General features: G+C 31.6%; 50 protein-coding genes and 1 tRNA gene (1 of these 51 only partly in view). 38 read left to right on the top strand and 13 right to left on the bottom strand.

Annotated features, from left to right (window positions below; translation table 11 throughout):
* Both E1J38_RS04415 and E1J38_RS04410 read right to left on the bottom strand, forming a co-directional pair.
* Positions 1-1794: the 5' portion of a SusC/RagA family TonB-linked outer membrane protein gene (locus E1J38_RS04415; protein ID WP_186525814.1), read on the bottom strand. Its footprint begins 1233 nt before the window's first position; the window shows 1794 of its 3027 coding nt (coding positions 1-1794); it begins with the start codon at positions 1792-1794; its stop codon lies off the left edge, out of view.
* Positions 1795-2012: 218 nt separating this feature from the next.
* Entirely contained in the window at positions 2013-4781 is a 2769-nt protein-coding gene (locus E1J38_RS04410; RefSeq protein ID WP_255449781.1) for a triple tyrosine motif-containing protein, read from the bottom strand.
* 273 nt (positions 4782-5054) lie between these two features.
* On the opposite strand from E1J38_RS04410, the gene E1J38_RS04405 reads away from it, so the two are divergent.
* Positions 5055-5750, top strand: coding sequence for a LysE family translocator (locus tag E1J38_RS04405; RefSeq protein ID WP_133355651.1), 696 nt, complete (start codon positions 5055-5057; stop codon positions 5748-5750).
* 84 nt (positions 5751-5834) lie between these two features.
* Here the strand turns inward: E1J38_RS04405 and E1J38_RS04400 are convergent.
* A tRNA-Cys gene (locus E1J38_RS04400) sits at positions 5835-5906 on the bottom strand.
* A 46-nt stretch (positions 5907-5952) separates the two neighbouring features.
* Positions 5953-6321, bottom strand: coding sequence for a dihydroneopterin aldolase (folB, locus tag E1J38_RS04395; RefSeq protein WP_133355652.1), 369 nt, complete (start codon positions 6319-6321; stop codon positions 5953-5955).
* 80 nt (positions 6322-6401) lie between these two features.
* On the opposite strand from folB, the gene E1J38_RS04390 reads away from it, so the two are divergent.
* The 6 genes from E1J38_RS04390 (at position 6402) to E1J38_RS04365 (ending at position 13192) form a co-directional block, all read left to right on the top strand.
* Positions 6402-8432 (top strand): glutamine--tRNA ligase/YqeY domain fusion protein, encoded by a 2031-nt coding sequence (locus E1J38_RS04390; protein WP_133355653.1) that lies wholly within the window; start codon positions 6402-6404, stop codon positions 8430-8432.
* Positions 8433-8510: 78 nt separating this feature from the next.
* Positions 8511-8993, top strand: coding sequence for a DUF1761 domain-containing protein (locus E1J38_RS04385; RefSeq protein WP_133355654.1), 483 nt, complete (start codon positions 8511-8513; stop codon positions 8991-8993).
* A gap of 65 nt (positions 8994-9058) precedes the next feature.
* Entirely contained in the window at positions 9059-10216 is a 1158-nt protein-coding gene (locus tag E1J38_RS04380) for a GNAT family N-acetyltransferase (protein WP_133355655.1), read from the top strand.
* Positions 10217-10512: 296 nt separating this feature from the next.
* Positions 10513-12126, top strand: coding sequence for a sensor histidine kinase (locus E1J38_RS04375; protein WP_133355656.1), 1614 nt, complete (start codon positions 10513-10515; stop codon positions 12124-12126).
* On the top strand, positions 12113-12745 hold the full coding sequence (locus tag E1J38_RS04370; protein WP_133355657.1) for a response regulator: 633 nt from the start codon (positions 12113-12115) through the stop codon (positions 12743-12745). Before E1J38_RS04375 ends, E1J38_RS04370 begins: the two co-directional genes overlap by 14 nt.
* 102 nt (positions 12746-12847) lie before the next feature.
* Positions 12848-13192, top strand: a complete 345-nt coding sequence (locus tag E1J38_RS04365) for a hypothetical protein (protein WP_133355658.1) — start codon at positions 12848-12850, stop codon at positions 13190-13192.
* Positions 13193-13251: 59 nt separating this feature from the next.
* On the opposite strand, the gene E1J38_RS04360 is transcribed toward E1J38_RS04365, so the two are convergent.
* On the bottom strand, positions 13252-13776 hold the full coding sequence (locus E1J38_RS04360; RefSeq protein ID WP_133355659.1) for a hypothetical protein: 525 nt from the start codon (positions 13774-13776) through the stop codon (positions 13252-13254).
* Positions 13769-14701 carry an SPFH domain-containing protein gene (locus E1J38_RS04355; RefSeq protein WP_133355660.1) on the bottom strand — a complete coding sequence of 311 codons (933 nt, stop codon included), beginning with the start codon at positions 14699-14701 and terminating at the stop codon, positions 13769-13771. Before E1J38_RS04355 ends, E1J38_RS04360 begins: the two co-directional genes overlap by 8 nt.
* 73 nt (positions 14702-14774) lie before the next feature.
* Between E1J38_RS04355 and E1J38_RS04350 the strand changes: the two genes are divergently transcribed.
* Positions 14775-15458 (top strand): hypothetical protein, encoded by a 684-nt coding sequence (locus E1J38_RS04350; protein ID WP_133355661.1) that lies wholly within the window; start codon positions 14775-14777, stop codon positions 15456-15458.
* Here E1J38_RS04350 and E1J38_RS04345 read toward each other — a convergent pair.
* The 3 genes from E1J38_RS04345 to E1J38_RS04335 all read right to left on the bottom strand — a co-directional run bounded on the left by E1J38_RS04345 (position 15442) and on the right by E1J38_RS04335 (position 18482).
* Positions 15442-15975 (bottom strand): hypothetical protein, encoded by a 534-nt coding sequence (locus E1J38_RS04345; protein WP_133355662.1) that lies wholly within the window; start codon positions 15973-15975, stop codon positions 15442-15444. The two genes, E1J38_RS04350 and E1J38_RS04345, sit on opposite strands and share 17 nt — an antisense overlap.
* Positions 15976-16071: 96 nt before the next feature.
* The gene (gene gltX / locus E1J38_RS04340) at positions 16072-17589 is read right to left on the bottom strand and encodes a glutamate--tRNA ligase (protein WP_133355663.1); all 1518 of its coding nucleotides are present in this window, start codon (positions 17587-17589) and stop codon (positions 16072-16074) included.
* Positions 17590-17651: 62 nt separating this feature from the next.
* Positions 17652-18482: a transporter gene (locus tag E1J38_RS04335; RefSeq protein ID WP_133355664.1), complete on the bottom strand. Its 831-nt coding sequence runs from the start codon at positions 18480-18482 to the stop codon at positions 17652-17654.
* A gap of 108 nt (positions 18483-18590) precedes the next feature.
* Between E1J38_RS04335 and E1J38_RS04330 the strand changes: the two genes are divergently transcribed.
* From E1J38_RS04330 to E1J38_RS04310, 5 genes are all read left to right on the top strand, one after another.
* Positions 18591-21974 (top strand): DUF4175 family protein, encoded by a 3384-nt coding sequence (locus E1J38_RS04330; RefSeq protein ID WP_133355665.1) that lies wholly within the window; start codon positions 18591-18593, stop codon positions 21972-21974.
* Positions 21967-22377, top strand: a complete 411-nt coding sequence (ybeY, locus tag E1J38_RS04325) for an rRNA maturation RNase YbeY (protein ID WP_133355666.1) — start codon at positions 21967-21969, stop codon at positions 22375-22377. The genes E1J38_RS04330 and ybeY overlap by 8 nt, the downstream gene beginning before the upstream one ends.
* A gap of 74 nt (positions 22378-22451) precedes the next feature.
* A complete protein-coding gene (gene mnmG / locus E1J38_RS04320) occupies positions 22452-24323 on the top strand; it encodes a tRNA uridine-5-carboxymethylaminomethyl(34) synthesis enzyme MnmG (protein WP_133355667.1) in 1872 nt (623 codons plus the stop codon).
* Between the two features lie 87 nt (positions 24324-24410).
* Positions 24411-25262, top strand: coding sequence for a class I SAM-dependent methyltransferase (locus E1J38_RS04315; RefSeq protein ID WP_133355668.1), 852 nt, complete (start codon positions 24411-24413; stop codon positions 25260-25262).
* 226 nt (positions 25263-25488) lie between these two features.
* On the top strand, positions 25489-26001 hold the full coding sequence (locus E1J38_RS04310; protein ID WP_133355669.1) for an OmpH/Skp family outer membrane protein: 513 nt from the start codon (positions 25489-25491) through the stop codon (positions 25999-26001).
* Between the two features lie 173 nt (positions 26002-26174).
* On the opposite strand, the gene E1J38_RS04305 is transcribed toward E1J38_RS04310, so the two are convergent.
* On the bottom strand, positions 26175-26543 hold the full coding sequence (locus tag E1J38_RS04305; protein ID WP_133355670.1) for a DUF6438 domain-containing protein: 369 nt from the start codon (positions 26541-26543) through the stop codon (positions 26175-26177).
* Between the two features lie 388 nt (positions 26544-26931).
* Here E1J38_RS04305 and E1J38_RS04300 point away from each other — a divergent pair, with 388 nt between their 5' ends.
* From E1J38_RS04300 to E1J38_RS04290, 3 genes are all read left to right on the top strand, one after another.
* Positions 26932-27444, top strand: a complete 513-nt coding sequence (locus tag E1J38_RS04300) for an RNA polymerase sigma factor (protein ID WP_133355671.1) — start codon at positions 26932-26934, stop codon at positions 27442-27444.
* A gap of 55 nt (positions 27445-27499) precedes the next feature.
* The gene (locus tag E1J38_RS04295) at positions 27500-28429 is read left to right on the top strand and encodes a FecR family protein (RefSeq protein WP_133355672.1); all 930 of its coding nucleotides are present in this window, start codon (positions 27500-27502) and stop codon (positions 28427-28429) included.
* A gap of 73 nt (positions 28430-28502) precedes the next feature.
* Positions 28503-30854: a TonB-dependent receptor plug domain-containing protein gene (locus E1J38_RS04290; protein WP_133355673.1), complete on the top strand. Its 2352-nt coding sequence runs from the start codon at positions 28503-28505 to the stop codon at positions 30852-30854.
* Positions 30855-31047: 193 nt separating this feature from the next.
* Here the strand turns inward: E1J38_RS04290 and E1J38_RS04285 are convergent, their stop codons facing one another.
* Complete coding sequence (locus E1J38_RS04285; RefSeq protein ID WP_133355674.1) at positions 31048-31773, bottom strand: diacylglycerol/lipid kinase family protein; 726 nt, start codon at positions 31771-31773, stop codon at positions 31048-31050.
* The gene (locus E1J38_RS04280; protein ID WP_133355675.1) at positions 31774-32928 is read right to left on the bottom strand and encodes a DNA polymerase III subunit; all 1155 of its coding nucleotides are present in this window, start codon (positions 32926-32928) and stop codon (positions 31774-31776) included.
* Positions 32929-33078: 150 nt separating this feature from the next.
* On the opposite strand from E1J38_RS04280, the gene E1J38_RS04275 reads away from it, so the two are divergent.
* From E1J38_RS04275 to E1J38_RS04260, 4 genes are all read left to right on the top strand, one after another.
* Positions 33079-33927, top strand: a complete 849-nt coding sequence (locus E1J38_RS04275; RefSeq protein ID WP_133355676.1) for a T9SS type A sorting domain-containing protein — start codon at positions 33079-33081, stop codon at positions 33925-33927.
* A gap of 230 nt (positions 33928-34157) precedes the next feature.
* On the top strand, positions 34158-35345 hold the full coding sequence (locus tag E1J38_RS04270) for a phosphoglycerate kinase (RefSeq protein WP_133355677.1): 1188 nt from the start codon (positions 34158-34160) through the stop codon (positions 35343-35345).
* 213 nt (positions 35346-35558) lie between these two features.
* Positions 35559-37124: a LysM peptidoglycan-binding domain-containing protein gene (locus E1J38_RS04265; protein ID WP_133355678.1), complete on the top strand. Its 1566-nt coding sequence runs from the start codon at positions 35559-35561 to the stop codon at positions 37122-37124.
* 22 nt (positions 37125-37146) lie between these two features.
* Entirely contained in the window at positions 37147-38157 is a 1011-nt protein-coding gene (locus E1J38_RS04260; RefSeq protein WP_133355679.1) for a DUF4837 family protein, read from the top strand.
* A 69-nt stretch (positions 38158-38226) separates the two neighbouring features.
* Here the strand turns inward: E1J38_RS04260 and tatA are convergent, their stop codons facing one another.
* A complete protein-coding gene (gene tatA, locus E1J38_RS04255; RefSeq protein ID WP_133355680.1) occupies positions 38227-38409 on the bottom strand; it encodes a twin-arginine translocase TatA/TatE family subunit in 183 nt (60 codons plus the stop codon).
* Between the two features lie 114 nt (positions 38410-38523).
* On the opposite strand from tatA, the gene E1J38_RS04250 reads away from it, so the two are divergent.
* The 18 genes from E1J38_RS04250 to E1J38_RS04165 all read left to right on the top strand — a co-directional run bounded on the left by E1J38_RS04250 (position 38524) and on the right by E1J38_RS04165 (position 57461).
* Entirely contained in the window at positions 38524-39390 is an 867-nt protein-coding gene (locus E1J38_RS04250) for a M23 family metallopeptidase (protein ID WP_133355681.1), read from the top strand.
* Positions 39390-40883, top strand: a complete 1494-nt coding sequence (locus tag E1J38_RS04245; RefSeq protein WP_133355682.1) for a GH3 auxin-responsive promoter family protein — start codon at positions 39390-39392, stop codon at positions 40881-40883. Before E1J38_RS04250 ends, E1J38_RS04245 begins: the two co-directional genes overlap by 1 nt.
* A gap of 170 nt (positions 40884-41053) precedes the next feature.
* Complete coding sequence (locus tag E1J38_RS04240; RefSeq protein WP_133355683.1) at positions 41054-42742, top strand: DUF6909 family protein; 1689 nt, start codon at positions 41054-41056, stop codon at positions 42740-42742.
* A gap of 12 nt (positions 42743-42754) precedes the next feature.
* A complete protein-coding gene (locus tag E1J38_RS04235; protein ID WP_133355684.1) occupies positions 42755-43819 on the top strand; it encodes a hypothetical protein in 1065 nt (354 codons plus the stop codon).
* A 3-nt stretch (positions 43820-43822) separates the two neighbouring features.
* A complete protein-coding gene (rfbB, locus tag E1J38_RS04230; protein WP_133355685.1) occupies positions 43823-44866 on the top strand; it encodes a dTDP-glucose 4,6-dehydratase in 1044 nt (347 codons plus the stop codon).
* Positions 44867-45736: a glucose-1-phosphate thymidylyltransferase RfbA gene (gene rfbA, locus E1J38_RS04225; protein ID WP_133355686.1), complete on the top strand. Its 870-nt coding sequence runs from the start codon at positions 44867-44869 to the stop codon at positions 45734-45736.
* Positions 45733-46278, top strand: coding sequence for a dTDP-4-dehydrorhamnose 3,5-epimerase (gene rfbC, locus E1J38_RS04220; RefSeq protein ID WP_133355687.1), 546 nt, complete (start codon positions 45733-45735; stop codon positions 46276-46278). Before rfbA ends, rfbC begins: the two co-directional genes overlap by 4 nt.
* Positions 46275-47129, top strand: coding sequence for a dTDP-4-dehydrorhamnose reductase (gene rfbD, locus E1J38_RS04215; RefSeq protein ID WP_133355688.1), 855 nt, complete (start codon positions 46275-46277; stop codon positions 47127-47129). The genes rfbC and rfbD overlap by 4 nt, the downstream gene beginning before the upstream one ends.
* Entirely contained in the window at positions 47129-48400 is a 1272-nt protein-coding gene (locus tag E1J38_RS04210) for a nucleotide sugar dehydrogenase (protein WP_133355689.1), read from the top strand. Before rfbD ends, E1J38_RS04210 begins: the two co-directional genes overlap by 1 nt.
* A gap of 4 nt (positions 48401-48404) precedes the next feature.
* Entirely contained in the window at positions 48405-48983 is a 579-nt protein-coding gene (locus tag E1J38_RS04205) for a hypothetical protein (RefSeq protein WP_133355690.1), read from the top strand.
* A gap of 10 nt (positions 48984-48993) precedes the next feature.
* Positions 48994-49971 carry an SDR family oxidoreductase gene (locus E1J38_RS04200; RefSeq protein WP_133355691.1) on the top strand — a complete coding sequence of 326 codons (978 nt, stop codon included), beginning with the start codon at positions 48994-48996 and terminating at the stop codon, positions 49969-49971.
* Positions 49972-49979: 8 nt separating this feature from the next.
* Positions 49980-51299: an O-antigen ligase family protein gene (locus tag E1J38_RS04195; protein ID WP_133355692.1), complete on the top strand. Its 1320-nt coding sequence runs from the start codon at positions 49980-49982 to the stop codon at positions 51297-51299.
* A 1-nt stretch (position 51300) separates the two neighbouring features.
* Positions 51301-52545 carry a lipopolysaccharide biosynthesis protein gene (locus tag E1J38_RS04190; protein ID WP_186525813.1) on the top strand — a complete coding sequence of 415 codons (1245 nt, stop codon included), beginning with the start codon at positions 51301-51303 and terminating at the stop codon, positions 52543-52545.
* Positions 52542-53765 (top strand): O-antigen polymerase, encoded by a 1224-nt coding sequence (locus tag E1J38_RS04185; RefSeq protein ID WP_133355694.1) that lies wholly within the window; start codon positions 52542-52544, stop codon positions 53763-53765. Before E1J38_RS04190 ends, E1J38_RS04185 begins: the two co-directional genes overlap by 4 nt.
* A complete protein-coding gene (locus tag E1J38_RS04180) occupies positions 53755-54678 on the top strand; it encodes a glycosyltransferase family 2 protein (RefSeq protein ID WP_133355695.1) in 924 nt (307 codons plus the stop codon). The genes E1J38_RS04185 and E1J38_RS04180 overlap by 11 nt, the downstream gene beginning before the upstream one ends.
* A complete protein-coding gene (locus E1J38_RS04175; RefSeq protein ID WP_133355696.1) occupies positions 54675-55742 on the top strand; it encodes a glycosyltransferase family protein in 1068 nt (355 codons plus the stop codon). Before E1J38_RS04180 ends, E1J38_RS04175 begins: the two co-directional genes overlap by 4 nt.
* A complete protein-coding gene (locus tag E1J38_RS04170) occupies positions 55732-56703 on the top strand; it encodes a polysaccharide deacetylase family protein (protein WP_133355697.1) in 972 nt (323 codons plus the stop codon). The genes E1J38_RS04175 and E1J38_RS04170 overlap by 11 nt, the downstream gene beginning before the upstream one ends.
* Positions 56700-57461 carry a formyl transferase gene (locus tag E1J38_RS04165; protein WP_133355698.1) on the top strand — a complete coding sequence of 254 codons (762 nt, stop codon included), beginning with the start codon at positions 56700-56702 and terminating at the stop codon, positions 57459-57461. The genes E1J38_RS04170 and E1J38_RS04165 overlap by 4 nt, the downstream gene beginning before the upstream one ends.
* Positions 57462-57671 lie beyond the last annotated feature (210 nt).

Genomic DNA, 57671 nt, shown 5'->3' with positions numbered 1-57671 from the left:
AGAACCTGATGGAAAGTATCCAAACTTATTACCGGGACCAAACCTTGTGGAACCATCTCTACGAATTACAGCAGATAGTAAGTATCTTCCTTTATAATCATATTGCAACCTTGCAAAGTATGACAATAATCTACCATCAAATTTTGGATTACTACCGCGTTCTTCAAAAATATCTTCTTGATCTAAGGCTAAATCAACTCTAGCTGATGTAGGGCTGTTATCACGAAAATCTCTACCTATACGTCCAGAGAATACACCTGTAGTCTTAAAAACAGAAGTCCCTAAAAGTACATTTAACTTGTGGTCATCATTAAAGGTGTTTTCATATTTAATAAATCCGTCAAAAGTGTAATCTCTAAAAATATCAAACCCTTCAAAAACTTCACTTGTAAATGTATTGAATACTTTTCCTGTACCATAAAAATCTTCTGGATCATAACGGTAAGTATCAACCTCAGAATAGTTAAATTGTATATTTGCTTCTGCTGTAAAATGATCTAAAAAGTTATATGATAAGCCTGCAAAACCATTGAGCTTCATAACTTTATTTCTGTTAAAGGTGTTTGCTATTTGGGCTAATGGGTTAACTACTTCGGCCCCCAAGCCATTTGCCAACGTAAATTCGCCGTTCGAGTCTCTTACAGATTTGGTAGGATCCATGTTTAATGCATTAAATAAAACAGAACCTAAAGTACTTTCAGGGAGATTATTCTTTTTGGTTCTTGTTAGAGTAAGCCCTGATTTAAATTTGAAGTTGTCTAAAAAATCTAGATTATAGGTAGCTGCATTAGTAAAACGTGTAAAGTTGGATTTTTTACCACCTACAATACCATCCTGTGATAACAGGGAGGAACTGTATGAGTAAGAAGATTTTTCACCTCCACCTCTGAATGTAATATTATGGTTAAACACGGGAGCTGATTCAAAAACTTCATCTTGCCAATCGGTTCCAATACCAAGACTAGATAAATCTGAAAAGGGAGGTGTACTGCCAGCTGCTGCATAAGCTTCATTGACAATAACAGCATATTCCGTAGCGTTTAGAACAGGTATTTTACGAGTAGTTTGTTGGAAACCACCCCAAGCGTTATACTCAATGGTAAGAGGCATAGATTTTCTACCTGTTTTGGTTGTAATTAATATCACACCATTAGCAGCTCTAACCCCATAGATACCTGCAGTAGCATCTTTCAGAATGTTGATACTCTGAATATCACTTGGGTTAATAACACTTAGGTCTTCAACAACGTTACCGTCTACAAGTATTAATGGTCTACTATCACCATTTGTAGAAACCCCTCTAATACTAATAGTAGAACCTGCACCTGGAGATCCAGAATTGGTGGTTATGTTTACTCCAGCAACTTGTCCCTGTAAAGCTTGCTCAATTCTTGTTGGTTTAAGCTTTTCAATAGTCTCTGGCCCAACTACCGAAACGGCTCCAGTAATTTCCTTTTTGGTTTGAGTACCGTACCCAATCACTACTACTTCATCTAGTTTAGCTATATCATCTTCTAATTTCACTATTAATTGGGTATTACTCGAAATAGTTATTTCTTGAGTAACATAGCCAATGTAGCTGAATGTAAGTGTTGAACCTATTTCGACACCAGAAAGTGTAAAGTTTCCATCAAAATCTGTTACGGTTCCTTTAGTTGAATTTTTAACAATTACATTGACTCCAGGGATAGGGAATCCAGAATTGTCCTGTACATTACCATTAATCTCTATGGATTGCGCAGAGGCGTGTACCATGAAGAGTAATGTTAGAATTTTTAAGAACGTGTGTCTCATGTTAATTTAGTTTTAGTTTGGTGTAAACTTAACACGATATATTATTGAATCTATATTTTTTACCTGAACAAAAAATATACATCACAATAAAACACATGAAATTTTGTCAATATCTTAATAATAAAGGTGTTTTCAGAGAATAAAGGAAGCTTCTGAATTGAAGAAAAACTATTCTTGTATAGGTCTTGTATAGGTATTTTTAATTATTGTAGTGGTGCTTAAATCTCTAAAATGTAATCTGAAAGACTAGATTCGTGTTCTAAATTCAATTTTTTTCGTAATCTATAACGCTTAACTTCAACGCTTCTAGGGGAAATATTTAGCAAAGGGGCAATTTCTTTAGATGATAAGTTCAGCCTTAAATAGGTACACAACCTAAGATCGTTTGTAGTTAATTCTGGGTGCATCCCTTTGATTTTTTTTAGGAAATCTTTATCAGCATTATTAAAAGCTTCTTCAAATAAGTTCCAATCATCCGAATTATTTAAGTTTTTATCAATAACACCAATCACTTTCTTTAATTGGCTTACTTCATTTACATTACTTAATTCTTTCTTTATATGCCCTAAAACTTCATTCTTTTTAATGATGTTCATGGTAGAAATTCCTAGTTCTCTACTTTTGTTATCTATATCTTGCCTTAGTTTTTCGTTATTAAAACGCATGAGCTGCTGTTTATTTTCAAGTTCTTTTAGTTCCAGCTCACGGGCTGTTTTTCGCATTAAACTTTCTCTTTGCTTTCTATAATAACGTTTATAAATATTGTGGGTGGTAACAATTATTATGAGTGCACCTATTAAGTAAACTACAACCATAACATTGGTTAAATACCAAGGTTTTTCTATAGTAAAACTAAAGGTTTCGGTGTTCTCAGACAATGTATCCCCTACCTTGGCTCTTACTTGAAACTGATAATCACCATAAGGTAAGTTCTTAAAAAATATACTAGGATTGGATGACCATGGACTCCAGTTAGGATAAAGTCCTGTGAGTTTATATTGGTATTCAGTATCTAAATATTTGTTATACTCAGGAACACTAAAGCTGAAGACAATATTATTATGTTTGTTCTTAAACTCTGTAAATTTAGACCTATCAATACGTTGAACAAATTCATTTTCTATATCGCTTACAGCTATTGAATTGAGAGCTATCTTAAAGGTTTTATGTTTAATTTTATTTAGGTTGAGAATGATGTAGCCTTCAGATGTACCTATCACATATTTTTGGTCATTGAGATGAGAAATATTCTCAGACCCTGTTAAACCATGAGGTAATAATTCTGAAAAAGGAATGGTTGTTACGGTTGGGTTTGAGCTTAGTTTCCCAGAAGAAATATAACTTAGCTTTTTTCTTGCAAAATTCCAAAGCATTTTATTTTCAGCATCTACAATTAACTTACCAGAAGTATACGTATCATTGTCAAACAAACCACTCATGAGGGAATCTTTAACAAATGCTTCTTGACTTTTATTATAGTTATACACACCGCCAATGTATGCATAGTACAGTTTGTCATTGAATTTTACCAAACTAGAGTTTAAACCTTGCTCTAGAGATTTTTCCTCTTTGGTTTCAATTATTTTAGTAAAATCAGTATTCGTTTTTAATTTAAATACTCCTTTATATTCATGACTAACAAATATATTGTTATCCACTACTTCAAAAAATTTACTAGAGGTATTGAAACCCTCAATTTTATGTTTAAAACGCCAGATATCATTACGTTTTTCAATAACACTTAAACCATCATAATTTCCTACCAATAATTGGTTTGACTTATTGGGTATAGGAATTATGTTCCAAGTACCATTAATATCTATTTTATTTTTAATCTCTCCGTTTTCAATTATTATAGTACCAAGATTATGCCCACAGAACAGGGTGTTTTGATAACTTACCAAAGACCATACAGGGCCTTCTGTACCTTCAATAAATTTGAATGAAGAACTAGAGTCATTGTTAGGTTTGTAAAATAGCCCTTGATTGGTTCCAAGGTATAAAATGTTATTGTAATAAATGGAGGTATAAATAGTACCTAATTTACCATCTTTGTCATGATATAACTCAAAAGGAGACTTTACATTAATACAATTAATGCCATTTTCTAAGGCAAGCCATATATTATTTTCAGAATCTTCAAATACATCATGAATAGCATTATTAAGTAGCCCATTAGAGAAATTAATAGTATAATCAACTTCTCCATTGGGTGTTATATGTAATATTCCGTTAGATCTTGTTCCAATTATAAAGCTTGAGTCTTGAAGTCTTTTGCTCCTGTAAACACTAACTTTAGATAATATATTGCTAGCTGGAATATCCCACTTATTTAAACTATTGTCTTTAGAAAATATATAAAAACCATTCTTTTCTGTTTGAACTAAAAGTTCATTATTTAAGTTAAAAAGGTTTACTAAATAGTTTTCTTTAAAAATTTGGTGATTACTTACAAGTTGAGGTTTGCCTCCTTCTATTTTGTAAAGTCCATCTCTGACCTTTTGGAAATAAATAACTTTTCCAACTTCAAATATTTTATAAATTATAGAATCGGAATCAATAATATTTAAAGATTGGGTTGTTTTATTATAAATGTAAATGCGACTTAAAGATTGAAACAATATCCAATTATCTAAGGCAATTATATTCCAGAATTCTTCATCTTCAAGAAATTCTACTTTGAGGTTTTGAGATAAAGACGTATAGTTAAGTTCACCTAATACATCTCTTTTCCAATATCCAAACTCTCTATAACATCCTGTATAAATTAGATTATCAATAACTTTTACAGAGCGCATTTTGCCACTGGGAGATTCATAGAGTTGCCAAGTTTCGCCATCAAACTCTAGTAATCCGCTATTGTTAGCAACATAAACGTATTTGTTTTCAGTTTGTGATACAGACCAGTTTTGATTGTCGGCACCGTACATTTCGGGAGAATAACCCTGTATAGGGGGAAGCACTTGTGCTTGTATAGAAACACACACAAATAAAGTTATGGTAAATAGAAATTTTAAATAAACACCCATCTTAATTATAACTATACAAATTTGTTGTAGTTACAATATACTACAAAACACTTAAAAATAGATATTTATTTTTTATTATTAAATATATTGTATAGGTGAAACTTGACTTTTATTACATGAATTGAACAAAGTAATTCCTTGCTCAAACAAACCACACTATTTAATGCATCTATTAAAGAGAATAATTAGTTTTATTTCTTTATTTTGTATTGAATAAAGCTTCACGAAATTATGTTTGATGACATTTTAACAGCCATTCCTTTTGGAATTGTTCTGGCATTTACTATTGGCCCAGTGTTTTTTGTGCTGTTAGAAACCGGTGCCACTAAGGGGTTTAGAAGCGCCCTGATTTTTGATTTAGGGGTTATTTTGGCAGATATTATCTTTATTATAGTTGCTTTTTTTAGTACTAATAGACTTTTAGATAGAGTAAAAGGCGACCCTAATTTTTTAATTTTTGGAGGCGTTTTACTCATTGCTTATGGTATTATTTCATTTATAAAAACCTCAAAATCGTTCAGAGATATTGTTAGAGAATATCATGCTGTTGAATTTAAAAAAGGCTATGGTAGATTATTTGTAAAAGGGTTTTTGCTCAACTTCATTAACATAGGAGTGCTTATTGGTTGGGTTATTTTTATAGCTTTAGCAAATACTTTGACAACTTCAGAGCATGGTGTTTTAATTTTCTTAACAACCATATTGTTAACCTATTTATTGGTTGATCTAATAAAAATAATGGTTGCTAAAAGAATTAAGAAAAAATTAACCCCTCGTTTAATTTATAAAACAAAAAAAGTAGTGGCTTTAGTTGTTCTAGGTTTTGGTGTGCTATTGTTAGTTCAAGGATTATTTCCTGAAACTTATGAGAAGAATAAAGAGAAGCTAGAGCAGATAAACCCCATTAAAGAAAAACTTCCAGATTAATTTTAAACTTTTTTGGGAGATTGTTTTCTAATTTTAAAAAATTGGGATAAAAAAAGAGATACTTTTTGTAGTATCTCTTTAGAGAGGCGTCAAGCGGATTCGAACCGCTGTACCAGGTTTTGCAGACCTGTGCCTAAGCCACTCGGCCATGACGCCATTATCTTATGGTGCAAATGTAAAAAAATTTATAACTTTTTCTTATTTAAAACTGCTTTTTACGTCTGTCAGTCATTTTTATCGTCACGCTCTCAACATCACCGCCAATAGGTGGGTTTATTTTACTAACCCAAACCGTTGCTTTTTTAACCATGCTATCCTCAGAAAATATTCTATCTAAAATACGTTTTGCAACAGTTTCCAGTAGTTTTGATGGAATAGCCATTTCTTCTTTTATAATGCTATTCAAGAAAACATAATCTACAGTATCATTTAGTTCGTCAGATATTGCAGAGGTTTGTAAATCTGCTTTTACTTCTAAATCTACCCTATAATCACTACCTATTTTTGTTTCTTCTTTTAAGCACCCGTGGTATGCATAAACCTTAATATTTTCAACTTTTATTGTTCCCATTATTGTTTCCAAAGTTATTGGGCTAAAATAGGTCGATTTTCCGTAATTTTGGGGCTTATTTAGTTGAAAAACCTCAGAAAATGTCTGAAGAAAGAAAACCGCTTAATTTTATTGAGCAAATTATAGAAGAAGATTTAAATAACGGAATGCCCAAAAGCAGTTTACGTTTTAGGTTTCCACCAGAACCAAATGGTTATTTGCATATTGGTCATACCAAAGCTATAGGCATTAGTTTTGGGTTGGGTGAAAAATATAATGCTCCAGTAAACCTCAGGTTTGATGACACAAACCCTTCTAAAGAAGAGCAGGAATATGTAGATGCTATAAAGCGCGATGTGGCATGGTTGGGCTATAAATGGGATAAAGAATTGTATTCTTCAGATTATTTCCAGCAACTCTATGACTGGGCTATTCAAATGATTAAGGATGGAAAAGCATATGTAGATTCACAAACTAGTGAAGCTATGGCAGAACAAAAGGGAACTCCCACTCAGGTAGGCACCAATAGTCCATACAGAGATAGAAGCATTGCAGAAAATCTTGATTTATTCACGCGCATGAAGCATGGAGAATTTGAAGCAGGAACACATGTATTACGTGCAAAAATTGATATGGAAGACCCTAACATGCTTATGCGAGATCCTATCATGTATCGTATTATGTATGCGCATCACCATAGAACCGGAAATGACTGGTGTATTTATCCTATGTATGACTGGACACATGGTGAGAGTGACTATATTGAGCAGATTTCGCACTCATTATGTTCATTGGAATTTAAACCTCACAGAAAACTTTACAACTGGTTTAGAGACATTGTACATGAATATAGTAAAAACACCTTGCCATTGCCTCCAAAACAACGCGAGTTTGCAAGATTAAACTTAAGCTACACCATTATGAGTAAGCGTAAGTTGCTTCAACTTGTGAATGATGGTGTGGTTAATGGATGGGATGACCCAAGAATGCCAACTATTTCTGGGTTACGAAGAAGAGGGTATACCCCAAATGCCTTAAGAAAATTTGTTGAAACTGCAGGAGTTGCTAAACGCGATAATGTTATTGATGTCTCACTGTTAGAGTTTTGTATACGAGAGGATTTAAATAAAACAGCGCCTAGGGTGATGGCTGTTTTAGACCCTATAAAATTGGTGATTACTAATTACCCAGAAGATAAATTAGAGTGGTTAGATGCTGAGAACAATCCAGAAGATGAAAGTGCTGGTTTTAGAAAAGTACCTTTTTCAAGAGAAGTGTATATTGAAAAAGAAGACTTTAAAGAAGAAGCAGGCAGTAAGTTTTTTAGGTTGAAGTTAGGCGGCGAAGTGCGTTTAAAAAATGCCTACATTATTAAGGCCGAAAGTGTTGTAAAAGACAATAATGGCAATATAACCGAGATACATTGCACCTATTCTAAAGATACTACAAGACGCGTTAAAGGAACCTTACATTGGGTGTCCATTGCTCATGCTGTTAAAGCAGAAGTAAGGGAATATGATAGATTGTTTATGGATGAATCTCCAGATGGACATCAAGATAAAGACTTCATGGAGTTTATAAATCCAAATTCCTTAAAAACGATTCAAGCATATGCAGAACCAAGTTTAGCTGAAGCTAAAGTAGGAGACAGGTTTCAATTTCAACGCTTAGGGTATTTTAATGTTGACGATGATGCAACTTCAGAAAAATTAGTATTCAATAAAACGGTTGGCTTAAGAGATACTTGGGCTAAAAAAGTTAGTGCTGAGGGTAGTTCAAATAAGGTACAAACCAATAATCAAAATCAGCCTAAACCACAGCAACAGCAAACACAACGTAAACCAATTGATGTAATTAAACAATTAGGTAAAAAATACACTAATTTACCAGAGGCTAAACAACAGAAGGTTAGAGCTGAAATATTGGAGTTGGCAAAAGATGTTTCTTATGAAGATCTAGAACCACTTTTTGGTACTGCTGCAAAAAAGGTGGGAACACGTATTGCAACGGCCCTTACATTAGGCGTTTTGCTTAATAGAGGTTTAGAAAAAAACGAGAGTATTGATAGTTTTATTGCTAAGGCTTTAGAAGATGAAAATAATCTTTTAGTAGCTGAAGCTCAATTACTTTAATGTTTCATACTTAGGTTAATAAGCATTCCATTTAAGATTTTTAGCTATATTTATGTTCTAACTAAAAACTATATTATTATGGAATCAATGAATTTTGCAGCAATTCTTGTGGCTGCTGTTTCTGCACTTGTTATGGGTTTTATTTGGTATAACCCAAAAGTATTTGGAACTGCTTGGATGAAAGTAGCAGACATGAGTGAAGAAAAGATGAAAGGCGCCAATATGGCTAAAATTTTCATTATGGCTTTTATCTTTGCTGTCTTACTTGCTATGTCAATAATGCCTATGGTTATTCACCAAATGGGAGCTTTTAGTTTAGCACAAGGAGAATTAGGTGTTCAACCTTCATATGAGGCTTTTATGGCAGAATACGCTAATGAATTTAGAACCTTTAAACATGGAGCTTTTCATAGTGTGTTAGCAGGTGTTTTTATTGCCCTTCCAATTTTAGGCACTAATGCCTTATTTGAGCGTAAAAGCGCAAAATATATTCTAATTAATTCGGGTTATTGGGTAGTAACTATGGGGCTTATGGGCGCTATTATTTGTGGGTGGCAATAATTTTTTTGTAATTTTTTAATATATACAAAGACTGAAGTGATTAACTTCGGTCTTTTTCATTACCATTGATAACATACAAAATATATCGAACTGTTTCTGAAATTCCATCGAATTGGGATGGCCTACCTGTTAAAGATATATTTTTAAAAACCCCTTTTTTAAAAGCATTAGAAGCCTCATCTCCAACTAATATTAATACATACTTTATTGGGGTTTTTAAATCTGAAACATTGCTAGGGATAGCCATTATTCAAAGAGTTCAAATGTATTTAGATGATGTTTTTAGGCGCACCTCCAATAATAAACTAAAACAAATAGGTAAGCAGCTAGTATCAAAATTTGTACGAGGCAATGCTCTAGTGGTTGGGAATTTGATGCACACAGGACAACATGGTATTTATTTTAATTCTGAAAAAATTTCTCAAGATGATTTTTTATTGACCATTCAAAAAGCCATTGATGATTTAACCATTGAGATTAAACTAAACTTCAATAAAAACATTAGAATCATAGTATTCAAGGACTACTTTGAAACAGATACCATTCACCAATGCACCTCTTTTTTTAAAAAACAGAATTTGTATAAAGTTCAGGTACAACCCAATATGTTATTTAATGTCCTTGATTCATGGGAAACCCCAGACAATTATATTTCAGACTTTAATAAAAAATATAGAAGGCGTTATAAAACTGCTAGAAAGAAAATTGCAAATTTACATTGTGAAGAGTTAGACGAATACTATATAGAGGCACATTCTAACAAACTTTATGAACTTTATGAACATGTCTCTAACAATGCCAGAGTCAATTCGTTTAAGCTTGCTAAGAATCATTTTTTAAGTTTAAAACAGCAGCTTAAAGCAAACTTCAAGGTTTTTGGATATTTTTTAGAAAATGAATTGGTTGGTTTCTACTCTTTAATACTTAATAGCGAAATTTTAGAAACCTATTTTTTAGGATATAATAAGGCCCTTCAACAAAAGCATCAAATGTATTTAAACATGCTATTTGATATGGCTTCTTTTGGTATTGAAAACAATTTTAAAACCATTGTTTATGCCAGAACTGCTATGGAAATTAAAAGTTCTATTGGTGCCACGCCCAATATTATGCATGTGTACTTGAAGCACACCCATAATCTTATTGCCAATACGGTTTTGAAATGTGTGGTTAAATATATGAATCCTATGCGTAAATGGGAAGAAAGACATCCGTTTAATTAGAAAAAGGCTTTAAATAACCCGTTGTGCATTTTAATTAAACTCTGTCAATTCGAGTGGATTTCATGATTGAAATGAGTGAAATTTGTATCGAGAATTAAGGGTTTTGTAAGAAAAAAGTTCTCGATACAATTTTTCGTTCCTCAAAATCACTCGAACTGACATTAATTTCGTTTGAATGTTTCAAAATGCACAACGGGTTTTAAATATTATATTTGTAGTAAGGACTAAATCCCTAAACTCTAATAGATATTAGTTTAAAATCTCATATATTATTAATAATAAACGGGCTCGTTTTCTTGGTAGCAATTATGCTATCCATTACGTTTTATAGTCAGTTTTCAGAGGTTTTAACAAACAGAATACTTCAACAATTAAATTCTATAAAAACCTTAAAAAGATTTCAGGTAGAAAAGTTAATCAAAGCTGAGTGGGAGAGTTTTATGAGTACATCAGATGACACCTTTTCTGGTGACACTTTAAAAATAAGGTTACCTCATAAAGCACTGGAAACAGGTATTTATGATTTTACCAAATATGATTTTAATAATGAATTCACCATTGGTTTAGTTGATGCTAGTAATGGGAATTATCGTGTAAAAACCATTCCGTACAAAAAAATAATGAACATTTTGCTGGAGCGAACAGGAATGGGTGAAACAGGAGAATCCTACATAGTTGGAGAAGATTATAGAATGCGCACCCAATCGCGTTTTTTTAAAGATTCCACACCGCATAGTATTGTTGTTAAAACAGTAGGTGTAACCAATGCTTTAAATGATAAATTGGGTAAAGGATTATATAAAGATTACCGAAATATTGACGTTTATGGCGTTTATGGGCCAATTCAAGTAGAGAATCTTAAACTTGTAATTCTTTCTGAAATTGATAAAGACGAAGTAGAGGCACCATTAGAAAACTTAAAAGAGAGACTCTTTATTTTGATGTTTTTAGTAATTGTAATTGCTATTTTAATTTCTCTATTTTTAACTAGAATCATTACCAGTCCTATTTTAAACATGAAAAATAGTTTAAAGGAAATGGCAGGAGGTAATTATAATGAAATTAACGAGTTTACTAAAAACTCTAATGAAATTAAAGAAATGTTTGAAGCACTAGATGATTTAAAAAAGTCTCTTCAAGGTGCTGTAAATTTTTCAAAGGAGATAGGCAGCATGAACCTAAATTCCCAATACACCCCAAAAAGTAAAAAGGATGTTTTAGGAAAGAGTTTGCTGAAAATGAGAGATAAGCTTTTAGAGTTTAGAAATAATGAGCATATAAGCCGCATCAAAAACAAACGTCAATTGGTTGAAGGTTTAGAAAATGAAAGACAGCGTCTTTCTAGAGAGCTCCATGATGGTTTAGGGCCACTATTAACGTCCTTAAAATTTTATATTGATAATCATGTAGATGATAAAGAATTACGTTTAGAAATGGGAAAAATAATAGATAACACCATTTCTGAAATCAGAATTATGTCTAATGCTTTGGCACCTTCAATAATGGATGATTTTGGTGTAGGAGCAGCACTTACAAACTTTACAAAAGATATCAAAAAAGCATTTGGAGTCTCAATTATTTTCGAGGATCTATTAAAGCCAGTAAACAGTAAAATAACTAAAAATCAAGAAACTCATATTTTTAGAATAACTCAAGAATTAGTAAATAATACCTTAAAACATGCCAAGGCTAAAAACATTAGAATTACACTATCTGAGTTTGATGACTTTATATCACTGTTTTATTTTGATGATGGAGAAGGTTTTAAAGAAGATCATGTAATTTTGGGTTCTGGCATTATTAACATAAAAGAAAGGGTTGAAATTTGTAACGGAAAGATTCAAATACAATCTAAACCCAGAAATACCACTTTTGATATAGAATTGCCTATAGACAATGAAAACAATTAAACTGGTAATAGCAGATGATCATGAACTTTTTAGAAATGGTTTAAATGAGCTACTAAAAAGGCACGATGATATTGAGGTTATACAATGTGTAAGTGACGGAGAGGAGTTAATAAAATTTATTAAATCTAATCCAGAAACAGACATTGTTCTTTTGGATATTTCTATGCCTAACATGGATGGGTTTGGAGCTTTAAACAAACTTAAGAGTATAAATACTAATGTTAAGCCTATTATTATTTCTATGCATGATGAGGGCAATTACATTGCTAAATGCGCTAAAATGGGAGCTTACAGTTATTTGTTAAAAAATACCGATCAGGAGGAGCTTGTAAAAGTAGTACGTATAGTTAGCGGAGGTAAAAAGTATTTTTCCCCCAACATATCTGAAAAAATGATTGACTATATGTCTGATAACACTGTTAGTAAAGACATACTTTCTAAAAAGGAAACCGAGGTTTTGACGTTAATCTCAAAAGGAAATACTACTAAGGAAATTGCGGCACAACTCTATGTTAGCTCTAGAACTATAGAAACCCATCGTGCCAACATATTAAAGAAACTTAATGTTAAAAACACCGCAGAACTTATTATAAAAGCGGTGAACATGAAACTTATTTAGTCAAAAATCCGTATTTATACGGATATAAAATAGGTGATTTCATATACCCCTAATTAGTGTATTCTGTGCTTAAATTTGATTAATAATTAAAAAGAGCAGACTATGAGAACATTAATTTTTACACTAGCATTAGTTTTTATTTCTTTTGGGGTTTATGCGCAAAAACGAAATGACCTTAAAGGACCAGCATATAAGAATTACAAACCTTGGAAAGACAAAAGTGTACCCACTTTGGTTTATACAACTACAAAGAAAGAAAAATTAACAGGGCCAGCGTATAAAAACAAAAAGGTTTGGAAAGACAATTCTAAAAAAGAATATGTACAAATAGCCTTTAATTCTAGAAGAAATGATCTTAAAGGGCCAGCATTTAAAAACTACAAACCTTGGAAAAAAGAATCTACTGAAAGTAAAACAGAAGTTGCTGTAACCTCTAAAAACAATTAGTAAATAACAATAAATAAAAAAGTCTGCCTTAAACATGTATCTAAGGCAGACTTTTTTATTTATAACTGTTCTGTAGTCATTTCATCATCAGGGATGTTTAATTCAGTTTTAAAATCAGGCAATATCATATCAGCCATTGAGGGATTTTTAAGTTGTTTGGCCTCTAAGAAATACCATATTTCTTTTTCAGAATTGTAAATACCTAACAAATAACTTTTAGCTTTTATGCGCATGGCGCCAATTTTCATTTGATTATAGCTTTCAATACAACAGCGGTATTCATCCTGCTCAAAAATAATATTAGAAACATTTATAATATCGGCCTTTTCATATTCAAAACCTTCGGCTTTCATATTGTCGAATGTAGATTTTAATAACGCTATCCCAGCTTCGTGACCGCCCATCATGTCAATTACAGTAGGGTAGGTGTGTTTAAAAACGGTTTCAAAATCAAATTTAAGTGTGGCTTTGGTAGTTATTTTGGCATCCCGTAATGCTGATGCTTTTAATTCTTCAGTTGTTTGTGCAAAAGTAATCCCGCTAAACATTAGCAGGATTACAACAGTTTCGGCAAGTTTATTCATTATCTTCTTTTTTCTTTGCTTGCTTTTTCATGGCTTCACCAATTTGATTGCTAGCGGTAAAACTAGCTACCATGTTGTTTAGCATATCGCTTCCAGCTTGAGGTGAATTTGGCAATAAAATTAGGTTACTATTTGTTTCTTCGCCAATGGCTTGAAGTGTGTCATAATGCTGCGTTACTACAATTAAAGCAGAGGCTTCTTGCGAGTTAATGCCAACCTTATTAAGCACTTCTACAGACTCTTCTAACCCGCGAGCAATTTCTCTGCGCTGGTCAGCAATGCCTTGTCCTTGCAAGCGTTTACTTTCTGCTTCTGCTTTTGCTTTTTCAACTATTAAAATACGTTGTGCGTCTCCTTCAAATTGAGCAGCTATTTTTTCGCGCTCTGCAGCATTAATTCGGTTCATGGCTTCCTTAACCTGAGAATCGGGGTCAATATCTGTCACAAGAGTTTTTATAATATCATAACCATAATCTAGCATGGCATCTTGTAATTCAGATTTAACAGCAATAGCAATATCGTCTTTTTTAACAAAAACATCATCCAATTTCATTTTTGGCACTTCGGCACGCACTACATCAAAAACATAGCTTGTTATTTGATCATGAGGATACTCAAGCTTATAAAATGCTTCATAAACCTTATCTCTTATAACAAGATACTGAACGGATACTTTTAGCTTTACAAACACATCGTCTAAAGTTTTGGTTTCAACAATAACATCTAATTGTTGAATTTTTAAGCTGAGTTTACCTGAAATTCTATCTACTAAAGGAATTTTTAATTGAAGTCCAGAATGACGAATACTCTGAAAACGACCAAAACGTTCAATGATGGCAGCAGTTTGTTGTTTTACAATAAAAAAAGAAGAGATTAAAACTATTAATCCGAAAAAAATAATTGGATAAATTAAGTAAGAGCCCATAGTTATGTATTAAATGGTTAAAAATAATGTGTTACTAATTTAAGTTATATTTGCGCATACAACTTCAGATTCAATGAAAAAAAATGAATTTATTCTATTAGTAGCTTTTGTGCTATCTTTTGTTACAATTGGCTTTGCGCAACCAAGAAATTATAACATCACAAATGGTATAGGTGTGTTTGGTGGTATTACCAAATTTAACATAGACACAGACAATTTTATTACTGAACAAGGCGATGGCTTTTTATTTGGCATGTCGGCAACTGTAGATTTACCTCACAAGTGGTATAATATGAGTTATGGCATGCAACTTTCTGAGAATAGCATTAAAATTTCAGGCAGACCAGAAATGACTATGGGGCAAGAGGAGTTTGTTGAATATAAAATGTTTGCGGCTCAATTGGCTTTACTAGGGCATATTAAGCTAGTAGGCAGTTATTTAACGCTTGATATAGGCCCAATGCTTCAGTATAATGGGAAATTAGAGATTAAAAATGATGATCAAAAAGGGTATTACGTAAACAATTATACCAATTTAAACGCAGCAGATATTTCCGCCATTACTCATTTTAACCTTAATGGATTGGTTGGGGCAACTGTTGGATATAAATTCATTAAAATAAGAGCCCAATATATTTACGGGTTTACCAATATTTTTAAGAAGCTGGAGTCTGAAAATTTAGACACCTCAGGAGGTGATGCACGATTAAAAGGGAACACCAGTATGTTGGTTCTGGGTATTATTGCATCGTTTTAATGCAATTTCTAATTTCTGAATAGTCTATAGCAATAGTTCCTGTTTTTGAGTTAAAAGAATAGTTTTTAATTTTTCTACCACAATTTAGAATTAGATTATCTTTTTCTAGCTCATCTTTTTTAATGTAGCCTAGAATTTGTCCCCAACACGTTACCGGTTGAATGTTTTTTTGTTTTTCTTTAGGTAGTTTTATGTATTCAGAGGGATCAATATGTTTTAAAAGAGGAATAATTACTTTGCCTAAATCTATAATTGCAGTTTTAAATTTGAAGTTCTCAATTTTGATTGCTAAATCAACGTATTTAAAGATTACATTACCTTTTTCAACACTCTTAGGAATATCCAATTGAAAGTTTCCATCAAAATCTGAAAAAGTCAATATTTCTGTATTTTCTAAAGAAATACTAACTCCAGGATAACCAAGTTCACCATCCCAAACGTTTCCCTTTAAAATCGTTTGACCATTTAAAATGCATGACATTACCAAGAATAGAGTTAAAGCTAGTATATTTTTCATCTGAAAATTATTTAATCAAAAACAAACTTAATGCTCTATTTAATTATTCACCGAATAAGAATTAGGGAATGTGAGGGTTCAATTAGCTAACTACAATTATAGGGATTTAATTATAGTTTGAATACGTTTCACAGTTTCTGGTTTTCCAATCATAAACATAATATCAAAAACATCCGGTCCTTGTAGAGCTCCCACTAAAGCTAAACGCAAAGGCATCATAACTTTTCCGAAACCTATTTCATTTGAAGTTATCCAGCTTTTAATATTTGTTTGAAGGGTTTCAACAGTAAAATCCTCGGTATTTTTTATTAGCTCAATAACTGCGTTAAGAATAACTTTTGTGTCCTCTTTAAGGGCTTTTTTTGAAGCTTTTTCATCATAGCTTTTTGGTGCTTGAAAGAAGAAATAACTCAAATCCCAAAAATCTGAAACAAAGGTGGCACGCTCTTTAACTAAGCCAATGACTAATTCAATATAATTAACATCAATATCACTTAATTGGGCATACTGCTCTTTAAAGGCTTCTGCTAATTCACTTTGGGGTTGCTCTTGCATGTAATGGTGATTAAACCATTTAATTTTATCAGGATCAAAACGGGCTCCAGCTTTGTTTACACGATTTAAATCAAATGCGTCAATAAGGTCTGCTAAACTAAAAATTTCTTGTTCCGTTCCTGGGTTCCACCCTAAAAAGGCCAAAAAGTTTACCACGGCTTCTGGGAAATATCCATCTTCTTTATAGCCTCGTGATATGTCATGTGTCTTGGGGTCTTCCCATTCTAAAGGGAATACTGGGAAGCCTAATTTATCGCCATCACGCTTACTTAATTTACCTTTTCCTGTAGGCTTTAAAATTAAGGGTAAGTGCGCAAATTCTGGAGTTTCCCAACCCAAGGCTTGATATAATTGATAATGTAAAGCTAAAGAAGGCAACCATTCTTCACCACGTATAACATGGGTGATTCCCATGAGATGATCATCTACAATATTAGCTAAATGATAGGTTGGCATACCGTCACTTTTAAACAATACTTTATCATCTAAAATATTAGTATCAATTTTAATGTCACCACGAATAATATCTTTTAAATGAAGGGTTTCGTCTTGAGGCGATTTAAATCTAATAACATAATCCTCCCCAGCTTCAATTTTAGATTGCGTCTCTTTAGTAGATAAAACCAGTGAGTTTATCAAACGCCCTTTTTCTCGATTATGCCAATTGTAGATAAATGTTTTTCCTTTAGCCTCGTGGTCTTTTCTATGAAAATCTAGCTGTTCTGAAGTGTCAAAAGCGTAGTAGGCATGACCACTTTCAATAAGTTGTTGCGCATATTGTTTATATATACTTTTGCGTTCACTTTGTCTATAAGGGCCATATTTTTGATTCTTTCCCGGACCTTCATCAAAAGGCATTCTACACCAATTTAAAGCATCAATGATGTACTTTTCTGCCCCTTCAACATAACGGTTTTGATCGGTATCTTCAATTCTTAAAATAAAGTCGCCACCATGCTTTTTGGCAAATAGATAGTTGAAAAGCGCAGTACGGACGCCTCCAATATGTAATGGTCCGGTAGGGCTTGGTGCAAATCGCACTCGAACGTTTTTGGTCATTCTTAAATTAATTTGACTGCAAAGATAAAAGGATATTTAGTATAGTTAGCTAAAAGAGCAGTTTAAAAACTATGGTATACCCCAAAGGTGATGGCAGCTGACTTTGCAACATTTCTACCAAAAAAGGCACCACCAAAGCCCGCGTTTATGCCATAATTTTTGCCAAGTTCCCCAATGATTTTAAGTCCGTAAGCAACATACTCTTGGTTGTTTATGTAAAGTGCGGTTTGCTGATTGGTTGCCGGTACAATATAGGAACCATCTTTAAATGATTTTACAATGTCTGTGAAAGCTATTAATGTTATTCTTTTAATAGGTTGAGTTCCAACTTCACCACCTAATCTAAAATTAGTACTGTAATTGTTTGTTCTAAAATCAACCCCAGAGAATGCTTGTGCGTAAAAGTTTTTAAAGCTTCTGCCAATGTTAATTGTAGGTGTAAAGGACCAAGCGTTAAATCCTGTTCTAATACCTGAGGAATTATTAAAAGTACTGGTATTAGCTTCTATATTAATTTGTGCAGATATTATCCATTTTTTGTTTAAGAGAAGATGTTTTAGGCCAATGTCTATATTACCAAGGCTATTGATAGAGTTGGAATTTGTTATAGATGTAGAATTGTTAACGAGGCTTCCTGTTTTTATGAGTTTTATAGGTAAATTCACAATAATAGTGGTGTTATCAGTAAGTCCATATTCACCGTAAATTTGAAACGTATTATCTGTTATTTTGCGCTCAGTTAGGTAATCTGGATTTCCAAATATTTGATTGTAGTCATTTATAGTTGTAAATGCTACTTGGGAATAGATTTCGCCCTTTTTTTTAGTCCATGCACTTTGCGCAAAAGTAGTATTACAGATCAATGCAATAATGAGTGTTAAATAATATTTCATTTTAAGATGTTTGAAATGTTAGTTGAAGGTTTAATTGTTAGCTTACAAAAGGTTTAACAAACATTAAAGGTTTTGGTTTAGTGATTTATACTATTTTTATAAAATCATATGAATAATTTTAAGAAAATACAAAACAAACTAGAAGGTTTCATAAAGCGATACTACACCAATGAGTTGCTTAAAGGCGCTATTTTGTTTTTCGCCATAGGCTTATTGTACTTTTTGTTTACGTTGTTTATTGAGTACGCTTTATGGTTGGGTACGGGTGCCAGAGCAGTTTTGTTTTGGTTATTTATTGCTGTTGAATTAGCACTTTTGGTAAAGTTTATTGTAATACCCATAGCAAAACTGTTTAAGCTGAAAACAGGTATTGATTACAAAGATGCTTCAAGAATAATAGGCAATCATTTTCCTGAGGTGAACGATAAGTTATTAAATGTTCTTCAGCTTAATGAAAACACAACACATTCTGAATTGTTACTGGCTAGTATTGAACAGAAATCGTTAGAGTTAAAGCCTATTCCGTTTAAATTAGCCATTAATTTCAAACAAAATGTAAAGTATTTAAAGTATGCTGCAATTCCAGTTTTAATATTAGTAATTACTTTCTTAACCGATAATTTAGATTGGTTTAGTAACAGTTACAATAGGGTAGTTCATTATAAAACGGAATATCAACCCCCAGCACCTTTTCAGTTTTTTGTGGTAAATGATAAGCTGCAAACTATAGAGAATAAAGATTTTACACTGGTTGTTAAAACAGTAGGTGATTTAATTCCTGAGACTGTTCAAATTGAGTATGATAATGAAGTTTACTTTTTACACCAGACTGGAATTGGGGAATTTGAATATGTGTTTACACAACCAAAAACAGTCATAGACTTTGTTTTGTCTGCTAATAATGTAACGTCAAAACCGTATGTATTAGAGATTATCGAAGCACCATCTTTATTAGGTTTTGAAATGTTTCTAGATTATCCAAACTACACTAAAAAGAATGATGAAAGTTTAAAGAGCACGGGAAATGCTATAGTTCCTGAAGGTACCAGTATTACCTGGAAATTTAAAACTAAGTCTACTGATTTTGTTAACCTTTACACAGAGGACACTCTTAAGCTAAGTATGTCAAACAAAGGTGTTTTTGAAGCTTCTAGGCGTGTATTAAAGAATTTAGATTACAGTGTGAGCACCAGTAATAATAATCTAAAAGATTATGAAAATTTAGCTTTTAGAATAGATGTGGTTAAAGACCAATATCCAGAGTTAAATATAAAAATGCAGTTGGATACCCTTGATTTGGAAACAATGTATTTCTATGGTCAAGTTACTGATGACTATGGCTTTCATAAACTACAATTGGTTTATTATCCTTCTAATTCAGAAGAAGCTAAACAGGTAGAAAACATTCCTATTAGTAACTCCAATGTTTCAGAATTTATAAGTGTTTTCCCGAATAATTTAGAAATCCAAGAAGGGGTTTCTTATAATTTATTTTTCCAAGTGTTTGATAATGATATTGTTAACAACTACAAAAGTATAAAAAGCAGTATTTGTACTTACAGAAAAAGAACCAAAGAAGAGGAGGTTCAAAAGCAATTAAATGACCAGAGTAAAACTATAAAGGATTTGAATAAATCTTTTAAAAAGTTTGAAGAACAGGAAAAAACCCTTGAGGAGTTATCTAAAATTCAAAAGGAAAAACCAAGTTTAAATTTCAACGATAAAAAGAAATTAGAATCATTTTTAAAGCGTCAGAAACAACAAGACCAGATGATGAAAAATTTCAATAAAAAGTTCAAAGAAAATTTAGAACAATTTCAAGAGGAAAATATTAAAGATGAATTTAAAGAAGATTTAAAAAGCCGTTTAGAAGATAATGAAGAACAGCTCAAAAAAGACGAAAAGCTACTTGAAGAATTAGAAAAACTTAAAGAAAAGATCAGTAAAGAAGAATTGGTAAACAAATTAGAGGAACTGGCCAAACAAAATAAAAACAAGAAACGAAGTCTAGAACAACTTTTAGAGTTAACCAAACGCTTTTATATTGAGAAAAAGCTTGAGAAACTGGCTGAGGATTTAGATAAATTATCAGAAGAACAAGAGCAGCTCTCAAAAGAAAACAATAAAAATAATACTCCTGAAAATCAAGAAAAGTTAAATAAAAAATTTGATGATTTCACTAAAGAGCTTGAGGATTTAAATAAGGACAATGATGCTTTAAATAAACCTATGGAGATACCTCAAGATAGGTTAGAAGAAAATGAAATTAAGAAAGAGCAACAGCAAGCAACTGATGATTTAAAAAAGAGCGAACTGGAAAAACGGGATCCTAGTCAGGAGGGGCAGAAGAATGAAGGTGAGCAAAACCAAGAACAACAAAGTCAAAGTAAACAAAATGCTCAAAAGAATCAGAAAAATGCTGCTAAGAAAATGAAGCAAATGGCTAAAAGTATGCAAAGTTCTATGAACGCTTCTGGTGGAGAGCAAATGCAAGAAGATATGGAAATGTTGCGACAAATTCTTGATAACTTAGTACTGTACTCATTTGATCAAGAAGGGCTAATGGATAACTTTAAACGAGTAGACATTAACCATAGTAAGTTTGCTAATTATCTTAAAAAACAGCAAGTTTTAAAGGAGCACTTTGAGCATATAGATGATAGTTTGTTTGCACTATCATTACGTCAACCTAAACTCTCTGAAACTGTAAATAAAGAAATTTCAGAGGTTTATTTTAATATTGATAAGGCTATGGAGTTATTGGCAGAAAACCAACTTTATCAGGGGATAGGATCGCAACAGTTTGCTGTTACATCAGCCAATAATTTAGCTGATTTTTTAAGTGATATTTTAGATAACATGCAAGAAAGTTTAAGTATGTCTCCAGGCAAAGGAAAGGGGGATATGCAATTGCCAGACATCATTATGAGCCAGGAGCAATTACAAAAAATGATGGAAGAGGGCATTAAGAAATCTCAAGAAGGGCAACAACAAAAAGAAGGTGAAGAAAATAAAGGTGAAAAGAGTAATGAAAAGTCTGGACAGAGAGATAGTGATAATGGCAAAGGGGGAAGTGAAGAATTAAACGGGTTGCTATTCGAAATATATCAACAACAGCAGCAACTACGTCAAGCTTTAAATGAAAAAATAGCTAAGCAAGGATTGGGTAGTAAAGCCAATAGTCTGGTTAGAAAAATGGAGGATATTGAATTAGAACTCTTAAATAAGGGGTTTACGAATAGCGCACTTAAAAAAATGATGGAACTTAAACATCAGTTATTAAAATTAGAAAATGCCACCTTTGAACAAGGCGAGGATGAAAAAAGGCAGTCTAAAACCAATGATAATCAATTTAATAATAATTCCAATAATTTAATTCCTAAAGCAAAACAATATTTTAACACCATAGAAATTTTAGACAAACAAGCGCTACCTTTGCAACAAATTTACAAAAAGAAAGTGCAAGAATATTTCAAGACGAGTGATGATTAATTTTAACTATGAAACCGAATTTATAATAGAAGATGAACTTAGAATTTCAGATTGGATTCTACAGACTATTAAACAGGAGGGGTTTAAAATTGAAGAAGTAAATTATGTGTTTTGCGACGATGATTACTTACACAAACTAAACAAAGAGTTTCTTAATCACGATACATTAACAGACATTATTAGCTTTGATTATTCAGTGGGAAAAATTATACAAGGAGATATTTTTATTTCAGTACAAAGAGTAGAGGATAATGCTAATGATTTTAATGTTTCTTTTAGTGAAGAATTAAACAGAGTTATCATCCATGGAATTCTTCATTATTGTGGCTACAAAGATAAGTCTGAAAAAGACGCTAAATTAATGCGAAACAAAGAAAATCACTACCTATCTAGGCTTTTATAATATCAAAAGTTCAATGTATATTTGCAAACTTAAATTATTCATGTTCCACGTGGAACACATTAAAGAATTAAGCAATGTTTAACGATATTTATGATGTTATAGTTGTTGGCGCAGGTCATGCAGGAAGTGAAGCAGCAGCAGCAGCAGCCAACATGGGCAGTAAAACGTTGCTTGTTACTATGAACTTGCAAAATATTGCTCAAATGTCTTGTAACCCTGCTATGGGAGGTATTGCAAAAGGGCAAATTGTTCGGGAGATAGATGCCCTAGGAGGCTATAGCGGTATAGTTTCTGACACATCTGCTATTCAGTTTAAAATGCTCAATAAGTCAAAAGGACCTGCTATGTGGAGTCCCAGGGTTCAAAGTGATCGCATGCGTTTTGCCGAAGATTGGAGGTTGTTGTTAGAACAAACAAAGAATTTGGATTTCTATCAGGAAATGGTTTCTGGTTTGTTAATAGAAGGAGATAAGGTTGTTGGAGTTAAAACATCATTAGGGGTTGAGATTAAATCTAAAACTGTTGTTTTAACCAATGGTACTTTTTTAAACGGACTTATTCATATAGGTGACAAGAATTTTGGAGGAGGAAGGGCAGGTGAAAAAGCGGCTACTGGAATTACAGAGCAGTTGGTTGATTTAGGTTTTGATTCAGGTAGAATGAAAACAGGAACACCTCCAAGAGTAGATGGTAGATCGTTAGATTATTCTAAAATGATTGAACAACCTGGTGATGATAATCCTGAAAAATTCTCATATTTAGATATTACTAAACCATTGAATAAACAACGCTCTTGTCACATGACTTATACTAGTCCTGAGGTGCATGAGTTGCTTAGAGAAGGTTTCGATAGGTCGCCTATGTTTAATGGAAGAATTAAGAGCTTGGGTCCTCGCTATTGCCCATCAATAGAGGATAAGATTAACCGGTTTGCTGACAAAGATAGACATCAATTATTCATTGAACCTGAAGGTTGGAATACTGTTGAGGTATATGTAAATGGCTTTTCAACTTCCCTTCCAGAAGATGTGCAGTTTAAAGCATTGCGCTCAGTGGCTGGTTTTGAAAATGTGAAATTTTTTAGACCTGGATATGCTATAGAGTATGATTATTTTCCACCCACTCAATTAAAACATACCTTAGAAACTAAAATTGTAAGTGGGTTGTATTTTGCAGGACAAATTAATGGGACTACAGGATACGAAGAAGCCGCATCACAGGGTTTAATGGCTGGAATTAATGCAAGCTTAAAAGTTCAAGAGCGTGATTCGTTTACTTTAAAAAGAGATGAAGCTTATATAGGTGTTTTGATTGATGATTTAATTACTAAGGGTACTGAGGAACCCTACAGAATGTTTACATCAAGGGCTGAGTATAGGACTTTGTTACGACAAGATAATGCAGATTTACGATTAACCCCTAAGGGTTTTGAGTTAGGTTTGGCTACAGAAAACCGATTAAGGAGAATGGAACAGAAGCATAACAGTGCTAAGGAGTTTGTGTCTTTTTTTGAAACCACTAGTGTAACGCCCAAAGAGATAAATCCTATTTTGGAAAGTAAAAAATCTGCTCTAGTGAAACAATCTGGAAAGTTGTTCAAAATATTTGCACGACCTAATATTGAGATGGAAGATGTTAGAAAAGTATCAAGTGTTGAAAAGTATATTCAGGAAAATAATTTAGACAGAGAAGTAATTGAACAAGCTGAAATCCAAGTAAAATACTCAGGCTATATTGCTAAGGAAAAAAATAATGCCGATAAACTTAATAGATTGGAGTACGTTAAAATACCAGAAAATTTCGATTATTCTAAAATCAAATCTATGAGTTTTGAAGCAAGGGAAAAGCTTAAAAAAATACAACCAGTAACCGTATCTCAGGCATCTAGAATTAGCGGTGTTTCACCAAATGACATTTCTGTTTTATTGGTTTATATGGGGCGGTAAACTATAAACACAAGCCATTGTTCCACGTGGAACAATGGCTTGTGTTTATTTTTTTTTGCAATAATCTTATTTCTGAATTTATCTTAAATGAATAAAAAACCTTTTTTTTCAACTGTAAAAGACCATTCTGTTTCAGGGGAAACTTTTAAGTTAATTCAAAATTCTAAACACGGTTATTTAGAAACATCACCGCAACCTTCAAAAGAAAGTTTGCCAAGATATTATAAGAGTGAAGATTATATTTCTCATACAGACTCCCAGCGTAACTTGTTTGAAAAAGCATATCACTGGGTTAGGGAATTGGCCCTGAAAAATAAAATAAGTCTAATAAACTCATTCAATTTAGAATCTAAAAATTTATTGGATATTGGATGTGGCACAGGTGATTTTTTATTAGCTGCTAAAAGAAATGGTTGGGCTGTTTTTGGAGTTGAACCAAATGAACAAGCCAGACTTATTGCAAACAGTAAAACAACAAACTCAGTTTTTGAAACTGAAAAACTTTCAACTTTTAAAGAGGCCAGTTTTGATGTTATTACCCTTTGGCATGTTTTAGAGCATCTTCCTCAACTTGAAGATCAAATTACAAACTTTAAAAAATTATTAAAGCCTAATGGTTTTTTAGTTATTGCCGTTCCCAATTATAAAAGTTATGATGCAAGACATTATAAAGAATTTTGGGCAGCATATGATGTGCCCAGACATCTATGGCATTTTAATAGAACTTCAGTTTCTAGTTTATTCTCAAAAATTAAAATGCAAGTTGTAAAAATAAAACTAATGTGGTTTGATGCTTTTTATGTGAGCCTGCTTTCAGAAAAATATAAAACTGGTAAAATGAATATTGTTAAAGGTATTTATATTGGAGCACTTTCTAATTTTAAAGCATTAGTTACCAAAGAGGCTTCTTCTTTAATATATGTCATTAAAAATATCTAAAAAACATTTCTAACAACCTTATTTAAGGTTTCGTAATTATTCTAACCAAGTCTTGTCTGAAATTCTAAAAGCTCTTAAAACGCTTTATTTTAATTCGAAAACAATAGTTGTTTTCAATCAACACCTCATTTGTTAATAAATTTTAGTTATTGTATTAATTCAAAGTTAATTAAGGTATTTTGAATAGTTTTCTTTATTACATTTGTTCGACTAAAAAATTTTAAAAATGAAATATATTTTTTTCGCTCTTTTTGTTATAGTTGCATTTACTTCTTGCCAACAACAAAAAATTGGTTACGTTGATAATTCAACGCTAATAAATGAGATTCAAGAAAAGAAAGATTTAGAGACAAAGTTTAAAGGTAAAGAAGATGCCTTTAATAAGAAGCGCGATAGTATGATAGCTGCTTATCAGATAGATCTCAAAGAAGCACAGCTAAAAGCACAAAAAATGTCTCAGTCTAAACTTCAAGCATTATCTCAAGAAATACAACAAAAAGAACAGTTGTTAGGACAAAAAATTCAGTTGGAGCAGCAACAGATATCACAATCATTTCAGTCTGAAATAGATTCATTAATTAGTAAAGTAAAAGACTTTGTAAAAGACTACGGGAAAGCTAATGGGTATACTTACATTTTAGGTACCAGCGATGGAGCTTCTTCAGTATTATATGGTACTGAGGAAAACAATTTAACACAAACTATTTTAGAAGCTTTAGATTCGGAGTATATGAAATAATAGATTAAGTAATTGGTAAACAAATAATTAGCCTCTTTTTAATTGTTGAAAAGAGGTTTTTTAATTAGAGGAGATTGTTCCTTAAATCAAAAAAACCTCTGTTAATATTAATTAACAGAGGCTAACAATAAAAGTACGAACCCTCATTCTTCTTTTAATTGTCATTTTTAATATTATATACTATTAGCTATCTTTTCTAAGAGTATATTTAACTCTTGTAAGTTTCCTTTAGCTTTAGAAGGTTGAAAAACAAGCATTCTATTATTATACTTAATAATATTAAGAGGATTATCTCTTCCTTTATTATCTCCTGTTTCTTGGGCACTTATAACTGAAGTATACTCAATAACTTTTTTTACAATATCTAGAGGAATATAAGTATTATGTATTCCTATTTTATCTACATTTTCAATTCCGTTATAAGTAATTTGACCATTTCTATAAATCCATAAATCAAAAACAGGAGAACCATTTAAATCCTTGCCTTTAGATAAACTTAGTATGGCATCACTTGTATTTTTCAATTCTTCCTTCTTGCTCACGAAATACGACGTTAATAAAGTCATTGCAATTATACCTGTAAATTGATAATTTCATATTAAAGCTGCAAATTTGTGACAAAGACTTATAGATTTGGGGAACATGCTTTGACACAAATTAGCTAACTCAACCTTTTCCAAGTTTTAACTTGAAAATATCATGTAAACTTAACGTTTAGTTTAATCAACCAAATCTTAAAACCATCATTAAGACATGATACTAAACCATTACTGAGTAGGTAAGTAAATTATAAATTTGGGGTTTTGGGGCAAACTAGCAACACTATTTGGGGCTTTAGTGCCCTAGTTTATATATAAAACAGTTTAAAACTAAAACACCCTACCTACTTTCTTTAATTTTTTTAAATTTGAAAAAAAGCTTAAACTTTTTATGAGTAGCAAAACCAAATCTGTTTGTGAAAAAGTAACCTATGAGTACCTATTTAATATGCACTCTAAAACACTGTATAATTATATATATTATAAATGTGGAGATGAACAACAAGCAGAAGATATTGTTCAGGATGCCTTTGTAAAACTATGGAACAATTGTTCTAAGGTTCTTTTTGAAAAGGCTAAGTCGTTTTTATATACAGTAGCTAGAAATATTTTTCTAAATGAAGTTGCTCACAAAAAAATTGTACTAGAGCATCAAAATACTCAAACAGATAAAGTAAGTAATGAAACACCACAGTTTATTTTAGAAGAACAGGAGTTCATGCAAAAGCTTAAAAAGGCTATTGCGAATTTGCCAGAAAAGCAACGAGAAGTTTTTTTGTTGAGTAGAATAGATAAAAAGAAATATTCTGAGATTGCCGAGATTACAGGAGTAAGTGTTAAAGCAGTTGAAAAAAGGATGAGTTTAGCACTAGTTACGCTAAGAAATCAATTTGGTAAAATATAAAAGTAGGGTAAAACCATAATCGACTGTTTTATAATTATAAGAACTTTAAAATATAATGGAAAAATTTATCAAAGAAGACGAATTTTTAGCTCGTTGGATTGCTGGAGAGCTTTCTAAAGAAGAGCTTGAAAGATTTGAAAATTCAGAAGATTATCCTGTTCTTAAAAAGATTAATGATGCGTCCCAAACGCTAAAAGCTCCTACTTTTAACAATCAAGTATTATTAAATAAATTACAAGAACAAACTAGCGCGAAGCCCCAAACAACTGAGACTCCAATAATAAAACTAATTCCTAATTGGGCTTATGCCGCCGCTGTAGTGGTTATTGCCTTAGGTATGTTCTATGTCATGAACATGCAATCTCATTTCAATACAGGATTTAGTGAACAGTTAGCAGTTGTACTTCCTGATAAATCAGAAGTGAAACTTAACGCAAACTCCCATTTAAATTATAAGACTTTAAATTGGAAATCAAACAGGGCTTTAGAGTTAGAAGGTGAAGCTTTTTTTGATGTTGAAAAGGGGGAATCTTTTAAGGTTTTAACAGATGAAGGTATTGTAGAAGTATTAGGAACTGAATTTAATGTAATTTCTAGAGATACTTATTTTGAAGTACAATGTATGGAAGGGAAAGTTAGAGTTACTAGTAATTCATTGAAAAAGAGTGTTTTGTTATTACCAGGAGAAGCTGTTAGGGTCATAAACAAAAGTCTTGAAGAATGGAATTTTACTTTAAATGAGCCTAATTGGTTGTTAGGAGAAAGTACATTTTATAACACACCAATCTCTCAGGTGTTGATAGCTTTAGAAAATCAATTTCATATCTCATTTGACACCTCAAACATTAATTTAGATACCAGATTTACAGGAGCCTTTACGCATACAGATTTAAGTTTAGCATTAAATACTGTATCAGTCCCAATGAATTTGTCTTACACCTTTAATAAAGAAAAAGGAATTATTGTACTCAATTCAAGGCAATAGTTAAATTATACTTAATTTAGCAATATTATCCTATATTTATATTTTTAGGAGCCCCTTTTTGAATTAAGTATAAATGAACATCAAGTTATTAACGTTTGTCTTTGTCTTTTTCTCAATAAATCTAATTGCCCAAGAGAAAGTTTCCTTAGATTATTCTAATGTTGAGGTAACAACTATTTTCAAAGATATAGAAGAAAAGTTTAGTATTAAGTTTTCTTATAATTCAGATCTTATAAATAGTAAGATTGTTAGTTTAAATATTGAAAATGCAACTCTTGAGGAGGTTTTATTTATTCTTGAAGAAAAAGCAGTAGTAGTTTTTAAAAAGCAGTCTAGAAGATATTATACAGTTAAACCAAGAAAAGCTAGAATAACAGATACACAACAACTACAAGAGGTGCTGATAAAAGAGTACCTAACCACAGGAATAAGTAAAAAAAATGATGATGCCTCTATTGCATTATTACCTAATAAACTGGGGATTCTTCCCGGTTTAACAGAACCAGATGTTTTACAAAGTATTCAATTGCTGCCAGGGGTTCAAAGCCCTACTGAGACTGCTTCCGGTTTATATATAAGAGGGGGAACGCCAGATCAAAACCTGATATTGTGGGATGGTATAAAAATGTATCATTCGGGGCATTTTTTCGGTACCATATCAGCATTTAACCCCTATATAACAGAGGAAATTAAACTGTACAAAAGTGGAACTAGAGCAAAGTATGGTAATAGAATATCTGGTGTTATTGATATAACATCAGATAATAACATTCCAAACAAATTAGAAGGAGGCGCTGGTTTAAATATGACTCATGCTGATATTTATTTAAAAGCTCCAATTAGTAATCAAGCAGCTATTATAATGTCAGCAAGAAGATCCATAACAGATGTTTTTGATACAGAAACTTTTAGAAATCTTTCAAAACGCGTTTTTCAGGAAACTAAAATTTCAGAAGGTAATAAGGTCTTTGAAGATGATGAAGTGTTAACTACCAGAGATGTTTTTAACTTTAGAGATTTTACAATAAAGGCCCTAGTTGAGCCAAATGAAAATAATGAACTATCAATAAGTAGTTTGTTTACTAAGAACAAACTGGATTATGGTTTTTTAATTGAGGAGTTTAACGAGGCATCAAATGATAAATTAGAAATAACCAACCAAGGAAGTAGCCTTAATTGGAAACATGATTATAACAATTCATTTTCTCATGATTTTAACGCATACTATTCAAAATTCGATTTAGAGTATGTAGGAGGAAACAGTATCACAGATGAATTTAGTGATGAATTAAGAAAGTTAAATACCATTGACGATTTAGGGTTTTTGTTCAATGCCAACTTAAAATTAAATGAACCAACTACCGTAGGTGTTGGGTATGAGTTTTCTTCAAATAAAGTTAACTATGGTCTAAGTTTTTCAGACAGTGAAAGCCCCGAAGAAGATTTTAATGAATCTAATGAGAATACAAATAACACCCATGCGCTTTATTTTGATTATCAATATAAAAAATCTAATAAATGGCTTTTAAATGCTGGGTTGAGAACCAATTATTTTTCAGTTTTAGATCAAATTTTTGTTGAGCCTAGAGTACAGTTTGAAACACGTCTTTCTCCTTCATTAAAATATAAGCTTTCTGGTGAGACGCTACATCAGGCAGTGAGTCAAGTGGTTGAGTTTAATACTCAGGAGTTTGGATTGGAGGATCAAATATGGGTTTTATCAGAAGATGGTGAAATTCCTATTTTAAAAAGTGCCCAATTTACATCTGGATTTATATTTGGAAAAAAAGGATGGAATATTGATATTGAAGCCTATTACAAAAAAATTAATGGGTTAACATCTTATACTTTGGGTTTTGAAATTGCAGATAATTTCTTTTCAAAAGGAGAAAGTGAAGTCTTTGGTATCGATCTCCTAATTAAGAAAAAAATACAAAATTATAGGACTTGGTTGAGTTATTCTTATGTAAACAACGACTTCTCTTTTGACTACATAAATAGTGGAAAGGAGTTTTCAGGAAACTCAGACATAACACATCAACTTAATTGGTCTCATACCTATGAGTGGAACCATTTTAATATTTCATTAGGATGGAATATAAGAACAGGAATTCCATATACTAAAGCAATTGGTGTTGTAGATACTCCAGATGGTTCTCAAATTGAATATGATAAAGTAAATGGAACACGTTTACCTGATTATCATAGGCTTGATATATCAACTACTTACACCTTTAATGTCTCAAATAAGAATAACAGGAAGGGTAAGATAGGTTTTTCCATTTTAAATATTTATAATAGAAGTAATTTATTGAGCAGGACTTATGAAATAAGGCAAGGCAGTAATAATGAAGATGCACTAAGAGAAGTTAATAAATCATCAATTGGGTTAACCCCAAATTTATTGTTTAGAATGGATTTTTAAGCATAAAAAGAAAATGCTTTTTCTATGATTTTGACTTCAAAATTTCCTTTACCTATCAACTCGCCATCTGCCTGAATATAAGGAAGAGTTTCATTTTTAAATACCACTTTTAATGTACAGGTCTTATATGTTTTTACCTTTTTGTAGAGTGTAATTTTTCCATTAAATAGTATGGGAATATTTTTAATGATTTCTATTTATTTAAGTTTTGAGCTATACTTACATCAAACTTACCATCAAAAGGATTGGGCTTATTAGTTAACTGCATGCCTCCACCAGAATATCTACACAACCCTATAAGTATCATCAATGTTTTTCCAGAAACTTGTTCATTATCTATGGTTACCTTAGAGTTGAAATTTTTAAACGAAAATATACTAATAAGAGCTCCAAGGAGGTAAGCTATCTTTCCCAAGTATTTCATTTTGGTTACTTTAGAAACCACAAAACCATCAAAACCTGCACCAGCAAGATTGGTAAAATATACAGAGGGGCTTGTACCAGTTATAAAATCAATCACCCCAATATCTTGGGTTAATACACGCCCTCTTTTTATAGTTTTGATAGCAGATTCTATGTGTCTAGAAATTTTAAATGTTCTTACCCAATCATTCCCTGTTCCTATTGGAATGACTCCAACATGTATATCAGGTGTGGGAAAATAATTTTGAGTCATAATCCCATTAACAATGTTATGAAGGGTGCCATCACCGCCTACGCAAATTATTTTTTTATAGCTAAGTTCTAAAGCTTTATATGTAAGTTCAGTACTGTGCCTTTCATATTCTGTAAAGGCATAGTCAAAATCAAATTCATAATATGCTAGTAAACGTTTAATTTCTGGCCATAACCTTTTAGATGCATTGTTCCCAGATGTAGGATTTAAAATTACAAACCATTTATTTAAGGCTTGCTCCATCTAAGCAGATTTTTTATGAAGCAATCGCGTAAGTTTTATAGATAAATCGGTCAAGATTATTTTAGAATTACCATTTCGTTCAATGTGATATATGGCATCTTGTAATTCATTACTAATTTCTAGAATATTATTGCCATGAATAAAAGGGGCAAATTTTTCAAGTTTAAATGTTTCTGTTTTAGGTTCTAAATACACCAAATCTGAAGCGCTATAATTCAATAAAAGCGCTTGCCTAAAAAAGCCAATACAAAATTGTAAAAATTGCTTTTGGGTTTCACGGCCTGTTTTGGCAATGTTCTCACTCCAAGAAATTAAATCATGAATAGCGGCTTTATTACCTTTTGCTTTAAAAGCGCTGCGTACCCAAAAAACAAACCATTCTTCAAACTGAATGTCTTCAGAATCATGGTAAACTAAATCGCAAGCTTTGTTGTAATTACCGTTAGCTTGATGTGCTATTTTAGTAGCTACTGCTTCGTCTATTTGATAATTTTCTAACAAAGCTTCTTTAATAACGTTTTCAGCTAAGGGTGGAAAATGCAAAACTTGACAGCGTGACCGAATGGTATTTATTATTTGCTCTTCGTCTTCAGCGATAAGTAAAAAAATAGTTTTGTTTGGTGGTTCCTCAATAAGCTTTAAAAGTTTATTGGCACAGGCGCTATTCATTTTTTCTGCCATCCATATAAGCATGATCTTATAGCCTCCTTCGTAGGACTTCAGTGATAGTGCTTTTATAATATCTTGAGCTTCATCAACGCCAATTTGTCCTTGTTTGTTATCTACTCCCAGTAGTTTGTACCAATCAAAAAGGTTTCCGTAAGGTTGTTCTTTTAATAGTTGCCGCCATTCTTCAAGATAATGACTGGAAACAGGGTGTTTTTTAGCCTTTTCTGAGGTTGTTACAGGAAAAGCAAAATGTAAATCTGGATGCGATAAATTTTGAAACTTCAAGTTGCAAGCCTCATTTCCTGTATTATTTTCACCTTCCTTGTTATTGCACAATATGTATTGAGTATAAGCTAAGGCCATTGGTAAAGTACCTGAACCTTCATTACCAACAAACAGTTGAGCATGGGATATCCTTCCATTATCCACGCTCTGAGTAAGGTGATTTTTAATGTGTTCCTGTCCTAAAACATCTTTAAAAAGCATAGAACAAATATAGCAGAAAAGCTAGTGGTTTATGTAATAGACCTAAATAAAAGGCTAATTATCGAATATAATAGGGGATGAGTGTATTTTATAATAAGTTTGAGTCCCTCATTAATCTATTAGTTTTTAATTGTTTAACATTAAGACGCCATGAAAAGAACTACTATTTCATTCGTATTTTTTCTTGTTAGTGTATTTCACTTAAATGCACAGTCTGCCAAACAAGGCTTTGATAATAAAGAGGAAGATAATTGGAACTATTCATCTAATATTCCTTTTTATTTTAATAATGGAGGGACTGATGTTTGGAGAAATCAGTCTAGCGCTAATGGCAGGATTGCAGGGCCGCATTCTGGATCAAGTTATTTAGCAGGACGTGATTTAGATAATGAATACTCTGAGCAACAAACAGGTCAATCTTCTCCAGAACATATTCTTGTTTTTGATAGTGTATATATAGGTGGATTAGAAGCAGAATTGTCTTTTCAAGTGCAATACATTGGTTTAGATAAAGGAGATTATATCTATTATGAATTAAGATATGACAATGCTACTGATTGGAATTCGGCAGACTTTAAAGAAGATGTATTTAAAACAACCTCTAACAGGAATTTTAATTCTGTTGGGTGGAACAATATTAAGTACATTATCCCCTCGGGGCATGATTATGTAAGAATGAGATTAGTGGTGTATCAAAATGGAAATGAGTATTTAGGGTTTGATAAATTTGAGTTAGAAACAGCAACGTTGTCAAATAAAGACGGTTTAATTAATGGGTTCTCTTTTGGACCAAACCCAACTAGAAACCATGTTAATTTTAAGGCTAATGTAGTTTTAGATGAAGTGTCTATCTACAACATATTAGGAAAGCAATTATTGAGGAGAAAACTTAAATCAAAACAATATTCTGTAGACTTAACAAATTATCCTGTTGGAATTTATATAATGAAGGTAGAGTCTGAGGGTATTATTCAAACATCAAAAATTATCAAAAGGTAAACATATTTGGGAATGTAGCAATTCTAAACAAAAAACCGTCAAACTTAAGTTTGACGGTTTTTTGTTTAGACCTGATTTAAGATTTTCCTTAATAATGCAAAGTATGAAGGCCACAAAAACCAACTTTTTAAAAAATCTTTAAGACTTCAAACGTTTTCGTTAAAAAAGGCATTTTTTGGTGCTGTTTAATTAGTTACTTTTGTTGAACTAATAAGTTAATATTACAAAAAATGAAGACTCTAAACGATTTTAATTTCGAAAATAAAAAAGCCATAATACGTGTAGATTTTAATGTGCCTTTAAATGAAAATTTTGAAGTAACTGATGCTACAAGAATCATTTCAGCAAAACCAACCATTATTAAAATTTTAGAAGATGGTGGAAGCTGTATTTTAATGTCGCATTTAGGGCGCCCAAAAGGATTTCAAGAGGAGTTTTCATTAAAGCATATTGTTGAAAAAGTACAAGATATTTTAGGGGTTGAAGTTAAATTTGTATCTGATTGTATTGGCGAAGAAGCAGAGGCTGCAGCTGAAAGTTTAGAGCCAGGTCAAGTTTTATTATTAGAAAACTTACGTTACTATAAAGAAGAAACTGCAGGTGATGTTGACTTTGCACAAAAACTTTCCAAATTAGGAGATATATATGTGAACGATGCTTTTGGTACTGCACATAGAGCACATGCTTCAACCACTATTGTTGCACAATTCTTTGAAGGGAAAAAATGCTTCGGAAACTTACTAGCACAAGAAATAGAAAGTATTAAAAAAGTAATGGAAACTGGAGAAAAACCTGTACTAGCAATTCTTGGTGGAGCAAAAGTATCTTCTAAAATTACCATTATAGAAAATATTTTGGATAAAGTAGACCACTTAATTATTGGCGGTGGTATGGCATTTACCTTTGTAAAAGCTCAAGGCGGAAGCATTGGTAATTCTATTTGTGAAGACGATAAGCAGGAATTGGCTTTAAATATTTTAAAACAAGCAAAAGAAAAGAATGTTCAAGTGCATATTCCTGTTGACACTATTGCGGCAGATGATTTTAGTAACAATGCCAATACACAAGTTTGTGATATCAATGCCATTCCTGACGGCTGGGAAGGTGTTGACGCAGGGCCTAAATCACGCGTAATTTTTGATAAAGTTGTAAAGGAATCTAAAACCATTCTCTGGAACGGCCCTCTTGGTGTTTTTGAAATGGAAAGTTTTGCTGGCGGAACTATAGATTTAGGAAATTCTATAGCCGAAGCTACCAAAAATGGAGCGTTCTCTCTTGTAGGTGGTGGAGACTCTGTGGCGGCAGTTAAGCAATTTGGTTTCCAAGACAAAGTAAGTTATGTAAGTACAGGAGGAGGCGCTATGTTAGAAAGCTTAGAAGGCAAAACGCTTCCAGGAATTGCTGCTATTTTAGAGTAATATTTTTATTTGGGCGTTCCCTGAAACAGGTTCAGGGTCGCGCTTTCCGCGTTACGTGCCAGTCTGCAATACTGCAGTTAGGCAAGGTAACTTGCTTCAATCGCTAACGCATAAATAAATAATAAAAGATTTCACAACTTAAGGAATGAAATTTTTTATTTCACACAAAAAACACGATTTTAGCCATACTATCGTTCATTTGAATTAGATACTATGGCTTTTCGTTTTTTTATACTGGTATTACTTTCTAGTTCTTCACTTTGCTTTTCTCAAGCACAAGAGGCAGTTTCAGCATTAAATAAAACCGTTTCAGACACCCTAGCTGATGAGAAAAATCAAGTCATAACACCTCTTGACGCTGTAACTGATAGCATTGACATAAAAAAACTTGAAGATCATGAATTGGCTGCCAGTATTGATGAAAAATGGCTTCAAGAACTATACAGCAATAACCTCTTTGATACTATTTACAAAACGGTTACAGAATTAGATTTTAAAGAAGTTGATTATCCAGAACTCTCTACAGATACTTTAAAAGCAAGACTAGAGGCGCTCAATGCAAGAACCCCTTTTAATGTCGAGTATAATCCGTCATTAGAAAGTGTTATTAAGTCTTATTTAAAGCACCGAAGAGATTTAATACAGAGGCTGTTAACCTTAAGTCATTTTTACTTCCCAATGTTTGAACGCGAGCTGGATAATGCCAACATTCCTCTAGAGATTAAATACTTAGCCATTGTAGAATCGGCTTTAAAACCTAAAGCAAAATCTAGAGTTGGAGCTACCGGATTGTGGCAGTTTATGTTTAGTACTGGTAAAATGTATGGTTTAGATGTGAGTAGTTATGTTGATGAACGTAGTGACCCTATTAAATCAACCAAAGCTGCAACTAAATATCTGGCAAAACTTTATGAAATATTTGGCGATTGGGATTTGGCTTTGGCTGCCTACAATTCAGGTCCAGGCAATGTAACTAAGGCCATTCGTCGTTCTGGAGGCTATAAAAATTATTGGAATATCAGACATAATTTGCCTAGAGAAACAGCAGGGTATTTGCCCGCTTTTTTAGCTAATATGTACATTTTTGAATACGCCGAAGCGCATGGTTTTAAAAAGACAAAACCGGAATTTACATTAACAGAAACAGACACAATATTGGTTAAACATATGATTACTCTAGATCAAGTTTCTGAAGTTACAGGGACGCCAGTTGAGCAACTTCAATTTTTAAACCCTTCCTATAAATTAGATATTATTCCTGTAATAAAAGGTGAGAATTATTATTTAAGACTTCCAAGAGAGGTTATAGGTGCTTTTGTAAACAATGAGGAAAAGATATATGCTTTTGTAAAAGAAGAATTTGCCAAAAGAGAAAAACCATTACCACAATTTTTTAATGCTGCAGACCGGGTACGTTATAGAGTTAGGTCTGGTGATTATTTAGGAAAAATAGCAAGAAACTATGGTGTTAGAGTAAGCCAAATAAAACAATGGAATGGACTACGAAGCAATGATTTGCAAATAGGTCAAAGACTCACAATTTACCCGCGAAAACCTTACACACCTTCGGTGGTTTCATCTTCTTCAACAACCAAAAATAAAACCATAACCAAACCACTTTCTGGAGATGTTATTATTTACACAGTAAAAAGTGGGGATTCATTATGGAGCATTTCACAAAAATTTTCTGGAGTTTCTATTCAAAATATTCAAGATTGGAATGGTATTAGTGGTAGTAATCTGAAACCAGGAATGAAACTTAAAATATCAAAAGGTTAGTTCCTTTTAAAATAAAAAACAGATGAAAAAAATCTTTCTATCAGCCTTAGTATTATTGGTTGTAATGTCTTGTAAAGACAAAAATAATGAGCCTGAGAAATTTCTTTTTGACTCCAGCGGAAACATCAATCATGTATCAGTTGTTGTAGATAATGACTTGTGGAACGGTAGTGTTGGCGAAGCTATCAGGGAAGTTCTTACACAAACTATTTATGGACTTCCTCAGGACGAACCAATGTTTACATTGAGCCAAATTCCTCCTTCGGTTTTTTCAGGTTTTGTTACAAAAAACAGGACAATTTTAAAGATACAGATGAATGAGAATCCAGGAATGGATATAAAGGAAAACGTATATGCTAAACCACAAAAAGTCATTACAATTTTTGGTAAAAGTAAATTAGATGTAGTAGATGTAATTTCACAAAATGCTGAGAAAATAGTAGATACATTTAGAGCCATGGAAATTTCTGAAAGACAGCGCCAAATGGCTAAATCACCACATAATTACGCTAACAAAATAAAGGAAAAATTAAGGCTAACCATTCAGTTTCCATCAATTTATGATTTAGCTAAAAACGAGGATAATCTATTTTGGTTTAGAAAAGATATCACAACAGGGCATGCTCATATTATGATTTATGATTTGCCTTATGAGGCTTTGAAGCGAAATGATAGTACTGTAAACCAAATAATAAAAATTAGAGATTCTATTGGACAAGCGTATTTTAAAGGCCGTTTAGACGAAACTGTGGATGTTAATGGTAATAAAATAAGTTCTTTTATGGTAACTGAAGATGCCTATACGCCTTTCCACATAGAGACCATTGTAGATAACAAACCTGCCTATGAAACAAAGGGTATCTGGGAATTAACAAATGATTTTATGGGAGGACCTTTTATAAATTATACCATAGAGGATAAAGTTAATAAACGTTGGGTTGGTGTTGAAGGCTTCGTTTTTGCTCCTTCAGTAGAAAAGCGTAATTACATGCTGGAGTTAGAATCAATAATAAAATCTGTTAAGATTGAATAATCTTTAGCAATAAAGTATAAAAAAAGCCAGCGCAATGCGCTGGCTTTTCACTATCAATAGAGTAAAGTGTTATTCTTTTTCTTTAGTGTCACCATTTTCCTCTTTGCTGGCATCCTTAAACTCTTTTATTCCACTGCCCAAACCACGCATTAGTTCGGGTATTTTTTTACCTCCAAACAACAACAAAACAACTACTACAATTAGTGCTATTTGCCAAGGTCCAATAGCTAGTGGTAACATATATAAGCTCATAATATTCAATTTAAAAGACAAAGTTAATAATTATAGTTTAATAATATCGTTTAAAGTATAACTTTAGCATTTACAAAATAAGTCTTGCCATAAATTTCTTTATTTTTGCTTTCAATGAAAAGAAAAAAGGAACCAAAAAAAATAAAAAGGAAACTACTTGATAAGTATAGACTTGTTATACTTAATGAACTTACCTTTGAAGAACGTTTATCCTTTAAATTAACAAGACTAAACGTTTTTGTTTTTGGGTCTTTATCAGCTTTATTTCTTATAACTATCACCTATCTTATAATTGCATTTACGCCATTAAGAGAATACATTCCCGGATATTCTTCAACAGCCTTAAAGAATAAGGCAACAGAACTTAGTTTTAAAACAGATTCGTTACAGCGTGTTATTGCAATGAATGAATTATATTATGGTTCCATAAAAAAAGTGTTAAAAGGAGATGTAAGTGCTTCTGATTTTAATAAAGATTCTATTATTGAAGCGGTTAAAATAGAAGCTAGTGAAGTAGATTTAGCTCCTACAGCAGAAGATTCTATTTTAAGAGAAAAGGTAGATAAAGAAGATAAATATAACCTATTTGAGCTAGCTACAACAGCAACTAATTTTGTGTTATTTCCACCTGTGAATGGTACTATTAGTGAAGACTATAACCTTGAAGAGAAACATTATGCAGTTGATATTGTTGTTCCAAAGGACACGCCTGTAAAAGCAACTGCCGATGGTGTTGTAATTTTCTCTGAGTGGACTGTAGCTACAGGTTATGTGATTATTTTAGAACACAGTTACGGACTTATTTCGGTTTATAAGCATAATGCCTCGTTAACAAAATCGCAAGGCGACTTGGTAAAAGCTGGAGAGGTTATCGCTACAGCAGGAAATACCGGAGAACTCTCAACAGGTCCTCATTTACATTTTGAACTTTGGAATGATGGGTATCCTATCAATCCAACAAATTTTATAGATTTTAAATAATGTTATCAATAAAATCTGCTCTAGCAAAACCATTTGCTAAACGTGTTTATAAAAGCATTGCAAAGTGGGCCAAAAGCCCGATTGAAACTCAGGAGAAAGTTTTCCAGGAATTAATTTCTAGAGCAACTAGCACCCAATTTGGTAAAGACCATGATTTTGTAAGTATTAATTCGCATGAAGATTTTGTAAAGCGAGTTCCTATACGTGATTATGAAGCATTGAAGCCTTATATAGAAAAGGTAGTTGCAGGTGAAGAGAATATTCTTTGGACAGGAAAACCACTTTATTTTGCTAAAACATCTGGTACTACTTCAGGTGCTAAATACATTCCCATTACAAAAGCAAGTATGCCCAGTCATGTAAAGGCTGCTAGGAATGCCATTTTAATGTACATTCATGAAACAGGAAATACCAAATTTGTAGATGGTAAAATGATTTTTCTTCAAGGGAGCCCTATTTTAAATGAAAAAAATGGGATAAAACTTGGCCGACTTTCAGGCATTGTGGCACATTATGTACCTAAATATCTTCAAAAAAATAGATTGCCCTCATGGGAAACCAATTGTATTGAAGATTGGGAAGCCAAAGTAGATGCCATAGTTAATGAAACCTTACCAGAAAATATGACCATAATTTCTGGGATACCCTCTTGGGTTCAAATGTATTTTGAAAAGTTAGTTCAAAAAACAGGAAAACCTGTTGGAGATACTTTCAAGAATTTCAATTTATTCATATTTGGGGGTGTAAATTATGAGCCGTATCGGTCTAAGTTTGAAAGTTTGATAGGGCGCAAAGTTGATAGTATTGAATTATACCCTGCCAGTGAAGGTTTTTTTGCATTTCAAGATAAACAAAACAAAAAAGGCATGTTACTTCAATTAAACTCTGGTATTTTTTATGAGTTTATTAAAGCCGATGAGTTTTTTAATGAAAACCCAAAACGAATCACTATTAAAGATGTTAAGGTTGGCGTTAATTACGTGATGATAATTTCAACAAATGCCGGACTTTGGGCTTATAATATTGGTGATACGGTAGAGTTTACATCAACAAAACCATATCGTGTTATTGTTTCGGGGCGCATAAAGCATTTTATTTCTGCCTTTGGAGAACATGTAATTGGTAAGGAAGTTGAACAGGCTATACAAGAAGCAACGGCAAATACAGATGTAAGTGTAACAGAATTTACGGTGGCACCTCAAATTAATCCAGAAGAAGGATTACCTTATCACGAATGGTTCATTGAGTTTGAAAAGGAACCTGAAGATATTTTGGCTTTTGCCAAAAAAGTTGATATATCGCTTCAAAAACAAAATGTATATTATTTTGATCTAATAGAAGGCAAGGTGCTTCAAGCACTAAAAATTACTAGAGTAAAGAAAGATGGTTTTAAAAACTACATGAAATCAATTGGTAAATTAGGTGGGCAAAATAAGCTTCCTAGGCTTTCAAACGACAGGAAAATTGTTGAGGATTTTCCGTACACGTATTAAACATATAGTATTATCTTTCTTCTTTAAAAACCAAATTTTTGTTTTAAAAAAACATATAAATATAGTTTTACTTCAGGAACCACTTTGTTAGTATATAAATTTTTTCATTTAGTATTCTTGAATTTTTAAATGAAAAAAATAATGTACTTTTGGCACTGAAAAAAACGCTAATGAGTAATAAAAAACATCACGAAAGAACACGAGCTCAAGAGAGTTCGAATGCTATCGAAAGGATGTATATTACCATGCGGCATTTGTTTATTCGTGGCTTCTATAAGCCCATGGGTATTTCAGGTGAAATGCTTCGGAATTCACTACTACTTTTAAGGCCTGAGATTTATGGGTCTATTGGTGAAGAAAAAGCCGAATTAGAAGGATTACTCTATGTTATAGATAGACTTCCTGAAGGTATAGAAGAGTGTACTTATATTAATCTCACTAGCGATGAAGGTTATGCCAATTCACATTTTAAACCCATCATCCCCGAAAAAAGACGTAGAAATTGCTACAGAATTGATAGTGAACAAATGAATATTGAAATAACCAGAGGACGTTCTGAGATTTACGATATTCTAACGCATTTAACCTTCCTTTTTATAGAATCCCATAAAATAAGTAACCGAGTTTTAATAAACGATGAAGGCCTTACTACCAGAGATTGGGTAAAATTAGAAAAAGCAGTTCTCTCTAAAAAAAAGTTAACAAACGAAGAAAGGGAAGTAGCCATTACACACGTTGCCTATATTTTAGGACGTACCTTTAATGAAATAAAAGAGGTATATAATGAGTTTTCAACAGCCAAACAACCAGAAAGATTACTTCATATTGTGTATTGGTTAGGAAAATTAGCTATTGAGGAACAGGTTAATGATAACAAGAGAACTATAACGTTTAGCCCTGTGTTAAGAGAACGCATAGGGCATCATATACACGGTGAAATTTGGGCTAATAACATTAAGGATATTTTGTTTAAAAATAATTTAATGGAACGCCCCATTCATATAATAAGTGCTAATATGCACAGTGTTATGAATACCATTTTTGCGCCTTTAATATTAAAAACATCAGCTTCTATAATAGATGTTTTTAAGACATACGAATCCTTAAGTAAAAAGGAAAATGAAGTTTTACGCAATAAAGTGAATACTGAAGCGTTGCGAAATGGAATGACCTATATAAAGGATTTGTCTGGTACTAATATAGATGTACAAATTTTTGATACGAGTAAAATAGAGGTATCAAAAGTTGATATAAAAACTAATAATGAGCTTTTAAAAGAAAAGAAACCTGTTATATTAGTAATGGATTATGCTTTTGGTGAACAGGCTTATGAAACCATTGATGAGCTTTTAAAACCATACAAAAAGAAAAAAGAAAATATTCATTTGAATGTAGAATCGGTTTCAATAATGGGTAAAGCAGGTATTTTAGAAGGTGGTAAAGGCGATATTATGATTCCATCGGCTCATATTTTTGAAGGAACCGCAGATAATTATCCTTTTAAAAATGAACTTAAAAAAGAAGATTTAGAAGGACAAGGCATTGATGTTTATGAAGGTACCATGGTTACGGTTTTAGGCACTTCACTTCAAAATAAGGATATTTTAAAATTCTTTTATAATTCCACATGGCAGGTTATTGGTTTAGAAATGGAGGGAGCGCATTACCAAAAAGCCATTCAAGCAGCCTCAAAGGTAAGAGGAAGTATAAGCTCAGATGTAAAAGTAAGATACGCTTATTATGCCAGTGATAATCCATTAGAAACAGGAGCAACATTGGCTTCAGGTGGTTTAGGAACCACAGGGGTGAAACCAACCTATTTAATAACAAGAACAATTTTAGAACAAATATTAAACTAACACAATATAATTATGAGTAAAGATTCTCAACAATCTGAAGAAGTAGATTTAGGGCAGTTGTTTAAAATGATTGGTAATATGTTTGATAAACTTTTTAAGTTTACAGGAAACATTTTCAACAAGTTGTTTTTAGCTTTTGTTTGGTTGGTATTTTTTGTAAAGAAACATTTTTTAAAGTTTGTTATTGCCGGTGTTTTAGGAATTGTACTGGGGTTTATAGTAGAATCAAAATCGGAACCAGTTTATAAATCAAACATAACTATCAAACAAAATTACAAAACAGGTGAAGACCTATTTAACTCTATTAATTATTATAATGAATTAGTAAATGAAGGAGATATAACTACACTTTCAAAAGTTTTAAGTATTGATTCTTTAGATGCTGCATCTATTTTGTCCTTTGAGATGGAGTCTGCTATTAGTGAAAATGAAAAATTAGAAAGATACGATGAGTATTTAAAAGGCTTAGATTCTATTTTGGCTTCTACTATTGAATATAAAACATACTTAGAAAATGAAAATGATTACAATCATTCTTTGCAACAAATTAGAATTAAATCTAAAGAAAGAAATAATTTTAATAATGTGTTTGATAGAATAGTTGATAATGTAAATACAAATAAATACTTTGTAAGAGAGCAGCAAAAGGATACGTTAGAGCTACTAAATAGAATGTCATCACTTAAAGAGGCTCTGGTAAAATCAGATTCTTTGCAGAGTACATATAAGCGGGTTCTTGAAATGAGAGATCAAGAAGATGGGTCTTCTCAAACAAGTGTAACAATCAAGAATGCTGATGATGTAAATAAAACAAGGGAATTTGAATTATACAAAAGTGATTTGGAATTACAGCGAGAAATTGTTGATTTGGAACGGGAAATAGAAGACAAAAAGTATATTGTTGAGGTTATTTCTAGCAAGCAAGACAGTGGTAGTGTTGATAATACCAAAAAGCTATTAGGTAAATCTGTAAGTCCTAAAATATACTATACCATTATTTTTGAGCTATTAACTTTTATGGTTCTTATTGGGTTTACCTTTATTAAATTCTTAGAAAGATATAAAGACAAAATTTAATAAATGACAATTTTAGTAACAGGAGGAGCGGGTTTTATAGGGTCTCACGTAGTAAGACTCTTTGTTAAAAAATATCGTGATTATAAGATATTTAATTTAGATGCATTGACATATGCAGGAAATTTGGAGAATTTAAAAGATATTGAGGAGGAAACTAACTATCATTTTATAAAGGGAGATATTTGCGATGATAAATTTATCAAAGAATTATTTCATAAGCATAAATTTGATGCGGTTATTCATTTAGCTGCTGAATCACATGTGGATAGATCCATTAAGGACCCTATGACATTTGTCCAAACAAATGTCATAGGTACTATAAACTTATTAAATGCTTTTAAGGAGTGTTGGAAGGACTTATTACAAGATAAGTTATTTTATCATATTAGCACTGATGAAGTTTATGGCACATTAGGTGAGAAAGGATTGTTTACAGAAGTTACAGCGTACGACCCTAATTCACCATATTCGGCATCAAAAGCAAGTTCAGATCATTTTGTTAGAGCTTATGGGGAGACTTATGGAATACCATATGTAATAACAAATTGTTCGAATAATTATGGTCAAAATCAATTCCCTGAAAAATTAATTCCTTTGTTTATAAATAACATAATAAACAATAAACCATTACCTGTTTATGGTAATGGAAATTATACTAGAGATTGGTTGTATGTTAAAGACCATGCGTTGGCTATAGATTTAGTTTTTCACAAAGGAGAAAATACTGAAACTTATAATATTGGTGGGTTTAACGAATGGAAAAATATTGATTTGGTCAAGACCTTATGTAATCAAATGGATAAAAGGTTAGGAAGGCCCGTTGGTACTTCGGAAAAACTAATAACCTATGTAAAAGATCGGCCAGGGCATGATTTAAGATATGCTATAGATGCTTCTAAGATAAATAAAGAATTAGGGTGGAAACCATCTGTTACTTTTGAAGAAGGTCTTAAAGTTACAATAGATTGGTATTTAAATAATAAAGATTGGTTGGATAATGTAACAAGTGGAGAATATCAAAACTATTACAAAAAACAATATATTTAAATGAAAGGAATTATTCTAGCTGGTGGTTCAGGAACACGATTGCATCCTTTAACTTTATCAGTAAGTAAGCAGTTAATGCCCATTTATGATAAACCTATGATATATTATCCATTATCTACGTTAATGTATGCAGGTATTCAAGAGATTTTGATTATTTCAACTCCAAGAGATTTACCACTATTTAAGGACCTGCTAGGTGATGGGCGTAAGTATGGCTGTCAATTTGAATACGCTGTTCAAGAAGCCCCAAATGGTTTAGCCGAAGCATTTATAATAGGTAAAAATTTTATTGGAAATGATAAAGTGGCTTTGATTTTAGGAGATAATATTTTTTATGGTACAGGTTTAGCAAAACTATTACAATCAAACAATAATCCGGATGGAGGCGTTATTTATGCCTACAGGGTTCATGATCCGGAAAGATACGGGGTAGTAGAGTTTAATGATTCAGGAAAAGTAATATCAATTGAAGAGAAGCCTAAAAACCCAAAGTCTAATTATGCAGTACCAGGGATTTATTTCTATGACAATTCCGTAGTTGAAATAGCAGAAAACATGAAGCCAAGTGATAGAGGAGAACTTGAAATTACTGATGTTAATAAGGAGTATTTGATGAAAAACAAATTGCATGTAAGTATTTTAGACAGAGGCACGGCATGGTTAGATACAGGTACGTTTCAATCTCTAATGCAAGCCTCACATTTTGTTGAGGTTATAGAAGAGAGGCAAGGTTTGAAAATAGGTGCTATAGAAGGGGCAGCCTTTGAAATGGGATATATTAATGAAGAGGAATTTCGAGACTTGGCACAGCCACTATTAAAAAGTGGTTATGGCAATAATCTCTTAGGGTTAATTAAAAATAAGGAATGATAGCTATAGAAACTAAATTAAAAGGGTGTTTTGTTTTAGAACCACAAATATTTTATGATAATAGAGGATATTTTTTTGAAAGTTTCAACCTTAACATATTTAAAAGTTTAACTGGAGTTGACATCAATTTTGTTCAAGATAATGAGTCTAGATCGTCTAGAGGTGTATTAAGAGGGTTACATTATCAAAAAGGAGAGTATGCACAAGCCAAACTAGTCAGAGTTATAGAGGGAGCTGTTCTTGATGTAGCGGTAGATTTAAGAAGAAATTCAAAAACTTTTGGGGAGTATTTTTCTGTTGAACTTACAGAAGAAAATAAAAAGCAATTATTTATTCCAAGAGGGTTTGCTCATGGATTTTTAGTTTTAAGTAAAGAAGCAAAGTTTTCCTACAAATGCGATAACTTTTACAATAAAGAATCAGAGGGAGGTATCATATATAATGACGTTAGTTTGAATATAGATTGGTTAATGAATGATTCTGAATTAATTATTTCTGAAAAAGACAAAAAATTACCCAATCTAAATACTGTTAAAATATGAAACACATATTAGTAACAGGAGGTAATGGACAATTAGCGTCGTGTATTAAAGATATTGAAAATAACTACAATTCGTATAATTTTATTTACACGGATTATGAAGATTTAGATATTTGTAATAAAACTCAGCTTGACAGTTTTTTTAAAGCACACACATTAGCTTTTTGTATTAACTGTGCCGCATACACAGCAGTTGATAAAGCTGAATCTGAAACAGAAAAGGCATATTTAATAAATGCAACGGGGGCTAAAAATCTTGCCGAAATATGTAAAGATTATAACGTGACCATGGTACATGTGTCTACAGATTTTGTGTTTCAAGGTAATACTAATCAAAGTTATACAGAAAATGATGTTACAAAACCAATTAGTGTGTATGGCGCATCAAAACTTAAGGGCGAGCAGGAAATAATCAAGACATTGCAAAATTATTTTATTATTAGAACTTCTTGGCTCTACTCAGAACATGGTAACAATTTTGTAAAAACAATGCTAAGACTGGGTAAGGAAAGAGATGAGTTAAAGGTGGTAAATGATCAAATAGGAACACCAACTTATGCTCCTGATTTAGCAGAGGTAATAATGAGTTTTATTGTAACTAAAAATGTAAACTATGGTACCTATCATTACAGTAATGATGGTGTTGTAAGCTGGTTTGATTTTGCTGCATCTATTTTTAAATTAAGTAAGGTAGATGTTAAATTAACCCCAATACCAAGCGACCATTTCCCTCAAGATGCTAATAGACCAAAATTTAGTGTACTAGATAAGACAAAGATTAAAAAAGAACTACAAATAAGTATAAAACCTTGGGAAACCAGTTTACAAAGGTGTCTTCAAAAACTAATATAATGAGTTATAAAATAGGTGTAATCGGGTTAGGTTATGTAGGATTACCATTAGCGGTTGAATTTGCAAAAAAACACCCAGTTGTCGGGTTTGATATAAACGAAAGTCGTGTTAAAGAACTAAATTCTGGCAATGACTCAACTTTAGAGGTTTCTAACGAAGCACTAAAAGAGGTTTTAGGTATAAACGAGAGTTTAGGATTATTAACGACTAATAAATCGCAGGATATTAGCGATTGCAATGTGTATATAGTTACAGTTCCAACACCTGTAGATAATAATAATAGGCCCATTTTAACCCCTTTAATTAAGGCTTCAGAAACTGTAGGTAAAGTGTTAAAACCAAATGACATTGTTATTTACGAATCTACGGTTTATCCAGGTGCAACAGAAGAAGAATGTGTTCCTGTATTAGAAAAAGTAAGCGGACTAAAATTTAATATAGATTTTTATTGCGGGTACTCTCCAGAACGCATAAATCCGGGTGACAAGGTACACACGGTTACTAAAATTAAGAAAGTAACTTCTGGTTCTACCCCCGATATTGGTAAAGTGATAGATGAGTTATATTGTTCAATAATTACTGCCGGTACACACCTAGCGCCAAGTATAAAAGTTGCTGAGGCTGCTAAAGTTATTGAAAATGCGCAACGCGATATTAATATTGCTTTTGTTAATGAATTGGCTAAAATTTTTAACAAGTTAGACATTGACACACATCAGGTATTAGAAGCTGCGGCGACCAAATGGAATTTTTTACCATTTAAACCCGGTTTGGTTGGTGGGCACTGTATAGGTGTAGATCCTTTTTACCTAGCTCAAAAAGCCCAAGAAGTGGGGTATCATCCAGAAATTATTTTGGCAGGAAGACGCTTAAATGATGGCATGGGCGAATATGTTGCAACCGAAGTTTTAAAATTAATGGTTACCAATAATATTCAAATTAAACAGGCAAAAGTATTAATGCTCGGTATTACATTTAAGGAAAATTGTCCAGATATTAGAAATACCAAAGCTGTTGATGTGTATTACGCCTTAAAAGGATTTAATATGGAGGTAGATATTTATGACCCTTGGGCAAACGAAGAAGAGGTTTATCATGAATATAAAATTAACACCATAAAAGAAATTTCTAAAGAGTATGATGCTATAGTTCATGTGGTAGCACATAATGAGTTTAAGAAATTAGATTTAGATTCGCTAAAAGCGGAGAATGCAATTGTTTACGATGTAAAAGGTACTTTGGATAAAGAGGTTATAACCAAAAGATTATAGCATTATGTTTCAAATCAAAAATTTGCGTTTTGTTTTTGTTTTGGTGGTTTTAAGTGTTTATAGTTGCAACAATAAGGCAGCGCAATTAAAACTAGAGAAATCTCTTTTAAAAAGCTTAAAAAAAAGCTTATCAAATGAAGACATTAAAAACTATTATGAAGTAAAGATCAATTTTTTAGCTGAAAAAGATGATAATTTTCAGTTGTTTTATACGGAAGATTACCTCTTAAGTTTTTCTGAAAAACAGTCGATTAGAAAAGATTTCAAAGGAAAAAAAGAATTTCAGGAGATTATATTTGGTCTACCAGAAAACGTTTTTCCTGATAGATTCAGGATAGATTTAGGTAGTAATAAAGAGCAATCATTTATTAAAATTAATACCATTACATTTAGTTATAAACATAGAGCTATTGTTATTCCTAAACATCTAATTTCAACACTTTTTGTGTTTAATAATCAAGTAAGTTTTAATAAGAACAAAAAAGAATTGCATTTAACTAACGGTTCAATACATTCAGACAAAATTTATGATCCTTACTTAACGTGTTCACCCCAATTGGTCAGAATGTTGTTCGATTTATAATGATTTTAAAATGAGTAATAAAAGAATTATTGGTAAAAAAGTATTAGTAACGGGTGGGGCAGGATTTATAGGTTCTAACCTAATAGATGTTTTAATTAACCAAAACAATACAGTAGTTTGTTTAGATAATTTGGCAACTGGTCACCTAAAAAATATTGAACCCCATTTAAATCATCCTAATTTTACGTTTATAGAAGGCGACATTCGAGATTTAGAAACTTGTTTAAATGCAAGCAAAGGTGCAGATATAATTTTGCACCAAGCAGCTTTAGGATCAGTACCCAGATCTATAAATAACCCCATGTTAACTAACGAAGTTAACATTTCTGGGTTTTTAAATATGCTTTGGGCTACAAAGGAAAATCAGGTAAAACGATTTGTATATGCAGCAAGTTCCTCAACTTATGGAGATCACCCTGATTTACCTAAAAAAGAAGCCAATATTGGGAATCCTTTGTCTCCCTATGCAGTTACAAAATATGTAAACGAAATGTATGCCGATGTGTTTGCAAGAACATATGGTATAGAAACCATAGGTCTTAGGTATTTTAATGTATTTGGACCAAAACAAGACCCTAATGGTGCTTATGCGGCAGTAATTCCTAAATTTATCAATTTAATTTTAAAAGGAGAATCGCCAACAATTAATGGTGATGGCACACACTCTAGAGATTTTACTTATATTGATAATGTGGTTCAAATAAATCAGTTAGCAGCCCTTACAGAAAATACGGAAGCAGTAAATACCGTGTATAATGTGGCATGTGGTGAAAACACTAATTTAAATGAGCTGGTAATGGCCATAAAAAAGAGGTTAAAGGAAAAGGGTGTAACTGCAAATGTAGATGTTATACACGGGCCAGAGCGTAAGGGAGATGTAAAACATTCTTTAGCATCAATACAAAAGGCAAGTACCACCCTAGGTTATAACCCAACTATTACCTTTGAAGAAGGTATAAAACAAACTCTAGATTTTTTTGTTAGGTAAACACGGCTTTGAATAATTTACTAAAAAACGATGTAAAAGAGAAATCTCTTCTAATTATTGGGATAGCGGTATTTGCTTTTCCCGTTTTTAGAAATGCGGTTCAATCAATTTCAATACTGTTATTTATTGGGTTTTCTCTCATTCTTTTTTGTAAGAGGTTAAAATTTACCAAGCAACATTTATTCGGATTAATTATAGTAACAATTTGGGTTATTTATTTATGCATTACACTAATTTATTCTGATGATTTTGATTATGGATTCATTTTAGCGCAACGGTATATTAATATTTTAGTTATACCAATAATTTTTGTGCTCTTTGTGCCTAAATTATTATTTAAAAAGCAGCATTATTTTTATTTGTCATTCATAGTTTCCAACGTAATTTTTATATTTTTTATTTATTATAAGGCTATTACTGTTGCTGAAAACACTTGTTATCCAGAGATTTACTATGAGAATATATTTGATAAGCTTAAATTTCTCTTAAGTAAACCGAATTATATTATTTTTTCCTGTTATGAAAATGAAGTACAACACTCTTTATTTGTTCACAGGGTATATAATTCAATGAATTTCTTATTCTCTATAATTCTATTAATAGAGCTTATTATTAAAAGACATTTTAAAAGTCTATTATTTTATGTATTTTCAATTTTAGCATTTTTTGTGTTTTTCTTTTTACTTTACAGACAGTTATCAATCGTTAACATAATTTTAGCTATTACTTTAATTCCTTGTTATTTAATGCTGAGTATGCCTAATAGAAAATTAGGATTTTTAATTATTGGAGTTCTAATGGTTTTCAGTCTAATTATGTTGGGTTTGGGTTTAAAAGAAAACCAAGTAACTAAGAAGTATGTCATCCCTGTTTTAAACTTAGTAAAAAAGACATTTACTGGAGAAGGTGATGCAAATGTTGATGAGCGTTATGAGATAAATCAAGCGAGTTTTAATTTAATAAAACAACGTCCAGTATTTGGACACGGAATTGGCGATGTACAAAATAAATTAAATAACTATTATAAAGATCATCAAACAGAATCAAATTCATTTAAGCTAGCCTTAATTAAAAACCTTAATTCGCATAATAACTACTCTTTTTTAATTTTGTCAGGCGGATTTGTACTTTTCGGTCTTTATTGTATAAATATAATATTCTGTCTTTATAAGTCATTCATTCTAAAGCATTGGTTGTACGTTACATTTCTTTTAATAATTAGTTTAAATTTAATTTCCGAGAACATGTATTCACGCATTCATGGTGCATTATTTTATGCATTGTTTAATGCATTATTTCTTGCGGATATTCTTAAATATAAAAAGTAAATTGAGTTTAAAACTAAAATATAAACTAGAGTATAATTTCATTATTTATTTAATAGGCAAGGTGACTAGTGCAGGCGTTGTAGTAGGATCTATACCTTTATTTATTAAATGTTTTGGTGTAGAAGAATATGGAGAATTTATATATGTTTACACTACATTTTTAATGTTATTGGCTGGCTCTACCGGATGGATTGTTCAAGGGGTTTTAAGATTTTTTACTTTAGAAAATAATAGAGGTAAAATATCTTCAGAAGCATTTCAAATGACATACAAGTCATTTTTAGTTTCCGCTCTTTTGCTTTCTGTCTTTTTTTTAATATCTGAAATACATTTTAACGTAATTTTTTTAACAGTCGGCTGTCTTTTTTTTAGCTTTTTTTATTCCGTTAATTTATCGATAAAGCAAGCGGTTTTAAAATCTAAGGTTTACATTTTTGCAGATATCTCGAGAGCATTAACCTTTTTGGTTGTTCCTCTTTTGATGTATTATTTTCTGCCTACGCTGGAGGGAATTTATAGTTTATTATTTGGTGTGTTATTAAGTTATATTGTGGGCTTATGTGTGCTTACAAGATGTCATTTACCAAAACCAAATTTAAATTTTAAAGAAAAGACGCGATGGAGCAAAATTTTTTTTAAATATGGTTTTCCGTTAAGTATTTGGATGTTTTTTTCACCAACTACAAACGGTGTTGATAGGTATATTATTGAATTTAGCTTAGGGACCATAGTACTAGCTAAATACTCTGCTATTTTTGATATTGTATTTAAAGTGTTTTCTAGTTTAGCAGTTCCTTTTAATAGTATAGTTCAGCCCCTTTTGATTTTAAACTATAATGAGAAAAACTTTGCAGGATATAAAAAAACAATGAGAAAATCCATTACTTATCTCTCAATAATGTTTATTCTTTTTTTAGGAGGGCTTTATCTTTTTAAAAATTTCATTATATGTACTTATTTGAATTTTTGTGTCGATTTCGAAAAACTAGAAAAACTAATAATACCTTTTGCCGTAAGTAGTTATATTTGGCAATTAGCTATTTTAATGCAAAAAAACATGGAAGTGTCTAATAGAACAATTGAAACATCAGTTTACATGCTGATTATAGTTGTTTTAACATTATTGTTAGGAATAATTTTAGTTCCAAGATATGGAATGTTTGCATCTGCCTACATTTCATTATTGTGCTCTGTTGTTTATTTGATTTTAATAGTGTTTGGAACCAAAAAGCATTTCAAACAATGATATTTTATTTATTTTTTTTGATTTTGGTGTTTGTTTTGGCTTTTGTAAATAACAAAATTTCAAAGAAAATATTTTATCCTCCTTTATACCTATGTTTTTTGTGGATCTTTTTTGTTTTTCTGCATTTGATATATAATCTTTTACTAAGTTATAAGCCTAATGTGCTTTCAGCAAAGGTGCTTTCTTATTTTTTGTGCGTCATATTATTGTTCTCTTTTGGCGGAATTATTGCTCGAGGCTTAAATAAAAATAGAAGCAATTATAGAGTTAAAATGGTTTTAAATAAAAGGGTATTGAAAATTTTATTTTATTTGAACATAGTTTTCTTTTTAAAATTTATTCTAACTATTAAGTCAATTACAGGCTCTTATTTTGATTTACTTTTATTTCGGTATTATACTTCCGTAGAGGGGGTGGATATTGGTTTGATTAAATATTCCATAACATTTGCCGTGTTTTCAATGTTACTATTCTTAACTGATTTTTATAATAGAGACATAAAAAGCTTAAAACTGAAAATAAGATTAGGAGTAATGTTTTTAATAGCTTTTAGTTTTGCTGTACTATCAGCATCAAGAGGAACCTTTTTATTCTTATTAATAAGTTGTCTAGGTGTTTATTCAATTTATAACAAAATTAATATCAAATTGGTTTTGAAAACGGTAGGTATAACTTTGGCAATTTTTATCACGATGGCAACCATCATGAAAAAGTCTATGCCAAATGAACACAATTCATCTAAAAGTTATTCTGCAATTGATAAAGTAGAATATTTGTTATACTCTTACGGTTCTTTACCCCTTAGTGCTTTTGATAAGTTTTTAAATGAATCTTATACAATAACGTACGGAGATATTTTATTAAGATTTCCAAAGGCCATTTTGTACAAAGTTGGTGTAAGCGATACGTCTCCTGGAAATTTGGTAGAAAGATATGTTAAAGTACCAGACTTGGTTAATGTTCATACTGCTTTTTATAAATTGATTAAAGATTTTGGAGTGATTTACTCTTTACTCTTTATGTTTTTAATTGGATTTTTACACACGCATTTTTTTATCGGAGCTAATAAATCATTTGGAAAGTTGATAGGATATTCTACAATGCTTTTTCCTTTAACAATGACATTTTTTGAAGAAAACTACGTTTCAATTTTATCTACATGGATACAGCTGGGGTTATTTGTATATATGGCAAAATATTTTATCAAGTATGAATATTAATTTAGGAATTATTATCGTAAATTTTAATTCGGGAAGCATTCTAAATAACTGTGTAAATTCAATATTTAGAAGTGATTTGAATGAAATTAATCTAACTGTAGTAATTGTAGATAACGATTCCAAAGATGATTCACTTAACTTGGATAAAGTAGGTGATGATAGACTAATTATATTGCGGAATAGAGAAAATAAAGGATTTGGGTTTGCTTGCAATCAAGGTGCAGAATTATTAAAAAAATCAACACATCTATTATTTTTAAATCCTGATACAGAAGTACAGGAAAATACGTTTCAAGAAAGTATTAAATTTTTAAATAAAAATTCAGAAGTTTCTATATTAGGTACAATGCATAGAAATGAGAATGGCAAAATTCAAATTTCATGCTCAAATACCCCAACTCCTATTAGGATATTTTGGGATATTCTGGGCTTGTCTAAGGTGTTTCCGAAAATATTTACACCTGCAACGTTAATGACAAATTTTGATCATAAATCTTCAAGATTTGTAGATCAAGTTATGGGGGCGTATATGTTAATGGAAAGATCTGTTTTTGAAAAATTGAATGGATTTGATACCAGATTTTTTGTTTATTATGAAGATGCCGATTTTGGTTTAAGATCAAGGAAAATTGGTTTAAAAAGTTACTACAATTCTGATATTGAAATTTTGCACCATGGAAGAGGTACAACTAAAGGAATTTCGCACATTGCATTGTTTTATAATTTAAGAAGTAGAGTTCAATTCATTCATAAGCATTATGGTTATTTTTGGGGAATAATAATTCAAATTTTAACATTTATAGTAGAACCTATTACAAGAGTTCTGTTTAACCTAATAAAAAACCCAACCGAAAATAGAAATACTGTAAAGGCATTTAAAATGCTTTATAAATATAAATTTAATAATGGATGAGATTAGTATTATTTCCAACTTATACTGAAACTGGCGCAAGTAGCAGGTATCGGATCTACCAATATATTCCTTGTTTTAAACAATATAATACTAAAGTTTATCCTTTTTTTGATGAAAACTATATTCCCGGACAGAATTTAAAATCTATTAAGGGGATACTTTATTTATTCAAAATATATTTGGGAAGGTTGTATAGAATGGCCTGTTTACAAAAAGATGACGTAGTTATATTGCAATATGAGTTCACAAAACTATTACCTTTTAACACTTTATTCTTTAAAATATTTAGGATAAAGTATATAGTAGATTTTGACGATGCTGTTTTTCATGACTATGATTGTAATAAAAACAGAATAATTAGAACACTATTTAAAAACAAAATAGCTCACGTTATTAAACATGCTAAAATTGTTATTACTGGAAGTCCATACTTGACTGATTACGCTTCAAGATTTAACCCAAATATTATCGAAATTCCAACATCAATCGATCTTAAAAAATATAAAAGGTCATTACAAGAAAAAAATAATGATAAATTTGTTATTGGTTGGATTGGTTCTTCATCTACCTCATTACATTTAAGATTAATTGTTGATGCATTAAAAGTACTTCATGATGAAAATATTAATTTTGAATTAAAATTAATAGGATATGATTCTAAAGAAGGGATTAATTTTGGAACTATACCTCTTAAAATGGTTAAATGGGAAGCATCAACTGAAATTAGCGAGCTTGCCACTATAGATGTTGGCATTATGCCCTTAATTGATTTTCCTTTTGCTCGAGGAAAATGCGCATTCAAATTAATACAATATATGGCAATGGCAAAACCAACTATTTCTAGTTCCTTTGAGGCTAATTTAAAGGTAGATATTAATAAAGAAAATTTATTTGCTGATACAACTGAGAATTGGGTTAATGCTTTTAAAGAAATAATAGACAATAGAGGTTTTTATAAACAAATAGGTTTAAGAAATAGAAAAATAATTGAAAACTATTATTGTATCCAGTCCAATGCTGAAAAGTATGTAAATATCATAGAATCTGTGAAGAATGTCCGGTAAGTTAATTATTTCCTTAGATTTTGAACTCATGTGGGGTGTTAGAGATAAAAAGACCATTGCAAATTATGGGTCTAATATCTTAAATGTTCATAACACTCTACCAGTGTTATTGGATTTATTTCGTGAATATGACATTAAAGCCACATTTGCGGTAGTTGGGTTTCTTTTTGCAAAAGACCGAGAGGAACTGATTAATTATATACCTAAAATAAAACCCAATTATTTAGATAAAAATTTAAGTCCATATAACGGTTATTTAGAATCCATAGGTGAAAATGAAGATACGGATAAATATAATTTTGGATTAAGTTTGATACAAAAGATACTAGATGAAGATAAACATGAAATATGCACTCATACCTTTTCGCATTATTACTGCAAAGAAGAAGGGCAAGATAACATAGCTTTTTATCATGACTTAAATCAAGCTATTTTAATAGCAAAAAAGTTAGATTTACGTATTGAGAGTATAATATTTCCGCGAAATCAATATAACTCATTTTATGATAAAGAATTACAGTCGTTAGGTATAAAAGTCTACAGAGGTAATGAAAGGTCATGGTATTATTCTCCTAAGGAAGGAAAAAACGACGCCCTTTCTAGAAGAATTTTAAGGCTCATGGATTCTTATGTAAATATTTCTGGACATAATTGTTTCAGGGTTAAAAGTAATGATGAGCAAGGTTTGATTGATATGCCGTCCAGTCGATTTCTAAGACCCTACAATAAAAAACTAAAAATGTTTGAACCCTTGCGCTTAAATAGAATAAAAAGTAGTATGACTTATGCTGCGAAGAATAAATTGAATTATCATTTGTGGTGGCACCCACATAATTTTGGATCTAATGAAAGGGAAAATTTTAATTTTTTAACTCAAGTTTTAGAACATTATAAGTTTTTAAAGGGTAATTATGATTTTAATAGTACTACAATGATTGGAGCAGTAAAAAAAAATCAATGAAAATAATAATGCTAATTCAAGATGGTGAATCTTCAAGAATAATGTATAATGCATTAAAAGAAGAATTTAAAATATTAAGGGTAATTATCGAAAAACCTGTTCCTAAAATATCCCTAATAAAACGAAGAATCAGAAGATTGGGCGTTTTAAAAGTTGTAGATCAACTTCTATTTCAAGTTATAGTAGTCAAGGTTTTAAGAATACTTTCTAAAAGAAGACGAAAGGCTATTAAAGTCCAGAACAATTTAAAAGATAGCATTTCTAATTCTAATATTTTTACCGAAGTTGAATCTGTCAATAACATTTCTACAATTCAATTAATTAAAGATCTTAATCCAGATGTTATTATAGTAAATGGTACCAGAATCATTAGTAAAAAAGTTCTCTCATGTACGAATGCTGTTTTTTTAAATACTCATGTAGGGATTACACCAAAATATAGAGGAGTGCATGGGGGATACTGGGCTCTTGTAAGTAACGATAAATTCAATTGCGGTGTTACTGTACACAAAATAGATGAAGGAATTGACACGGGGGATATTTATGGTCAAGATTCAATTGATGTCACAATTAATGATAATTTTACTACTTATCCATTATTACAATTAGTTAAAGGGATAGTATTAATGAAAAATGCTATTAAAAGTCTTGAAAACAAGACTTTTAATACGTATAAGAATAATGAAATAAGTAAATTATGGTATCATCCAACAATAAGTCAGTATTTATACTACAGGGTTTTTAAGGGAATAAAATAGTATTATGAATGAGTTGCTCTATGTGATATTTATTGCGTTATACTGTTATTTGTTCCAAAAAATTAGAAGTTTTAAGACTCTAGCTCAAAAGTTGTCCTATATCCTAATATTATTAGTTCATATTGCGGCTATAATATTTTATTACCAAACCAGTATAGAGAATCAAAAAGATTCTTTTTTATTCTATCAAAATGCATTGGAAGCCCAAAG

This window comes from Seonamhaeicola sediminis (assembly GCF_004358095.2).
In the GTDB taxonomy this organism is placed as follows: Bacteria; Bacteroidota; Bacteroidia; order Flavobacteriales; family Flavobacteriaceae; genus Seonamhaeicola; species Seonamhaeicola sediminis.
This window is presented reverse-complemented; position numbering and strand designations above follow the sequence as displayed.

Excerpts from the sequence above, each read along its gene's own strand:
- E1J38_RS04175 (WP_133355696.1), top strand. The coding sequence starts at position 54,675 with ATGAGATTAGTATTATTTCCAACTTATACTGAAACTGGCGCAAGTAGC.
- E1J38_RS04310 (WP_133355669.1), top strand. The coding sequence starts at position 25,489 with ATGAAATATATTTTTTTCGCTCTTTTTGTTATAGTTGCATTTACTTCT.
- E1J38_RS04315 (WP_133355668.1), top strand. The coding sequence starts at position 24,411 with ATGAATAAAAAACCTTTTTTTTCAACTGTAAAAGACCATTCTGTTTCA.
- E1J38_RS04210 (WP_133355689.1), top strand. The coding sequence starts at position 47,129 with ATGAGTTATAAAATAGGTGTAATCGGGTTAGGTTATGTAGGATTACCA.
- E1J38_RS04355 (WP_133355660.1), bottom strand. The coding sequence starts at position 14,701 with ATGGGCTCTTACTTAATTTATCCAATTATTTTTTTCGGATTAATAGTT.
- E1J38_RS04205 (WP_133355690.1), top strand. The coding sequence starts at position 48,405 with ATGTTTCAAATCAAAAATTTGCGTTTTGTTTTTGTTTTGGTGGTTTTA.
- E1J38_RS04300 (WP_133355671.1), top strand. The coding sequence starts at position 26,932 with ATGAGTAGCAAAACCAAATCTGTTTGTGAAAAAGTAACCTATGAGTAC.
- E1J38_RS04250 (WP_133355681.1), top strand. The coding sequence starts at position 38,524 with ATGAAAAGAAAAAAGGAACCAAAAAAAATAAAAAGGAAACTACTTGAT.
- E1J38_RS04405 (WP_133355651.1), top strand. The coding sequence starts at position 5,055 with ATGTTTGATGACATTTTAACAGCCATTCCTTTTGGAATTGTTCTGGCA.
- E1J38_RS04170 (WP_133355697.1), top strand. The coding sequence starts at position 55,732 with ATGTCCGGTAAGTTAATTATTTCCTTAGATTTTGAACTCATGTGGGGT.
- E1J38_RS04235 (WP_133355684.1), top strand. The coding sequence starts at position 42,755 with ATGAGTAAAGATTCTCAACAATCTGAAGAAGTAGATTTAGGGCAGTTG.
- E1J38_RS04165 (WP_133355698.1), top strand. The coding sequence starts at position 56,700 with ATGAAAATAATAATGCTAATTCAAGATGGTGAATCTTCAAGAATAATG.
- E1J38_RS04385 (WP_133355654.1), top strand. The coding sequence starts at position 8,511 with ATGGAATCAATGAATTTTGCAGCAATTCTTGTGGCTGCTGTTTCTGCA.
- E1J38_RS04245 (WP_133355682.1), top strand. The coding sequence starts at position 39,390 with ATGTTATCAATAAAATCTGCTCTAGCAAAACCATTTGCTAAACGTGTT.
- rfbB (WP_133355685.1), top strand. The coding sequence starts at position 43,823 with ATGACAATTTTAGTAACAGGAGGAGCGGGTTTTATAGGGTCTCACGTA.
- E1J38_RS04275 (WP_133355676.1), top strand. The coding sequence starts at position 33,079 with ATGAAAAGAACTACTATTTCATTCGTATTTTTTCTTGTTAGTGTATTT.
- E1J38_RS04270 (WP_133355677.1), top strand. The coding sequence starts at position 34,158 with ATGAAGACTCTAAACGATTTTAATTTCGAAAATAAAAAAGCCATAATA.
- E1J38_RS04260 (WP_133355679.1), top strand. The coding sequence starts at position 37,147 with ATGAAAAAAATCTTTCTATCAGCCTTAGTATTATTGGTTGTAATGTCT.
- E1J38_RS04365 (WP_133355658.1), top strand. The coding sequence starts at position 12,848 with ATGAGAACATTAATTTTTACACTAGCATTAGTTTTTATTTCTTTTGGG.
- E1J38_RS04295 (WP_133355672.1), top strand. The coding sequence starts at position 27,500 with ATGGAAAAATTTATCAAAGAAGACGAATTTTTAGCTCGTTGGATTGCT.
- E1J38_RS04240 (WP_133355683.1), top strand. The coding sequence starts at position 41,054 with ATGAGTAATAAAAAACATCACGAAAGAACACGAGCTCAAGAGAGTTCG.
- E1J38_RS04290 (WP_133355673.1), top strand. The coding sequence starts at position 28,503 with ATGAACATCAAGTTATTAACGTTTGTCTTTGTCTTTTTCTCAATAAAT.
- E1J38_RS04370 (WP_133355657.1), top strand. The coding sequence starts at position 12,113 with ATGAAAACAATTAAACTGGTAATAGCAGATGATCATGAACTTTTTAGA.
- E1J38_RS04335 (WP_133355664.1), bottom strand. The coding sequence starts at position 18,482 with ATGAAATATTATTTAACACTCATTATTGCATTGATCTGTAATACTACT.
- rfbA (WP_133355686.1), top strand. The coding sequence starts at position 44,867 with ATGAAAGGAATTATTCTAGCTGGTGGTTCAGGAACACGATTGCATCCT.
- E1J38_RS04280 (WP_133355675.1), bottom strand. The coding sequence starts at position 32,928 with ATGCTTTTTAAAGATGTTTTAGGACAGGAACACATTAAAAATCACCTT.
- folB (WP_133355652.1), bottom strand. The coding sequence starts at position 6,321 with ATGGGAACAATAAAAGTTGAAAATATTAAGGTTTATGCATACCACGGG.
- rfbC (WP_133355687.1), top strand. The coding sequence starts at position 45,733 with ATGATAGCTATAGAAACTAAATTAAAAGGGTGTTTTGTTTTAGAACCA.
- tatA (WP_133355680.1), bottom strand. The coding sequence starts at position 38,409 with ATGAGCTTATATATGTTACCACTAGCTATTGGACCTTGGCAAATAGCA.
- E1J38_RS04285 (WP_133355674.1), bottom strand. The coding sequence starts at position 31,773 with ATGGAGCAAGCCTTAAATAAATGGTTTGTAATTTTAAATCCTACATCT.
- E1J38_RS04360 (WP_133355659.1), bottom strand. The coding sequence starts at position 13,776 with ATGAATAAACTTGCCGAAACTGTTGTAATCCTGCTAATGTTTAGCGGG.
- E1J38_RS04265 (WP_133355678.1), top strand. The coding sequence starts at position 35,559 with ATGGCTTTTCGTTTTTTTATACTGGTATTACTTTCTAGTTCTTCACTT.
- gltX (WP_133355663.1), bottom strand. The coding sequence starts at position 17,589 with ATGACCAAAAACGTTCGAGTGCGATTTGCACCAAGCCCTACCGGACCA.
- E1J38_RS04350 (WP_133355661.1), top strand. The coding sequence starts at position 14,775 with ATGAAAAAAAATGAATTTATTCTATTAGTAGCTTTTGTGCTATCTTTT.
- E1J38_RS04200 (WP_133355691.1), top strand. The coding sequence starts at position 48,994 with ATGAGTAATAAAAGAATTATTGGTAAAAAAGTATTAGTAACGGGTGGG.
- E1J38_RS04390 (WP_133355653.1), top strand. The coding sequence starts at position 6,402 with ATGTCTGAAGAAAGAAAACCGCTTAATTTTATTGAGCAAATTATAGAA.
- E1J38_RS04180 (WP_133355695.1), top strand. The coding sequence starts at position 53,755 with ATGAATATTAATTTAGGAATTATTATCGTAAATTTTAATTCGGGAAGC.
- rfbD (WP_133355688.1), top strand. The coding sequence starts at position 46,275 with ATGAAACACATATTAGTAACAGGAGGTAATGGACAATTAGCGTCGTGT.
- mnmG (WP_133355667.1), top strand. The coding sequence starts at position 22,452 with ATGTTTAACGATATTTATGATGTTATAGTTGTTGGCGCAGGTCATGCA.
- E1J38_RS04330 (WP_133355665.1), top strand. The coding sequence starts at position 18,591 with ATGAATAATTTTAAGAAAATACAAAACAAACTAGAAGGTTTCATAAAG.
- E1J38_RS04185 (WP_133355694.1), top strand. The coding sequence starts at position 52,542 with ATGATATTTTATTTATTTTTTTTGATTTTGGTGTTTGTTTTGGCTTTT.
- E1J38_RS04345 (WP_133355662.1), bottom strand. The coding sequence starts at position 15,975 with ATGAAAAATATACTAGCTTTAACTCTATTCTTGGTAATGTCATGCATT.
- ybeY (WP_133355666.1), top strand. The coding sequence starts at position 21,967 with ATGATTAATTTTAACTATGAAACCGAATTTATAATAGAAGATGAACTT.